Here is a 55,563-nt window from a genome sequence, read left to right as displayed (position 1 = left end):
GCGATGCCATAGGCCTGCTCGAGGATCGCGTCGCGGGTCGCGGCGCCTTTGACGGTGGCGGTCAGCATCGACATGAATCCAAAATAGCACGTCCGTTCGTTTTATTGCGACCGTTCATCGGCGGCCGCCGTTCAGCTTACCGGACGCGGCCGCCCGTGCCACGGGCCTGGGTCGCAGTGCGGCCCGGCAAAGGCGAAGTGTGCCTGCAGGGGGCGTACCTTGGAGGAGGGGAAGCTAAGCCGCCGACGCGGTGCCGGCTTATGGCTGGAGCAGCGCGAGTGGCCGAGAGTCAGCGCAGGCCCGGCACGTCCTGGTCGGGTTCGCCCTGGTCGCCGTCGCCGAGCGCGCGCACCAGTTGCACGGTGTCGAGCCAGCGGCCGTGCTTGCGGCCCAGGCCCGGAAATACGCCGCCGGGCTTGAAGCCGAGGCGTTCGTGCAGGGCCACCGAGGCCCGGTTGCTGCCGTCGCCGATCACCGCGACCATCTGCCGGAAACCCAGCGCGGTGCAGTCCTCGATCAGGCGCAGCATCAGCGCGCGGCCGATGCCGCGGCCGTGGAAGCCTGGGGCGATGTAGACCGAGTTCTCGACCGTCCAGCGATAGCCGATGCGGGTGCGGTAGGCCGTCGCATAGGCATAGCCGGCGAACGCGCCGCCCTGCTCGGCGACCAGATAGGGATAACCGGCCTCGACGATCGCCCGCCAGCGCCGCCGCATTTCGGCGGCATCGGGTTCGTCGTACTCATAGGTCGCCAGGCCCTCGCGCACCTCCCGCGCATACAGCGCGGTGATCGCCTCGAGGTCGGTTTCGATCGCCGGGCGCAGCAGCGGCGAGGGAGGCGCGCCCGGGTTCAATCGCGGTACCGCTTGAGCAGGTCGGCGTAGGCGTCGATGCGGCGGTCGCGCAGGAACGGCCAGATCCGCCGCACGTGTTCGCTGCGGCCGAGGTCGACTTCGGCCATCACGATCTCGGGGTCCTGGGTCTTGGCCTCGGCCAGGAACTCGCCCTGCGGTCCGAGCACGTGGCTGGACCCCCAGAACTGGATGCCGGAGGCACCGATCGGGGAGGGTTCGTGGCCGACGCGGTTGACGCTGAGCACCGGCAGGCCGTTGGCGACCGCGTGGCCGCGATGGCTGAGGATCCAGGCGTTGCGCTGGCGGTCCTTCTCGTCCTGCTGGTCGTCCGGATCCCAGCCGATGGCGGTCGGGTACAGCAGCAGCTCGGCGCCGGCCAGCGCCATCAGGCGCGCACCTTCGGGGTACCACTGGTCCCAGCACACCAGCACGCCGAGGCGGCCGACCGAGGTCTGGATCGGCTCGAAACCGATATCGCCCGGAGTGAAGTAGAACTTCTCGTAGAAGCCCGGATCGTCCGGGATGTGCATCTTGCGGTACTTGCCGGCGGTCGAGCCATCGGCGTCGAAGACCACCGCGGTGTTGTGGTACAGCCCGGCCGCGCGGCGCTCGAACAGCGAGCTGACCAGGACCACGCCGTGGCGCTTGGCCAGGGCCGCCAGGCGCTCGGTGCTCGGGCCGGGAATCGGCTCGGCCAGGTCGAATTCGGCCACCGATTCGTGCTGGCAGAAGTAGGGGCCGTTGTGCAGTTCCTGCAGCAGCACCAACTTGGCGCCGCGCTTGGCGGCCTCGCGGACCCGGTCCTCGATATTGGCCAGGTTAGCCTCGCGCGAGCCGTGGTCGCGGTCCTGGATCAGGGCGACGGGCAGGGTGGTCTTCTTCATGCGTTCGAAAATCCGATCGTGGGGCGGCGCGCCATTGTAGAACGCGAGCTTCTCAGTCCTGGGGCTGAGCCGGAAGTCTGCGCCAACCCGGCGCTACCAGCCGTAACGGCGACCCGTCAGGCAAGCCAGTCTTCATGCTGGGGGATCATGGCGTCCTGCCGCCAGGTTTCCAGGCTTGGATAAAAGCCCGATCCCGGCCAGGGCGGCGTCGGCGCGACGGCAGACCGAGTCAAGTGGACGACGGCGACCCGTCTCGAGCCACCCAGCACTTCGAAGAGGGCGTCGTCGCCGTTGCCGCGTGCGATCAACCCCAGCGGCAAGCCGTGCAAGGGATGGCCGGGCGAAAGCTCGCGCTGCAGTTGCTCGAGCCAGGCGCGATGGAATGACTCGTCGAACAGATCTTGCGTTTCTGTTCAAGGTTCGAGCCACTCCATCGACGTTCGCTCAGGTCACCAGTCCCTGCGGCAACTGCATGGTCACGCAATGCAGGCTGCCGTTCTGCCAGATCAGGGCGCGGCAGGGCACCGGCACGATCTCGCGGTCGGGGAAAGCCTGCGCCAGCACGACCTGGGCCTGGGCATCGGCGGCGTCGCCGTAGGCCGGCATCAGCACGGCGCCGTTGATGATGAGGAAGTTCGCGTAACTCGCGGCCAGCCTTCGGTTTTCGTCGATCACCGGCTGCGCCCACGGCAGCGCGAACAGGCGATAGGGCTGGCCGTCGCGGGTGCGCAACGCCGCCAGTTCGGCGGCCATCGCCTGCAGTTCGGTGTAGTGCGAATCGGTCGGGTCGTCGCAGCCCTGGTAGACGATGGCGTCGGGCGCGGCGAAGCGGGCCAGGGTGTCGATATGGGCGTCGGTGTCGTCGCCCTCGAGATAGCCGTGGTCCAGCCACAGCACCCGGTCCTGCTGCAGCCAGCCGGCCAGCTTGGCGGTGATTTCCTCGCGACTGGCCTGCGGGTGACGTTCGTGCAGGCATTGCCAGGTGCTCAGCAAGGTGCCGGCCCCGTCGGTCTCGATAGCGCCGCCTTCCAAAGCAAAATCAATGCTTTGGCGGACACTGTTCGAGAAGGTTCCCATGTCGGTGAGGCGTTCGACCAGCAGATCGTCCTGGCTGGCGTCGAACTTGCCGCCCCAGCCGGTGAAGCGGAAGTCGAGCAGGCGGAAGCCATCGCCGTCTCGCAGGCTGATCGGGCCCGAGTCGCGCAGCCAGGTGTCGTCGTAGGGCGCTTCGATGAAGCGCACCCGGGACATGTCGATGCGCGCCGAGGACAGGCGCGCGCGGGCATAGGCCTGGACGTCGTCGTCGGCCACGCAGATCAGCACGGGTTGGTAGCGGACGATGGCCGCGACCAGGGCGATGTAGGTTTCTTCGACCTCGCCCAGGCGCTCGGCCCAGTCGGTGTCGGCATTCGGCCAAGCGACAAGAACCGCGGACTGGGGTTCCCACTCCGCGGGGAAGCGCAATACGTTTTTATTCATAGCCTCAAAGGATAGGCGGTTTCGGCCCGATTTCCTCAGCGTCGGCCTTGTTGGCGACCACGTCGATCACCCGGCTTTTCTCGAAATAGACGGTGAAGGCCGGATAGACCCAGCGGTTGATCTGCGGCCATTGCCGCTTCTGGCCGCCGCGCGGGTCCATGCGCTGGGTCGGCTCGCCATAGCGCGCCTTGACCTGGTCCATGCTCTGGCCACGGGACGGCAGCAAAGCCTTGCCTTCCTCCTGCACGCGCTGGATCAGCAGGGTCTCGGCGGAGACGGCGCCGGAGAAGGCGAGCAGGGCGAGCAGCGGGGCAACGGCGATACGCAATTTCATGGAAGAGCCACCTCGTCAAAGGACGCGGGGATTCTAGTCACAAGCTGACGCTTAACGGCAGCGTGCGGCCGTCACGGTTTGGCGAAGCCGAGGGCGGATCGGGCCGGAGAACGAAGAAAGCCGCCTGGCGGCGGCTTTCGGCTTCGAACCTTGGACGGCCAGGGGCCGTCCCGCGGGTCTCAGCGCTGACGCGCCTCGGCCACGCTGATCTGTTTCAGCGCTGACGCGCCTTGAAACGCGGGTTCGACTTGCAAATCACGAAGACCTTGCCGCGGCGGCGGACGACTTTGCAGTCGCGGTGACGGGCCTTCGCCGACTTCAGGGAGGACAGGACCTTCATGAGAACCTCGGCAAAAATGGGATGAAAGAAGCGGGGTGGAAAAGTTAGCCCGCGATTGTAACGGACAAATCTTCGTCCGATCAAGTGCTTGCGTGAAAAAAATCCAGCCGGCGCCGGCGAGGGGCTAAATCGCCGCGTCCGGGGCGGTGTGCCGCCGGCCTCCCGTCGCGAGGCTCGGTCTCGGGATCGTCCGCCGGGTTCGCCGGATCGGGTCGGTCAGGAGCGACCCGGCAGGCCAGCCTGCAGAGCGGGGCGCTGCACCGAGTCCGGGCCTCGATCTGCATCGATCGGCTGCGATCGCGGGGCGAAAGCACGGGCGGCCGTCGCATAATGATACGCATGAACAGCGCATCCTCAGACAACAACACTATCCCCGTCCTCACCATCGACGGGCCCTCGGGCTCGGGCAAGGGCACCATCAGCCGCCTAGTCGCGCAGCGCCTGGGCTGGCATTACCTCGATTCGGGCGCGCTTTACCGCGCGGTCGGCGTCGCCGCGGGCTGGGCCGACCTCGACCTGGCCGACCCGGCCGCCCTGGTCCGCTGCGCCTTCGACACCCACATCGGCTTTCGCGACGACGAGCGCGGCGAGCTGCGGGTCCTGATCAACGAGGTCGATGCGACCGACGAGCTGCGCACCGAAACCGCCGGCGCCGCAGCCTCTGCGATTGCCGCGATTCCCGAGGTCCGGGCCGCGCTCAAAGACCGCCAACGCGCGTTCAGGCAGGCGCCGGGGCTGGTCGCGGACGGTCGCGACATGGGCACGGTGATCTTCCCGGACGCCCCGTTCAAGGTGTTCCTGACCGCCAGCGCCGACGAAAGGGCCGAAAGGCGCTATAAGCAGTTGAAAGACAAAGGGGTTTCGGTTACTTTAGACGGTCTGCTACGGGAGATTCTTGCCCGCGACGCCCGCGACGCCCAGCGTTCGGTGGCGCCGTTGCGCCCGGCCGAAGACGCCGTGCGCATCGATACCACCGGTCTGGGCATCGACACGGTAGTCGAACAGGTGCTGGCTTTGTTGCCCGCGCGCTGAACGGCACGAGCGCACGCGATGCGTCCGTGGCAGATGCAGTCGCAACACCATGCAGTCGCAACAAACGTCGTTTCACAGCCCCGTCGCAATCCTGCGGCGGATCAACCAATAACACATGGTGCAGTTCCATCGCGCCACATAACGGGTGGGTCGACCACGTACTGCTTGCGTTGCCAGTCCGGCAACGATGTCAGACGGTGCGGCCCGTGTGTTCAACCGAGATATCCAATCCAATGACCGAATCATTTGCCGAACTGTTCGAAGCCAGCCAGCAATACCTGGCCAAGCTGAAGCCGGGCGCCATCGTCACCGGTACCGTCGTGGAAGTGCGCGGCGACGTAGTGGTGATCAACGCCGGCCTGAAGTCCGAAGGCATTGTGCCGATCGAACAGTTCCGTAACGACGCCGGCGAGATCGACGTTGCCGTTGGCGACGAGGTCAAGGTCGCACTCGACTCGATCGAGAACGGCTTTGGCGAAACCGTGCTGTCGCGCGAGAAGGCCAAGCGCGCAATGGTGTGGGACGAGCTCGAAGAGGCGCTCGAAAAGAACGAGACCATCACCGGCCGCATCAGCGGCAAGGTCAAGGGTGGTTTCACCGTCGACATCAAGGATGTCCGCGGCTTCCTGCCGGGTTCGCTGGTGGACGTGCGCCCGGTGCGCGACTCCGCCTACCTGGAAGGCAAGGAACTCGAGTTCAAGCTGATCAAGCTGGACCGCAAGCGCAACAACATCGTCGTCTCCCGCCGTGCGGTGGTCGAGAGCGAGTACAGCGTCGAGCGCGAACAGCTGATGGAGAAGCTGCAGGAAGGCGCGATCCTCAAGGGCGTCGTCAAGAACCTCACCGACTACGGTGCGTTCGTCGACCTCGGCGGCATCGACGGCCTGCTGCACATCACCGACATGGCGTGGAAGCGCGTGCGTCACCCCTCGGAAGTGGTGGAAGTCGGTCAGGAACTCGACGTCCGCGTGCTCAAGTACGACCGCGAGCGCAACCGCGTCAGCCTCGGCCTCAAGCAGCTGGGCGAGGATCCGTGGGACAACATCGCCCGCCGCTACCCGGCCAACACCCGCGTGTTCGGCAAGGTCAGCAACGTCACCGATTACGGCGCGTTCGTCGAGATCGAGCCGGGCGTCGAGGGCCTGGTCCACGTCTCCGAAATGGATTGGACCAACAAGAACGTCAACCCGTCCAAGATCGTGCAGGTCGGCGACGAAGTTCAGGTCATGGTCCTCGACGTCGATGAAGAGCGTCGCCGTATCTCGCTGGGCATGAAGCAGGTCACCTCGAACCCGTGGGAGACCTTCGCGGCCATCCACAAGAAGGGCGACAAGGTCGAAGGCCAGATCAAGTCGATCACCGACTTCGGCATCTTCATCGGCCTGGACGGCGGTATCGACGGCCTGGTCCACCTGTCCGACATCAGCTGGAACACCACCGGCGAAGACGTGGTCCGCAACTACAAGAAGGGCGACACGCTGGAAGCCGTGGTCCTGGCCGTGGATCCGGAGCGCGAGCGCATCAGCCTCGGCGTGAAGCAGCTCGAGCAGGACCCGATGGGTCAGTACGTGGCTTCCAACGCCAAGGGCTCGATCGTCAAGGGCACGGTCAAGGAAGTCGACGCCAAGGGCGCGACGATCGAACTGGCCGACGGCATCGAAGGCTACGTCGCCGCGCGCGACATCGCCAAGGAGCGCGTCGAAGACGCTTCGCAGTACCTCAAGGTCGGCCAGGAAGTCGAAGCCAAGATCATCGGCACCGACCGCAAGGGCCGCAGCATGCAGCTGTCGATCAAGGCCAAGGACGAGCACGAGCAGCAGGAAGCGATGGCCGATTACAACCGCCAGACCTCCGAAGCCGCCAGCGGCACCACCAGCCTCGGCGCGTTGCTGCGCGAGCGTCTGGGCGGCAAGTCCGAGTAATCGCTGCACGCGTCACGCTACAGGCAATACGGCCCGGTCTATCCGGGCCGGGTTTTACCGATGCATCCGCCGAGGCGGCCCGGCATGGCCGGGTCGCCTTCGGTCTGCGGTAGGGGATCGCAGCCGATCGCGACGTCCGCACGACTTTCTTCACGACCTTCCCAAGGCAAGGCCACGCTTCGTCCATGACCAAGTCCGAACTCATCGAGATCCTTTCGCAGCGTCAGGCCCATCTCAAGGGCGACGATGTGGATCTGGCGGTGAAGGCTTTGCTGGAAATGATGGGCGGCGCCCTGTCGGCCGGCGAGCGGATCGAGATCCGCGGCTTCGGCAGCTTTTCGCTGCACTATCGTCCGCCGCGCCTGGGCCGCAACCCGAAGACCGGCGAGTCGGTCGCGCTGCCCGGCAAGCACGTCCCGCACTTCAAGCCCGGCAAGGAATTGCGCGAACGCGTCAGCGGCGTCACCCCGCTGGACGAAGAAGGCTGAAGTCCTGGGAATGTTTGGCGGCTGCGCCGCCGCGAGCAGCGAGGAACGAGCGGCATCGCCGCCGGCCCGCTCTCGATACCTTATCTATACGCATTGGCCGCACCGGCCGTGGGTAGGGCGATCACGCCCTGACTCGCTCCTTACTCATCCAAACTCGTTTTCCCCCGGCTAATACGCCGCGCGCATGCGCGTCCGTTAAGCTAGGCGCGACACGCACGAGATCGTGCACGACCTCCCGGAACTCCCCATGCGCGTGATCCGTCTTCTCATCGCCCTGGCCTGCCTCGCGGCAGGGGCGATCCTCGGCGCCCTGAACCGCCAGATCGTCAGCATCGACCTCGGCATCGGTTTCGTCCCGGCGACCTCGCTCGGCATCGCCCTGATCGTCGCCCTGTTGCTGGGCGCCCTCATCGGCGGCCTGGCGATCAGCGCCAGCGTGGTCCTGCCGCTGCGCCGCCGCCTCAGCCGCGCCGAGCGTGCGGTGAGCGCCGCGCCCGCGCCCCCGCTCGCCGGTCCCGAGGTCTGAGCATGGAATTCATCAGCCAGTGGTTCTGGTTCTTCCTGTTGCTGCCGGTGGCGGCGGTGAGCGGTTGGGTGATCGGGCGGCGAGGGGGCGAGCGGCATAGCGACAATCAGGTCAGCCGCCTGTCGACCACCTATTTCCGCGGCCTCAACTACCTGCTCAACGAACAGCCCGACAAGGCGATCGAGCTGTTCCTGCACATCGCCGAACTCGACAAGGACACCTTCGAGACCCAGGTCGCGCTCGGCCACCTGTTTCGCCGCCGCGGCGAAGTCGACCGCGCGATCCGTCTGCACCAGGCCCTGGTGCAGCGGCCCGGGCTGAGCGACCAGCAGAAGGTCCAGGCCTTGCTCGCGCTCGGCGAGGACTACATGCGTTCGGGGCTGCTCGATCGCGCCGAGACGGTATTCAGCGATCTGGTCGCGCTGGACATGCGCGCGCCGCTGGCCCTGCGTCACCTGATCGGCATCTATCAGTCCGAACGCGACTGGGACAAGGCGATCGAGAACGCCCAGCGTTACGAAGCCGCGACCGGCGAGCCGATGGGCAAACTGATCGCCCAGTTCGAATGCGAACTGGCCGACCGCTACCGCGCCGCCGGCGATACCGATGCCGCCCGCGCGGCGGTCAAGCGCGCCTACGAGGCCGATGCCAATTCGGTCCGCGCCGGCATGCTGGAAGGGCGCATCGAGGTGGAGACCGGCAACGACGCCGCGGCGATCCGCGCCTTCGAGCGCGTCGCCCGCGCCGACCCCGATTACCTGCCGGAAGTGTTGCCGGCCTTGCTGAGCTGCTACGAACGCGGCGGCGACGCCACCGGCGCCCGCGCCTTCCTGGCCGAGATGTGCGAGCACTACCGCGGCATCGCCCCGGTGCTGGCGCTGACCCGGATGGTCGAAGCCGAGGATGGCGTACCGGCCGCGCGCGCCTATCTGGCCCGCCAGCTCAAGGACCGCCCGTCGGTGCGCGGCGAAGCGGCGCTGATCGACCTGACCATCGCCGAGAACGCCGACCCGCTGGCGACCCTGCACGACCTCAAGCACATCACCGACCAGTTGCTGGTGCGCAATCCGAGTTACCGCTGCAATCGTTGCGGCTTCGGCGCCCGCAGTCACCACTGGCAATGCCCGAGCTGCAAGGAATGGGGTTCGGTCAAGCCGCTGCTGAACTACGCGGTGGTCTGAGCGATGTGGCAATGGATCGCCATCTATGCGGCGCTCGGCGCCGCAGGCACTTGGCTGGCGCGCGCCTATGCGCTGCACAGCCGGCTCATCGACGAGCCGGGCGAACGCCGCAGCCATAGCGTGGCCACGCCGCGCGGCGGCGGTATCGCCATCGTCGCCGCGGTGTTGGTCGCCGCGGCTGCGCTCGGCATCCGCTTTCCCTCGCACGCGCCGCTCGCCTTGGCCTTCGGCATCGGCCTGCTGCTGATCGCCGGGATCGGCTGGGTCGACGACCACCGGCCCCTGTCGCCGTGGCTGCGCCTGGGCGTGCACGGCTTGGCGGCGGCGCTGCTGGCGTTCGCGGTCTGGTATGTGCTGGGCAATCCCTGGCTGGCGTTGGCGGCGTTCGCGTTGGCAGTGGGACTGCCCAACGTCTGGAACTTCATGGACGGCATCAACGGCCTGGCCGCGTCGCAGGCGGCGCTGGTCGCGCTGGGCCTGGTCTGGCTCGGCGGGCCGGTCTGGAGCTGGCTGGCGCTGGCCTTGCTGGCCGCGTGCATGGGCTTTCTGCCGTTCAATTTCCCCCGTGCGCGGATCTTCATGGGCGACGTGGGCAGCGGCGCGATCGGCTACGCGATCGCCGCCTTGTGCGTGCTCGCCGCGAGCGGCCTGGGCCAGCGTTCAGGCCTGTTGTTGTTGCCGCTGGCCGCATTCATGGTCGACTCCGGCCTGACCCTGCTGCGGCGGGTCCGGCGCGGCGAACGCTGGTGGACCCCGCATACTCAGCATGCTTACCAAGTCTGGGCCCGGCGCATCGGCCACACCCGGGTCACGCTCGCCTATGCGGTTTTCACGCTGCTGTCGCTAGCCTGCGTGCGCTATGTGACCGAAGTCCGAACCGGTTTCATCTTGTGTATGGGAGCCGCGTGGTATATGTCCGGCGCTTTTTTTTGGTGGCTGATCCAGAAGACCGGACGCGAATCCGGCGACCCGATCGGCTAGGACGAACCGAGCGGCCCGATCTGCGATCCGGCCGGACCGATTGATTTTCTTCAGTAGGGGCAGGGAATGAGTTCATTGCGCGATCGTCTGAAAGGCGGCCTGCCGCGGTTGGCGGTGGTCGTGCACGATCTCGCGATGGTCTGGCTGGTCTGGCAGGCGCTGCACAAGCTGCGCTTCGGCATCACCGCCACCCCGCCGACCCTGCCGCTGTGGTCGACCGAGATCGCCCTGGTCCTGGCCGCGCAAGGCCTGGTGTTCTGGCAGGTCGGCCTGTACCGCGGCCTGTGGCGCTTCGCCGGCGTGCCCGACCTATGGAACATCTTCAAGGCCTGCATGCTGGGCCTGTTCGCGATCGTCCTGGGCCTGTTCCTGTATAACCGCGTCGACGCCGTGCCGCGCACCGTGCTGGTGCTGTACCCGCTGGTGCTGATGGGCATGCTCGGCGCGCCGCGCCTGCTGTACCGGGCCTGGAAGGACAGCCGCATCGACAGCGCCAACGCGGTCTCGGTGCGGATCCTGATCCTCGGCGCCGGCCGCGCCGGCGAGGCCCTGGTCCGCGACCTGCGCCGCTTCGGCACCTATCATCCGGTCGGCTTCCTCGACGACGCCGCGCGCCTGCGCGGCAGCAAGGTCCAGGGCGTGCCTGTGCTCGGCAACGTCGACGACGTCGCCGAGATCGCCCGCGAGACCGCGGCCAAGCTGCTGGTCATCGCCATGCCCTCGGCCGACGCCAATGCGATGCAGCGCGTGGTCATGGCCTGCGAACGTACCGGCGTGCCGTTCCGGATGGTGCCGCGCCTGCAGGACGTGCTCGAAGGGCGCTCGCTGCCCGGCGAACTCAAGGAAGTCGCGATCGAGGACTTGCTCGGCCGCAAGCCGGTGCTGCCGGACTGGAAGGCGATCCGCGCCTGGCTCGGCGCGCGCTCGGTGCTGGTCACCGGCGCCGGCGGCTCGATCGGTTCCGAGCTGTGCCGCCAGTGCGCGCGCCATGGCGCCGGCCGCATCGCCCTGATCGAGATCGACGAGCTGGCCCTGGTCACCACCGAGACCGCGCTGCGCCGCGATTTCCCCGACGTCGAATTCATTCCGATCCTCGGCGACTGCGGCGACAAGGCGGTCATCGAATACGCACTCAAGCTGGCCTCGCCCGACGCCGCCTTCCACGCCGCCGCCTACAAGCAGGTGCCGTTGCTGGAGGCGCAATTGCGCGAGGCGGTGCGCAACAACGTGCTGGCCACCGAGACGGTGGCGCGCGCCTGCCGCGCCGCCGGGGTCGGCACCTTCGTGCTGATTTCCACCGACAAGGCGGTCGACCCGGTCAACGTGCTCGGCGCGACCAAGCGCCTGGCCGAGATGACCTGCCAGTCGCTGGCCGACCAGCGCGCCACCCGCTTCGTCACCGTGCGCTTCGGCAACGTGCTCGACTCGGCCGGCAGCGTGGTGCCCTTGTTCCGCGAACAGATCCGCAGCGGCGGCCCGGTCACGGTTACCGATCCGGAGGTGACTCGGTTCTTCATGACCATTCCGGAGGCCTGCCAGTTGATCCTGCAGGCTTCGGCGATCGGCACCCACGAGGCCATCTACACCCTCGACATGGGCGAGCCGGTGCCGATCCGCCTGCTGGCCGAGCAGATGATCCGCCTGGCCGGCAAGACCCCGGGCCGCGACGTCGCCATCGTCTACACCGGCCTGCGCCCGGGCGAAAAACTGCACGAGACCTTGTTCCATGCCGACGAGCGTTATCGCCCGACGGTGCATCCGAAGATTCTCCAGGCCGAGCCGCGCGACGTGTCGAGCCTGGCCCTGGAGAACTCGCTGCAGCAGTTGCGCGATGCGTCGATCCGCTACGACCGCGAGGCGCTCGGTACCTTGCTGCGCATCGCGGTGCCGGAGTTCCGTCCGGTCGGTGAACATCCCGATTACAAGGAATCGGCTACGGTGGTGGCGTTCCCCGCCCGTAACGCCAGGAAGATTTGATGGAAACACGTATTCGCAAGGCTGTTTTTCCGGTCGCCGGCCTCGGCACCCGTTTTCTCCCCGCGACCAAGACCGTGCCGAAGGAAATGCTGCCGATCATCGATCGGCCGCTGATCCAGTACGCCGTCGACGAGGCGATCGAAGCCGGTTGCGACACCCTGGTGTTCATCACCAACCGCTACAAGCACGCGGTCGCCGACTACTTCGACAAGGCCTACGAGCTCGAACACAAGCTCGAACGCTCCGGCAAGACCGAACAACTCGAACTGATCCGCAACGTGCTGCCGCAAGGCGTGCGCGCGGTGTTCGTGACCCAGGCCGAAGCCCTGGGCCTGGGCCATGCGGTGTTGTGCGCCAAGGAAGTGATCGGCAACGAGCCCTTCGCGGTGCTGCTGCCCGACGACGTGATCTGGAACCGCGGCCCGGGCGCGCTCAAGCAGATGGCCGACGCCGCGCAGAGCGGCGGCGCCAGCGTCATCGCGGTCCAGGACGTGCCGCGCGAGCAGACTGCGAGCTACGGCATCGTCGCCACCGAGGCTTTCCAGGGCCGCCAGGGCCGGATCCGCGCCATCGTCGAGAAGCCGTCGCCGGAGGTCGCGCCGAGCACGCTCGCCGTGGTCGGCCGTTACGTGCTCAATCCCGGTATTTTCGAATTGCTCGAAACCACCACGCCCGGCGCCGGCGGCGAGATCCAGCTCACCGACGCCATCGCGACGCTGCTCGAACGCGAAACCGTCAACGCCTACCGCTTCCAGGGCACGCGCTTCGATTGCGGCACCCACCTGGGCCTGATCGAGGCTACGATCCGCTATGCCCTCGATCACGAGAAGCTCAGCGACTCGGCGCGCCAGATGATGCAGAACGCGCTCAACGAACTCGGCGTCGAAGACCTCGAGTAAGCAGCGGGCAGGGCATAGTCGTGCAACTCATGGGCCGCGGATGCGGCCCATGATCGTTTGATCGTTTGGTCGGCCAGCGCCGGCTGCGATCAGCCGGGCCAGGCCCAGGTCGCCGCGGCCGCTGCCGCGAACATCCCGGCGGCGACCTGCGCGATCCGGCCCAGGCGCTCGCTGCGCCGCGACCATCGCAAGGCCGCCTGTTCGCGCAGCACCCGCACGTCGCGGTAGGTCTTCCAGGCGCGCGGCGGGAAACGGCCTTCCTCGCGCGCGGCCCGTCCGAGCCGGCGCAGACTGCGGCCCCACAGCGCACTCGGCAAGGCCGCCGCGATCGACATCGCGGCGATCGCGCCGCGCAGCCAACGCCGCGCCTCCTGAGGCGCACTCGCCAGCGCGTGCGCCTGCACCGCCTGCAGCCAGCCGTGCAGCAGCCACAGTCCGATCGCACAGACAGCCAGCAGCGCGGCCAACAGCCACAGGCTGCGTCTGCGGTAGGCTAGGTCGGCGCGGTGGATCTCCATCGTCTGCGTCTCGGCGTTCGGTGTGGCGGCGCGGTCATGCACCGGCCGCCGCGGCGCCGGCCGGCATCATCAAACCCGTTGCGACCCGCTCATGTCCATACCCGCCGAAAGTTATTACCGCGCCAGCATCGAACGCCAGCCTTCATGGCCGGCGTTCGAAGGCAAACGCCAGACCCGGGTGTGCGTGATCGGCGGCGGCTTCGCCGGGCTCAATACCGCCCTGGGACTGGCCGAGCGCGGCCTGAGCGAGGTGACCCTGATCGAGGCGCAGGCCATCGGCCACGGCGCTTCCGGCCGCAACGGCGGCTTCGTGTTCGGCGGTTATTCGCGCGGCGAAGACGCCTTGTTGCGCGAGCTCGGGCCGCAGCGCGCCCGCGCGCTGTACGCCGGCACCACCGGCGCGGTCGAGCTGATCCGCTCGCGCATCCATCGTCACGGCATCGCCTGCGACGCCACCGAGGCCGGGGTGATCTGGGCCAACTGGTTTCGCGACCGCGAAGTACTGCGTTCGCGCCAGGCCCTGCTGTCCGAACACTACGGCGTCGACTGGCAATGGTGGTCGCGCGAACGCTTGCGCGAACAGGTGCGCAGCGAGCGCTATCACGAGGCCCTGTTCGAACCGCAGGCCCTGCATTTTCATCCGCTCAAGTACGCGCATGGGCTGGCGGCGCTGGCCGAAAGCCGCGGCGTCGCCGTGCACGAACGCAGCCCGGCGCTCGCGCTGGAGCGCCAGGGTTCGGCCTGGCGGATCCGGACCGAGCGCGGCGAGATCGAAGCCGAACAGGTCGTGCTCGCCTGCGGCGGTTACCTGGCCGGGCTGCGCCGCGAGGTCGATGCCGGGGTGATGCCGATCGCGACTTACGTCATGGTGACCGAGCCGCTCGGCGAGCGGCTCGACGAGGCCCTGCGCACGCGCGCCGCGGTCTACGACACACGTTTCGCCTTCGACTATTATCGGCCGCTGCCGGACACGCGCCTGCTCTGGGGCGGACGCATCTCGGTGCTGGACCGCTCGCCGCAGGCGGTCAAGCGCTTGCTCTATCGCGACCTGCTCAAGGTGTTTCCGCAACTGGCCGGCGTCCGGGTCGATTACGCCTGGTCGGGCCTGATGAGTTATGCGCGCCATCAGATGCCGCAGATCGGCCGGATCGGCGAGGGCCTGTGGCTGGCCCAGGCCTTCGGCGGGCACGGCGTCGCGCCGACCACCTTCGCCGGCGAAACCGTCGCGGCGGCGATCGCCCGAGGCGACGAGGGCTGGCGCGAGCTGTCCGACTACGGCCTGGTTTCGGCGATGAAACCCGCCGGCCTGCTGGCGGCGCAGCTGAGCTACACCTGGGCGCAACTCAAGGACGCCTGCAAAGAACGCACAGAGGGAAGGGCAGGATGAGCGATACCGATAACAGTCAGGCCGGATTGATCGCATGGAGCGACTTCGAGAAAGTCGTGATCTGCGCCGGCACCGTGACCCGGGTCGAGGAGTTTCCGCAGGCGCGCAAGCCGGCCTGGAAGCTGTGGGTCGATTTCGGCCCGCACGGCCTGCGCAAGACCAGCGCACAGATTCGCGATCTGTATTCGGCCGAGGACCTGGTCGGGCGGCAGATCGTCGGGGTGATCAATTTCCCACCGAAGCAGATCGGGCCGTTCGTGTCCGAGTTCCTGTTGACCGGTTTCCCGACCGAGCAGGGCGTGGTGATCACCGCCCTCGAGCGGCCGGTGCCGAACGGAACGCGTCTGGCCTGAGGTCGGCGTAACGGATCTGCGTTCGAGGGCAGAGCGGCGCAGGCCGCGGCAGCGAACCGTGGCCCGCGCCGTCGCTGCGATGGCGCTGTCGCAGTTCCGCCGTTGGTCTTGAACGACGAAGGCGACCGGAAGCCGGTCGCCTTCGATGCATCGCGAACCTCCCGGCCAGCCGGGGGGCGTGGCTTACAGCGACTCGAACACGCCGGCCGCGCCCATGCCGGTGCCGATGCACATCGTCACCAGGCCGTACTTCTGCTTGCGGCGCTGCAAGCCGTGGACGATCGTCGCGGTACGCACCGCGCCGGTCGCGCCGAGCGGGTGGCCGAGCGCGATCGCGCCGCCGAGCGGGTTGACCTTGGACGGGTCGAGATCGCTGTCGCGGATCACCGCCAGGGCCTGCGCGGCGAAGGCTTCGTTGAGTTCGATCCAGTCGATCTGGTCCTTGGTCAGGCCGGCCTGCTTGAGCGCCTTAGGAATCGCGGCGATCGGGCCGATGCCCATCACTTCCGGACGCACGCCGGCGACCGAGAAGCTGACGAAGCGGGCGAGCGGAGTCAGGCCGTAGTCCTTGACCGCCTGCCCGGAGGCCAGCAACACCGCGGCGGCGCCGTCGCTCATCTGCGAGCTGGTGCCGGCGGTGACGCTGCCGCCGAACTGGCCGTTGCGGAACACCGGCTTGAGCTTGGCCAGCGCTTCCAGCGAAGCGTCCGGACGCGGGCCCTCGTCGAGTTCGACCAGGCTCTTGCGCAACTTGATCGTGTTGCCCGACAGGTCCGGTACGCGCGAGACGACTTCGAGCGGGCTGATCTCGCTCTTGAACTCGCCGGCCTGGATTGCGGCGATGGCTTTCTGGTGCGAGGCCAGCGCGAACGCGTCCTGGTCTTCGCGCGAGATCTTCCACTCCTCGGCGACCTTTTCGGCGGTGATGCCCATGCCGTAGGCGATGGCGACGTGGTCGTCGTTGAACACCGACGGCGACAGCGCGACCTTGTTGCCCATCATCGGCACCATCGACATCGACTCGGTGCCGCCGGCCAGCATCAGGTCGGCGTTGCCGAGGCGGATTTCGTTGGCCGCCAGCGCGACCGCCTGCAGGCCGGAAGAGCAGAAGCGGTTGATGGTCTGCGCGGCGATGGTGTTGGGCAGGCCGGCCAGCAGCACGCCGATGCGCGCCACGTTCATGCCTTGCTCGCCCTCGGGCATGGCGCAGCCGATGATCGCGTCGTCGATGCGGTTGACGTCGATGCCCGGCGCCTGCGCGATCACCGACTTGAGCACGTGCGCGAGCATGTCGTCGGGACGGGTGTTGCGGAACACACCGCGCGGGGCCTTGCCGACCGGGGTACGGGTGGCGGCGACGATGTAGGCTTCTTGAACTTGTTTCATGTGCTTTCTCCGAAAGCGGGATTCGGGATTAGGGATTCGGGATTAGGGGAGAGGATTCGGGACCCGCTTGCGCGAATCCCGAATCTCGAATCGCCAATCTCAGTTCCTCAACGGCTTGCCGGTCTTGAGCATGTGGGCGATGCGCTCCTGGGTCTTGGGCATCTGCGCCAGGGCGACGAAATGCTCGCGTTCGAGCTTGAGCAGCCATTCCTCGTCGACCAGCGCGCCGCGGTCGACTTCGCCGCCGCAGATCACCGTGGCGATGCGGCTGGCGATCTCGTAGTCGTGCGGCGAGATGAAGCGGCCTTCGAGCATGTTGACCAGCAGCATCTTGAAGGTGGCGATGCCGACGTCGCCGGCGACCTGGATGCGGCGGCCGGGCAGGGGCGGGCGGTAACCGCTTTCGGCCAGCGCGCGCGCCTGCGCCTTGGCCACGTGCAGCAGCTCGAAGGCGTTGAACACGACGCGGTCGCCGTCGCGGGCGAGCTTGAGCTCGCGCGCCTCGAACGCCGAGGTCGAGACCTTGGCCATCGCCACGCTCTCGAACGCGGTCTTGAGTTCGGCGAACACGTCGCCGCCCGGACCGGCCGCGTCGGAGGCGCGCACCGCGAACTCCTTCAGGCCGCCGCCGGCCGGTAGCAGGCCGACGCCGGCCTCGACCAGGCCGATATAGCTTTCCAGCGCGAACACCGTGCGCGCCGAATGCATCTGGAACTCGCAGCCGCCGCCGAGCGCGAGCCCGCGCACCGCCGCGACCACCGGCACCAGCGAATACTTGATGCGCTGGCTGGTGGCCTGGAAGTTGGCGACCATCGCCTCGAAGCCCTTGAGGTCGCCGGCCTGCAGCAGGCCCAGCGCGCCGGACAGGTCGGCGCCGGCCGAGAAGGGCTCCTTCGGCTGCCAGATCACCACGCCCTTGAACTTCTGCTCGGCGATGGCGATGGCTTCCTGGATGCCGTTGAGCACGTGGTCGTTGACCGTGTGCATCTTGGTCTTGAAGCTGATCACCGCGATGTCGTCGCCGTCGTCGGCCCACAGGCGGATGCCGTCGTTCTCGAACACGGTCTGGCCCTGCGAGAAGCGCTCGCCGAGCAGCGCGTCGGGGAAGCGCTGGCGCGCATACACCGGATTCGACGAGCGCGGCACCTGGGCGTTGCGGCCCGGGCTGTAGCTGCCGTCCTTGCCGTGCACGCCTTCGCGGCCGTCGAACACCCAGTTCGGCAGCGGCGCGCTGGCCATGGCCTTGCCGGCGACGATGTCCTCGGCGATCCAGTCGGCGACCTGCTTCCAGCCGGCGGCCTGCCAGGTCTCGAACGGGCCGAGCGACCAGCCGTAGCCCCAGCGCATGGCGAAATCGACGTCGCGCGCGGTGTCGGCGATGGTTTCCAGGTGGAATGCGCTGTAATGGAAGCTGTCGCGGAACACCGCCCACAGGAACTGCGCCTGCGGATGCTCGCTGGCGCGCAGCGCGGCGAACTTCTTGGCCGGGTCCTTTTCCTTGAGCAGCGCGGCGATGTCGGCATCGAGCTCGCCGGCCGAGGCGCGGTAATCCTGCGCCTTCAGATCGAGCACGAGGATGTCCTTGCCGCGCTTGGTGTACACGCCGGCGCCGGTCTTCTGGCCGAGCGCGCCCTTGCCGATCAGGGCCGACAGCCACTTCGGCGCCTGGAAGTAGGAATGCCACGGGTCGTCGGGCAGGGTGTCGGCCATGGTCTTGATGACGTGGGCCATGGTGTCCAGGCCGACCACGTCGGCGGTGCGGAAGGTCGCCGACTTCGGCCGGCCGATCGCCGGGCCGGTCAGCGCGTCGACGGTGTCGAAGCCCAGGCCGAACTGCTCGGTGTGGTGCATGGCGGCCAGCATCGAAAACACGCCGATGCGGTTGCCGATGAAGTTCGGGGTGTCCTTGGCGATCACCACGCCCTTGCCGAGGGTGGTGGTCAGGAAGGTTTCCAGGCCTTCCAGCACCGCCGCGTCGGTGGTCTTGGCCGGGATCAGCTCGGCCAGGTGCATGTAGCGCGGCGGATTGAAGAAATGCACGCCGAGGAAGCGGTGGCGCAGTTGCTCGGGCAGCACTTCGGCGAGCTTGTTGATGCCCAGGCCCGAGGTGTTGGAGGCCAGTACGGCGTGGTCGGGCACGTAGTCGGCGATCTTCTTGTACAGGTCCTGCTTCCAGTCCATGCGCTCGGCGATGGCCTCGATGACCAGGTCGCAACCGCGCAGCTGTTCCAGGCCGGTGTCGTAATTGGCGGCGGTCAGGCGCTCGGCCAGGGTCTTGCTGGCCAGCGGCGCCGGGCTCAGCTTGGCCAAGTTGGCGATGGCCTTGTTGACGATACCGTTGGGGTCGCCTTCCTTCGCGGCCAGGTCGAACAACACCGTGTCGACACCGGCGTTGGTCAGGTGCGCGGCGATCTGGGCGCCCATGACGCCGGCCCCGAGGACCGCGGCACGGCGGACAAGCAATTGCTTAGACATCGTCTACAACTCCTTGAAGAAAACAGAAATCTTGGATGTGGGCGAGGGGAGAGGGCGGGAGTCCAGAGGGAATCCAGAGCAGAACCGGCGGCGCTGGGCCGTCCGGCGATGCCGGTCCCCGCCGGGGCCGGCATCTGGCGCCGCTCAGCTCTTGAAGCCGGCGGCGGCGAAACGGATCAGTTCGCGGGCCGCGCGTTCACGGTGCGCCGCTTCGGTGACACCGGCCGGTCGCTTGATCAGGCCGAAATCGGCCATGGCATAGGTCAGCGAACCGGCCAGGAAGTCCAGGCGCCAGTACAGCTCCTCCTTGCTGAGGCTCGGCACGGCGCCGGCGATGGCCTTGGCGAATTCGCGCAGGACATGGCCGTAGTGGTCGGACAGGAACTTGCGCAGGCTGTCGTTCTTCTCGGCGTAGGCGCGGGCGATCACCCGCACGAAGGCGCCGCCGCCGTTGCGGTCCTGGGCCAGCGCCAGCGCGGGCTCGACGAAGGCGGCCAGGATCGGTTCGAGCTCGCCGGGGTGGCGTTCGACCGCGGTCTTGAGCGCGCCCATGCGCTGCTCGGTCATCTCGTCCATGCGCCGGCGGAACACCTCGTTGACGAGGTTTTCCTTGCTGCCGAAGTGGTAATTGACCGCGGCGATGTTGACGTCGGCGCGGCTGGTGACCTGACGCAGCGAGGTGCCGGTGAAGCCGAACTGGGCGAACAACTCCTCGGCGGCGCCGAGAATGCGGTCCTTGGTCGAAAAATGGGCGGTCGTGGTCATGGGGCGCGGGCTACTCCTGGACGACCGTCGCGACGGCCTGAATCAAACGCTTGTTTGATGCTAGTCCGGGACCCGGGAATCGTCAATCTCGGTTCCGCCGCCGCGCGCCGGCCGGCCGGCGGAACGCTCGGCGTGGATGTAAACCAAGTGATTATTCCGTTAGAATTACCGCAGCCATATCGGCTAAACCCGCGTCCCGTCGCGGGTTTTCTGTTATTCTCGGGCCGACCGTAAAGCGGCCCGCCTACCCGGAGACTTTCCATGGCGCTGGAGCGCACCCTGTCCATCATCAAGCCCGACGCCGTTGCCAAGAACGTGGTCGGCGAGATCTACACCCGTTTCGAGAAGGCCGGCCTGAAGGTCGTCGCCGCCAAGATGAAGCACCTCTCGAAGCAGGAAGCCGAAGGTTTCTACGCCGTGCACCGCGAGCGTCCGTTCTTCGCCGCCCTGGTCGAGTTCATGATCAGCGGCCCGGTGATGATCCAGGCGCTGCAGGGCGAAAACGCCGTGCTCAAGCACCGCGACCTGATGGGCGCCACCAATCCGAAGGACGCAGCGCCGGGCACGATCCGCGCCGACTTCGCCGACAGCATCGACGCCAACGCCGTGCACGGTTCGGACAGCCTGGAGAACGCCGCGATCGAAATCGCGTATTTCTTCCCGGCCACCGACGTCTACGCGCGCTAAGCGAAAAACTTAGAGCACTGCAGTGAACGACATCCGCGACAACGCAAACGATCTTCCCGCAGCCGCCAGCGAGCAGGCGAGGGAATCCGCTGCCGCGCGCACGGATGTCGCCGGCGCGCCGGTATCGAACGCGATACCGGCCGTGCTGGTCGGCAATGCGGCGGCGCCGGCTTCGGCCGGCGCCGTCGTGCCCGACAACGGCAAGACCAACCTGTTCGACTTCGACCGCGTGCAGCTCGAGGACTTCTTCGAGCAGACGCTGGGCGAAAAGCGCTACCGCGCGCACCAGGTGATGAAGTGGATCCATCACCGCTACGTCACCGATTTCCACGACATGACCGACCTGGGCAAGGTGCTGCGCGCCAAGCTCGAGGCGCATGCGCAAGTGCGGGCGCCGATGGTCGTGTACGACAAGCCCTCCACCGACGGCACCCACAAGTGGCTGCTCGGCATGGACGCGAAGAACGCGATCGAGGCGGTCTACATTCCCGACAAGGGCCGCGGCACGCTGTGCGTGTCCTCGCAGGTCGGCTGCGCGCTGAACTGCCAGTTCTGCTCGACCGCGACCCAGGGCTTCAACCGCAACCTGTCGACCGCCGAGATCATCGGTCAGGTCTGGGTGGCGGCGCGCCATCTCGGCAACGTCCCGCACCAGCAGCGCAAACTCACCAACGTGGTGATGATGGGCATGGGCGAGCCGCTGATGAATTTCGACAACGTCGTGCGCGCGATGAGCATCATGCGCGACGACCTCGGCTACGGCCTGGCCAACAAGCGGGTGACCCTGTCGACCGCCGGCATGGTGCCGATGATCGACAAGCTCGGCGAGGTCAGCGACGTTTCGCTGGCGGTGTCGCTGCATGCGCCGAACGACGAACTGCGCAGCGAGCTGGTGCCGCTCAACAAGAAGTACCCGATCGAGCAACTGATGGAATCCTGCGTGCGCTACGCGCTGCGCAAGCGCGGCACTTCGGTGACCTTCGAGTACACCCTGATGAAGGGCATCAACGATCAGCCGACCCACGCGCGCCAGCTGGTCCGCCTGCTGCGCCAGTTCGACAACGCGGTACAGATGAAGGACGCCGCCAAGGTCAACCTGATTCCGTTCAACCCGTTCCCGGGCACCCGCTTCGAGCGCCCGGACGAGGCCGCGATCCGCGCGTTCCAGAAACTGCTCAACGACGCCGGCATGATCGCGCCGGTGCGCCGCACCCGCGGCGACGACATCGACGCGGCCTGCGGCCAGCTCAAGGGCCAGGTCATGGACCGGACCCGGCGCCAGGCCGAGTTCCGCAAGCAACTGCAAGCCCAGGGCCTCGACCAGGATGTCGGCGATGCGGCTGCCTGAGTTCCTGCGCGCCACCGCGTCGAACCCTTGTCCCACCGCACCGCGCCTTCGCGCCTTGCGCGGCATCGCCCTGCTGACTGTGGTGGTGCTGGCGGCCAGCGCCTGCAACCGGCTCAGCTTCATCCGTCCGAACATGGAGCGCAAAGGCTTCAAGCAGACGGCGGTGGAATACGATGTCGGCGACAAGCGCGGCCGCTCGGGCGGCGAGGCCAGCGCGCTGGGCCGGATCCAGTCCGCGCAGAGCCACCTGATCGCGGGCGACCGCGACAAGGCCCGCTCCGAGATCAAGCAGGCCCTGCAGTTCGATCCGAAATCGGCCGAGGCCTACAGCCTGCTGGCGGTGATGGCCGAGCAGGAGGGCAACGACGCCCAGGCCGGCGCCCACTACCGCAAGGCCGCCGAACTGGCGCCCGACCGCGGCGCCGCACTCAACAACTACGGCGTCTGGCTGTGCGCGAACAACCGCGCCAGCGAGGCGATGAGCTGGTTCGACAAGGCCCTGACCGACCCGCGCTACGGCACCCCGGCGGTGGCCCTGGCCAACAGCGGCGCCTGCGCCGACAAGCTCGGGCAGGGCGAACGCGCCGATCGCGACCTGCGCCTGGCACTGAAGCTCGATCCGATCAACGCCATGGCGCTGAGCGCGATGGCCAAGCGGCAGCTGCGCCTGGGCAATGCCTTCGAGGCGAGGGCCTTTTCTGAACGCCGGCTGGCCGTTGAGCCAATCACAGCTGAAGCGCTGATGACTGCGTCACAGATCGAACAAAAACTCGGCGACACGGCTGCCGCCGCAAGATACGTTCAGCGAATGAGGGCGGAGTTCCCTGACGCGCAGGGCTCCGGAACGGGGGATGGCGGTAGGTGAAGATGCAGTCGAACGAATTCGCGCCTGAAGGCGGCGGAAGCTGTGGCGCGCGTCTGAAACAGGCCCGCGAGGCGGCGGGGCTGTCCATCGAAGACGTCGCGGCACGGCTGAAAATGCCGTCGCGGGTGGTCCAATCGCTGGAAAACGACGACACCGCGAGCACCGGCGCGCCGGTCTTCGTGCGCGGCCAGTTGCGCAGCTATGCGCGCCTGGTCGGCATCGACCTGGAAGCCCAGCTCAGCGGTACGCCGCTGGCCTCGACCGCGCCGTCCGAACTGATCAGCCACACCCACACGCCGCGCTATCGCCGCGTGTTCGAACAGACCACCCGCCGCGCCATCTACATCGTGATGACCGCGGCGATCGCGGTGCCGGTAGTCCTGGCGACGCGGCCGCACCTGAGCAACAGCGTCAACGTGCAATCGCTGGAAATGCCGGCAAACTTGCCCGCCGCCGAGCACGGCGCGGCCCAGGCGGCACGCTCGGCCACCGCGACGGCCACGCCGCCGCAGCGCACGCCTCTGGTCGCCTCGATGGCGCCGGCGCTGTCGCAGATCCAGACCAGCAAGACCCTGACCCTGAATTTCACCGGCGAAAGCTGGATGCAAGTGCGCGGGACCGACGGCCAGGTGCTCGACGAGGGCACCGTCCAGCCCGGCCAGACCCGCAGCTACAACCTCGGCGAAGTCGGCTACGTCAAGCTCGGCAATGCCTCCGGCGTGGAAGTCCGCAAGACCGGCGAGTCGGTCGATCTGGCGCCGTTCAGCCGCGGAAGCGTGGCCCGCTTTACGCTATCCTCTGACGGTTCCCTCGCGCCAGCGTCTTATTGATCCGCGCTGCGGGTTCGCGACCATCACCGGCCCGCGTTGCGGGCCGGTCCTCATTGACTTCGGCTTCGCCCTCGCGGGCGAGGACCTAGCACGGCGGCCTACGGCGTACTCATGGCGATAGACGATCTGCTCGACGAACACGAACAAAGCGAACGGGTGCTGGCCTGGTTGCGCAGCAACGGTGCCGGCCTGATCGGCGGCATCGCCCTCGGTCTGGCCGCGATCGGCGGCTGGAAGTGGTGGGGCAACCACCAGCTCGAAACCCACGGCAAGGCCGCCGCCGAGTTCCAGGCCGCGGTGGATGCGGTGCAGGCGAAGGACAAGGCCGCCGCGGCCAAGGTCAAGGCGCTGCCCCCGGGCATGTACCAGACCCTGGCCCAGCTCGACCTGGCCAAGTCGCAGGTCGATGCCGACCAGCGCGACGCCGCGATCGCCACCCTGCGCGGGATCAAGACCGAGGACGCGGCCATCGCCGAGATCGTCAAGCAGCGCCTGGCGCGCTTGCTGATCGACGCCAAGCAGCCGGCCGAAGCGATCAAGTTGCTCGACAAGTCGACCACGCCGATGGCGATCGAGGTGCGCGGCGACGCCCACTTCGCGCTCGGCAAGTCCGATCTCGCCCGGGCCGATTACGGCACCGCGCTCGGCAAGCTCGACGAGGCCTCGCCGCGTCGCCGTCTGCTCGAACTCAAGCTCACCGAAGCCGGCGGCACGCCGGCCAAGCCCGAGGCCAAGTCTTGATGAAGTCCGCTGAAAACAGGTTCTCCGGCCGCCCCGCCGTCCGCAACACCGCCGCGATCGTGCTGTGCGCGTTCGCGCTCAGCGGTTGCACGACCATCAAGGGTTGGTTCGGCGGCGGCAAGAAGGACGACGGCAAGCCCAACGAGCCGACCGAGCTCACCGATATCACCCCGAGCGTCAAGGTCGACAAGATCTGGTCGGTCAACGCCGGCAAGGGCGAGGAGCGCATCGGCATTCGCCAGGGTCCGGCGGTGGCCGACGGCCGCGTCTACGCCGCGGCGGTCAAGGGCGGCGTGTATGCCTACGATCTGCAGACCGGCAAGCAGGTCTGGCACTTCCAGCCCATGCGCACCGACAAGGACAAGAAGGACAAAGAGATCCGTCTGTCCGGCGGTCCGGGCGCGGGCGACGGTCTGGTCGTGATCGGCGGGCTCGACGGCGAAGTGATCGCGCTCGACGCGGCCACCGGCGCACAGAAGTGGACCGCGAAGGTGTCCAACGAAGTCATCGCCGCGCCGTCCATCGGCCTGGGCATGGTGTTCGTGCGTTCCAACGACGGCCGCGTCACCGCGTTCGACGCCGCCAGCGGCGAGCGCCGCTGGTTCTGGGTGCACGAGGTGCCGATGCTGACCGTGCGCGGCAACGGCTCGCCGACCCTCGGCCCGGGCTTCCTGTTCGTCGGCAACGACGACGGCACGGTCAACGCACTGTCGGCGAGCGACGGCCGTCCGACCTGGGACCTGCCGGTCGCACAGCCGGAAGGCCGCAGCGAACTCGACCGCATGGCCGATGTCGACGGCACTCCGGTGCTGGAAGGCACCACCCTGTACGCCAGCAGCTTCAAGAAGCAGACCATCGCGATCGACGCCCCGAGCGGCCGGCCGATGTGGGTCAGCGAGCACGGCGGCGTCGGCCGCCTCGGCGTCGCCAGCGACCGTCTGGTCGTCAGCGATCCGACCGGGCTGGTGTTCGGCCTCGACAAGGCCAGCGGCAGCGCCCTGTGGCAGCAGCCCGGCCTGGCGCGCCGCAGCCTGACCGGCGCGGCGGTGCACGGCGATTACGCCGTGGTCGGCGATTTCGACGGCTACGTGCACTGGCTCAAGCTCGACAACGGCGAATTCGCCGCGCGTGCGCGGGTCGGCGGCAAGCTGCTGCGCGCCGCCCCGGTGGTCGCCGATGGCGTGCTGATCGTGCAGAACGTCGAAGGCGAACTGACCGCGTTCAAGCTGCAATAAGACCGGGATTCGGGAGTCCGGGCCCAGCCCGGCCCCGTTTTCGGCACTAATCGCGGCCCGGGCGGCGCAAGCCGTGCCGGGCCGCTCGTTTGATCGATGCCGAATCCGAGCGTCCGGTGCCTGTGCCCGGCGCCTCGACCGGCCCGGCCGGCGGCCGTGCGAAAGCGTCTTCGCGTCCGCTCTGGCACTATGGCGCCTGTTTCGGCAGCCCCGCGCCGATGGATTCCCGGGCCCGACGCCGCTGCCTGCAGCCGCGCGCCTTCGATTCCCACTCCCCATTCCTCATTCCCGGCTTCACATCATGCTTCCCTTAGTCGCCCTCGTTGGCCGCCCCAACGTCGGAAAATCCACTCTATTCAATGCGCTCACGCGCAGCCGCGACGCGCTCGTCCACGACGAGCCCGGCGTCACCCGCGATCGTCACTACGGCGTGTGCCGGCCCGAAGGCCAGCGCCCGTTCGCGGTCGTGGACACCGGCGGCATCGCCGGAGAGGACGAGGGGCTGGCCGGCGCGACCGCGCGCCAGGCCCGCGCCGCCGCCGAGGAAGCCGACCTGGTGCTGTTCCTGGTCGACGGTCGCGAAGGCGCTTCGGCGCTCGACGACGAGATCCTGGCCTGGCTGCGCAAGACCGCGCGACCGACCTTGCTGGTGGTCAACAAGACCGACGGCCTCGACGCGCGCGCCGCGGTCAACGACTTCGCCCGCTACGGCATCCGCGATGCGGTCGCGGTGTCGTCCGCGCACCGCCAGGGCATCGACGAACTGCTCGCCGAAGTGTTCGCGCGCCTGCCCGAAGAGGGCACCACCAGCGAACTCGACAACGACCCCGCGCGGGTGCGCGTGGCCTTCATCGGCCGCCCGAACGTCGGCAAGTCGACCCTGGTCAATCGCCTGCTCGGCGAAGAACGCATGATCGCCTCGGAAGTGCCGGGCACCACGCGCGACTCGGTCGCGGTCGACATGGAACGAGACGGCCGCCTGTATCGCCTGGTCGATACCGCCGGCGTGCGCCGCAAGTCCAAGGTCGAGGAAGCGGTCGAGAAGTTCTCGATCATCAAGACCCTGCAGGCGATCGAGAACTGCCAGGTCGCGGTGGTCATGCTCGACGCCGGCGAAGGCGTGACCGACCAGGACGCCAGCGTGCTGGGCTATGCGCTCGACTCCGGCCGCGCCCTCGTGGTCGCGGTCAACAAGTGGGACGGGCAGACCGAATACCAGCGCCAGCAGACCGAAAACCTGCTGATGCGCAAGCTGGCGTTCGTCGAATGGGCCGAAAAGGTGCGGATCAGCGCCAAGCACGGCTCCGGCCTGCGCGAGCTGTTCAGCGCGATCCACCGCGCTCACGCCTCGGCGACCACCGAGATCGGCACCAGCGAAGTCACCAAGGCCATGGAAGTGGCCTACGAGACCAACCCGCCGCCGGTGGTGCGCGGGCACGTGGCCAAGCTGCGCTTCGCTCATCCGGCCGGGCTCAATCCGCCGACCTTCGTCGTCCACGGCACCCGTCTGCGCACGCTCGGCGATACCTACAAGCGCTATCTGGAAAATTTCTTCCGCAAGCGCTTCAAGCTGGTCGGCACTCCGATCCGCTTCGTCTTCAAGGACAGCAGCAACCCTTACGAAGGCAAGAAGAACGTGCTGACTGAACGCCAGGTGGCGAAGAAGAAGCGCCTGATCCGCCGCGTCAAGCGCGGCAAGTAACTCGAGCCGCGGCGGCGGCCCGCGAGAGGAAGCACCCAAGACAAGCGAGGACAGGCCATGCAGTGCACACGCGCCGAGCTCAGCCTGGGCCTGCTCGCCGGCGGCCGCGCCTCACGCCTGGGCGGCCTCGACAAGGCCTGGCTGCACCGCGACGGTCAAGCGCAGGTGCTGCGCCTGCTGCACGCCTACCGCGATCGGGTCGCGCAGGTGCTGGTCAGCGCCAATCGCGGCCTGGAACGGTACCGCCCGCTCGGCGCACACGCGGTTGCCGATACCCATCCCGATCTCGGCCCGCTCGGCGGCCTCGACGCCCTGGCCGCGGCCTGCACGACGCCGTGGTTGTTCACCTTGCCGGTCGATGCGGTGACGCTCGACGAGCGCCTGTTGCCGGCGCTGATCGCCGCGCAGGACGGGCAGGGCGCCTATGCCGTCGACGACGACGGCGCGCAGCCTTTGTTCGCGCTGTGGCCGGTGGCCGCCTTGCGCACGGCCCTGGCCCAGGCCCTGACGCACCGGCGCCTGGCGGTGCGCGAACTGCAGGCCGGACTCGGCATGGCCGCGGCGCGGCTCGATGGCCTACGCTTCGGCAACCTCAACCGCCCCGAGGATCTGCTGGCCCACGGCTTCGTCGCCGACGACGCGCCGGGCCGCTGATCCGCCCCCTCTGCGAGCGATGCCCCCCATGAGCGATGCCCCCATGAGCGATGCTCCTGTAAGCGACTTTCCGACCGGCCTGTTGTTCGACGAAGCGATGGCGATCGTCGCCCAAGTGGCCGCCGCGCACCGGCTCGAAGCCGAAACCATGGCCTTGTCGCGCTGCCACGGCCGCGTGCTCGCCGACGACGTCGATGCGCCGCTGTCGTTGCCGCCGTTCGACAACAGCGCGATGGACGGCTTCGCCTTCCGCCATGCCGACCAGGCTGGCGACCAGGCCGGCGAGCCGACCGTACTGAGGCTGATCGGCGAGCAGTTCGCCGGCCTCGACGGCGGCTGGTCGCTCGGCGCCGGCGAGTGCGTGCGCATCACCACCGGTGCGCCGCTGCCGGCCGGCGCCGACACGGTCGCGATCAAGGAGAACGTCGCCGTCGACGGCGAGCGCGTCAGCGCGCCGCGCACCGCGCTCGGCCAGAACGTGCGCTATGCCGGCGAAGACGTGCGCGAGGGCGAGCGGGTCCTGCAGGCCGGGCAGTTGCTGACTCCGGCGCGGGTGTCGCTGGCGGCCTCGCTTGGCCTGTCTTCGTTGCGTGTTCGGCGCAAACCGACCGTGGCGGTGTTCACCAGCGGCGACGAACTGGTCGAGCCCGGCATGAGCCTGCAGCCGGGGCAGATCTACGACAGCAATCGCGACCTGTTGATGGGGCTGCTGCGCGCCGACGGTCTGGAACCGACCGCGTGGCCGCGCCTGCCCGACGACCCGAAGCAGGTCGAGATCGCCCTGCGCGACGCCGCCTGCGCCTTCGACCTGGTGTTCACCTGCGGCGCGGTCTCGGCCGGCGAAAAGGACCACATCCCGGCGGTGCTGCGCGAGTTCGGCCGGATCCACCTGTGGAAGGTGAAGATGCGCCCGGGCATGCCGTTGCTGTTCGGCAGCATGGACCAGGCGCGGATGCTGGGGCTGCCGGGCAATCCGGTCTCGGTGATGGCGACCTACATGACCTTCGGTCGCGCCCTGATCGACGGCCTGCAGGGCCGCAGCGAGGCGCGCCCGCGGTTCCGCGCGCGCCTGGTCGGCTCGATCGACAAGACCCATCCGCGGCGCGAATTCATCCGCGCGCGTTTGTTCAGCGACGACGAGGGGGTGCTGCGGGTCGACCCGAATCCGGCCACCGGTTCGCACCGGCTGCGCGCCGCAGCCGATTCGGACGCCCTGATGGTGGTGGCCGAAGGGGCGCAGAGCCTGACCGAGGGCGCGGTAATGGACGTCCTGCCGTACTGACGGCGGCGCAACACAGCGTCGCCGCGGACGCGTCCGATCGGCCTGCGCGGGAGCACCCGAAAGCGGATAATCCGCGCATGAGCATCGAACAGATTTCCCCGGCGCAGGCGCGCAGGCGGCAGCAGGCCGGCGCGGTCCTGATCGACGTGCGCGAGGCCCACGAGCGCGCCGGCGGCCAGGCCGAACACGCGCGCGGCATCGCCAAGGACGCGCTGGAATCCGAGCCGTCGATCTACTTGCCGGACCGCGACGCCGAGATTTTGCTGATCTGCCAATCCGGCGCGCGTTCGCTGCGCGCCGCGCAGCGCCTGCTCGACGCGGGCTATGCGCGGGTGGCCTCGGTCGAGGGCGGCACTTCGCGCTGGATCGCCGAAGGGCTGCCGCTGGCGCTGCTGGAGCAGTCCGAGGACGAACGCGATTTCTACGACCGCTATTCGCGCCATCTGCGCCTGCCCGAAGTCGGCGAGGCCGGGCAGCGCAAGCTGCAGGCCGCGCGGGTGGCGATGGTCGGCGCCGGCGGCCTGGGCTCGCCGGCGGCGTTTTATCTCGCCGCGGCCGGCGTCGGCACCTTGGTGCTCGCCGACGACGACGTGGTCGATCGCAGTAACTTGCAGCGGCAGATCCTGCACACCGAGGCGCGCATCGGCGTGTCGAAGGTCGAGTCGGCGCGGATCGCCTTGGCGGCGTTGAATCCGCGCGTGCGCGTGGAAACCTTCGCCGAACGGATCACGCCCGACAACGTCGAGCGGCTGATCGAGGGCGCCGACGTGGTCTTCGACGGCGCCGACAATTTCCCGGTGCGTTATCTGCTCAACGACGCCTGCGTGAAGCTGGCCAAACCCTTGGTCTACGGCGCGATCCATCGCTTCGAAGGACAGGTCAGCGTGTTCGACGCCGGCCGCCAGCGCGGCGCGCGCCCCTGTTATCGCTGCCTGTTCCCCGAACCGCCGCCGCCGGAAGCGGCGCCGAACTGCGCCGAGGCCGGCGTGCTCGGGGTGTTGCCCGGCGTGGTCGGGCTGGTCCAGGCCACCGAAGTCATCAAGTCGATCCTCGGGCTCGGCGAATCCCTGGCCGGTCGCCTGCTGCATTTCGACGCCCTGGGCATGCGCTTCCGCGAAACTCGGCTGGCGCCCGATCCGGATTGCCCGGTGTGCGCGGCCGGTCGCGAGTTCCCCGGCTATATCGACTATCAGGCGTTTTGCAGTGCGCACTGAGGTTGCGGCGACCGCCCTGGCGCCTCGCGCCGCACCGTGCTGATACGCGCCATCGGCGAACTGTGCCAGGTGCGGTGAGGCTCGCGCGACGGCGTCAGTCGGCGGCGATCGCCTCGATCTCGACCAGCCAGCCTTCCTCATACAAGCCGGTGATGATTACGGTCAGCGCCGGCGAGTGTTCGCCGAGCAGCTCGTGGCGGATCTCGTAATTGCGTTGCCGATGGCGGCGATCGGTCAGAAAGGTCGTGACCTTGACCAGATGGCTGTAGTCCATGCCAGCGGCGGCCAACTGGCGAGCCACGTTGGCCCAGGCCTGTCGGCACTGGCCGTCGAAATCGCCGGCGAGCGCGCCGTCGTCGCTTTGCGGAATCTGGCCGCTGACGAACAGCATCCGCTTGAAGCCGGCGATCTCGTGCGCCTGCGCGTACGAGACCGCGGTCGGGTGAATGGCGCGTCGCTGCATGGCCGCGGCCTCAGTCCATGAACTCGCGCAGCGAGTCGCGATAAGCCGGGTAGCTGGCGATGTTGTGGTGGTCGGCGCCTTCCAGCTGCACCACGTCGACGCCTTGCGGCCGGGTCTGCAGCGAGTGGATCAGGCGCTGGGTGTTCGGCGCCGGAATCACGTCGTCGGCGGTCGCGCGCACCACCAGGATCGGGCCGAAATAGCTGCGCAGGTAAGTGACCGAATCGTAGCGGTCCTTGACCAGCCAGCGCGTCGGCAACCAGCGGTAATGCGCCTGCGCGGTCTCGCGCAGGCTGTCGAACGGGGTCACCAGGGCCAGGCGTTCGACCGGGCGATGGCCGGCCACGTAGCTGGCCACGCCGCTGCCGAGGCTGCGGCCGACCACCGCGATCGGCTGCCCCGGGTGCTCGCGCGCGACCTGGTCGAACACCGCCAGCGCATCGGCGAACAGCGCCGATTCCTCGGGGCGCCCGTCGCTGGCGCCGAAGCCGCGGTACGAGACCAGGTAGATGCTGCGGTCCGGGAACCACTGCGCCAGCGACTCGCGCATGTTCTCGATGCGTTCGGCATTGCCGCCGAAATAGATCAGCGCCTTGTCCTGGCCGGCATTGAGCCGCCAGCCGCGCAGGACGATGTTGCCGTGCCTGACCGTGTAGTCGGTCATCGACGCGCCCAGGCGCGTGCTCTGCGGAAAGTACATCAGCTCGCGCTGCTTGAAATAGAGCCAGCCGCAGACGCTGAGATAACCGGCCGCGGCGACGCCGGCGAGGGTGGTGACGGATTGGAGCAGACGCGGGTTACGTGCCATCGATGCAGGCCTTCCGAGGCGGGCAAGGGAGCGCGGGCGATGGATTGCGGGCGCGCGGTGCGATCGGGCGACGATAACCCGCGGCGTCGGTTTCTCGCCAGCGCCTCGGCTATCACACGACTTGCACAGACGATCCATAGGCTGGGCAAGGGCGGGTGATTGACCGATCATGCCGCCACCCCACGCGGCGTCGTCGTACGACGGACCGTTATCGTCGTTTCGCCGTGCCGCCCGGCACCGCTCTGGAGAAAGTGCCGATGTTCCGTTCGCTCGTGTTCGCCTGTCTGTGGCTGTCGGCGGGCGCTGCCGTCGCCGCCGACGCCTGCCCGGCGTTGCGCGCACAGACCGCGGCGCCGCAGGCGGCGACGCGCATCGCCGCGGCCGCCTGCACCGAGAACCTGCAGTGGTTCCGTCCCTTCATCGACGTGCAGGGCCGCCTGGCCAGCGCGACCCTCAGCGAAGCCGAGACCAGCCGGCTCGAGGACGGCGCGACCGAGACCTGGCGCCGCACCGTCAGTTACTGGCGCGACACCGGCCTGCTGCAGCGCATGGCCGGCTTCGCCGGCGCCAACGAATGCAACGACCCCTACGGCGGCAGCTACCCGGCGGTCGCCTGCCGCGCCTTCCTGGTCGACAACCCCTGGTCGGCCGCGTTCGTGTCCTACGTGATGATGAAAGCCGCAGTGCCCGGTTTCCGGCCCTCGGCGAGCCATTACGACTATGTCCGCGACGCCTACCGCACGCCCGACCAGAGCCCGTTCCAGTTCCTGGACCCGAGCACGGCGCGGCCGGCGGTCGGCGACCTGTTGTGCGCGGTGCGCTCGGGCAACCGCGTGTATGGCTACGAAGGCCTGTCCGCCGCGCTCGATGGCGCCAACGGCTCGCTCAACATGCATTGCGACATCGTCGTCGCGGTCAATCCGAACAACGACGGCAAGGCCTATCTGATCGGCGGCAACGTCCAGCAGGGCGCGACGATGCGGCTCATGGCGGTCAACCGCAGCGGCGAATTCTGGCCCTTGCCCCGCCGCAGCGAGACTCAGGTCGAGTGTTCGCCCGACACCGCCGCGGCCTGCGACATGAACAAGCTCGATTGGGCGGCGCTGCTCAAGCTCAAGCCCGAGGCCTCACTGGCCCAACTCGCCCCGGCGATTCCCCTGTACGCCCCGCAGACCGCGCCCCCGGCCGCGACCCCGCAGGGCTGCTGCGTGCAATGCGTGGTGGGCTCCGGCGTGCCGCGCTGCCCCAACCCGAGTGCCCCGGGAGTGCGGCCGCAGCAGCAGTAAGCGCCGTCCTGTAGGAGCGGCGCAAGCCGCGACCGCGCGCCCTCAAGTTCGCGCCGCCGTTCGATGCCGTCCTGGCCTTTGCCGTTGTGGTTGCCGTGCGTAGCCTCGCACTAGCGAAGGCAACAGAAGACCCGGAGGGCGGCCCGCAGGGATGCGGGCCGTTTTTCATCGGGACAGGGATGTCCCGTATGAAAAATCACCGCGTCGGCATCGCTCATGCGGGCCCTTGATTCCAAAAGAAGCATTTTTCTTTGGTTACCTTTCTTTTGTTGCTTTAGACAAAAGAAAGTAACCCGCCGCTTTAGTGGCGGAAGCTTTGGGTTTGATCTTGATCCTGATCTTTCTTGAACCGCGCGCCGCAAGACCATAACAGCGATGTCGCGGCTTGCGCCGCTCCTACCCTGGCGAGCGGGCGCCGCTTCGACGAATGTCGACGGCCTCGTCATCTCTGTGCAGTCCGCGGTCGCGACTCACGTCGCTCCTACAAAGGCGAAGCCTGCACCGCAAAGCTGCGAATCGATCCCCTGTAGGAGCGGCGTAAGCCGCGACCCAGGGACGCGCAGAGGCCGCATCGCCGAGGGCAATGGTCGAAGCCGTTAACTCTTGCGGGGTAGGAGTGGCGCAAGTCGCGACCGCGCCGTTTCCAGTTGCGGCGTTTCTTGCCGCAGGCTTTGAAGCCACGACAAGAGCAAAGCTTCCGTCCGCTGACGCGGCCGGGTTACTTTCTTTTGCTAAGCCCAAAAGAAAGGTAACCAAAGAAAAGGGCTCTCCCTGCAAGGGCACTAGCCCGCACGATCGATGCCGACGCAGGGATGCTCCAGACAGGCCATCCCTGGCCTGCTTGCGCACGGCCCGCATCCCTGCGGGCCGCCCTACGGGTCATCATTTGGCCGGTAAAGCGGTAAAGCGGTAAAGCGGTAAAGCGGCAGAGCGGTAAAGCGGATCAAAATCTCGGCAACGGCAACGGCAACGGCAACGGCAACGGCAACGGCAACGGCAACGGCGGCTGCAAAGCGGCGCGGTTGAGACTCGGGCGCTTATCGCGACCGGCGTCGAACGCTTAGGTACGCAGTCGCGGCTTGTGCCGTTCCTACCCTGAAAGCAAGCGCGCCGAACAGACCACGAGCAAGGGCTATGCCGGCGCAACCGCCGAAGCGGACTCAGCCGTGGCGCTTCTGCGCCGCCTCGAACGCGGCCAACTGCTCCGCAGTGGCGTCCTGCTGGTGCTGCGCCTTCCACTGCGCGAACGGCATGCCGTAGACCGCCTCGCGGGCTTCGTCCTTGGTCATCGCGATGCCGCGGCCTTCGGCGGCTTCTCGGTACCAGTCGGCCAGGCAGTTGCGGCAGAAGCCGGCCAGGATCATCAGGTCGATGTTCTGCACGTCGCTGCGCTCGTGCATCAGGTGGGCGAGCAGGCGCCGGAACGCGGCGGCCTCGATCGCCAGGGTTTCATGGTCCTGCGGGGGCGGGGCGGGGGGCGGGGTATGGCTCATGGCGGCGCTCGCGGTGACCCGGCAAAAAACGCGGGTGGGAATAGGGGATAATGCGCGGCCTCGACTCTACCGCAGCGCATCCGACCTCGCATGACGTCCACACCCCATTCGGCGCATCCGGCCCGCATCCTCGACGGCAAGCGCATCGCCGAGGACCTGCTCGACAATCTCAAGGCCCAGGTCGATGCGCGCATTCTTGCGGGGCAGTCGCGGCCGGGTCTGGCGGTGGTGCTGGTCGGCAACGACCCGGCGTCCAGCGTTTACGTGCGCAACAAGCGCCGCGCCGCGCGGAAGGTCGGGATCCGCGCGATCGACTACGATCTGCCGGCCGATACCGGCGACGAGCAGTTGCTGGCCCTGATCGACCGGCTCAACGCCGATCCCGAGGTCCACGGCATCCTGGTCCAACTGCCGCTGCCGGACCGCCGCGACGCCACCGCATTGATCCACCGCATCGACCCGCGCAAGGACGTCGACGGCTTCCACCCGGAAAACGTCGGCCATCTGGTCCTGCGCCAGTTCGGCCTGCGCCCGTGCACGCCGCGCGGCATCACCACCTTGCTGGGCTATACCGACCGCCCGGTGCGCGGGCAGAGCGCGACCATCGTCGGGGTCAGCAACCACGTCGGCCGGCCGATGGCGCTGGAGCTGATGATCGCCGGCTGCACCGTCACCAGTTGCCACAAGTTCACCCCGCCCGAGGTCCTGGAGGCCTCGGTGCGCGGCGCCGACATCCTGGTGGTCGCGGTCGGGCGTCCGCAGCTGATCCCGGGCGAATGGGTCAAGCCGGGCGCGGTGGTCATCGACGTCGGCATCAACCGCCTCGACGACGGCCGCCTGGTCGGCGACGTCGGCTTCGAGGCCGCGGCCCAGCGCGCCAGCTGGATCACCCCGGTGCCGGGCGGGGTCGGGCCGATGACGGTCGCCACCCTGATGCAGAACACCCTGGAAGCGGCCGAGGCCGCCGATAAGGCCGGTTGAGGGCACTGCTTCGCAGGCACCGGACGGGCCGGAGCTGCATTCCAAGGCGTCATTCCCGCGCAGGCGGGAATCCAGAGACTTCAGTTGGCGGTTTCCGGGGGCCTGCGGTGGAGGCGGCCGGACCTTGGTGGTTCTTGCTCGAGAGCCGTGAATTCCCGCCTGCGCGGGAATGACGCTTGCAGACCGCCTCGCCCGGTCTCAGTCGAGGCTTAACGTCCGCCGTCCTCCCACCCGCAGAACGCCTCTTTCCGCTGGCGCAGCGGGCGGGCAGGAGGCGTTTCGGGTTAGAATGGCGCGCTTCATCCTCCCGGGCCCGCCCATGCTGCGCATCCAGGCTGAAGCGCTTACTTACGACGATGTGTCCCTCGTCCCCGCGCATTCGATCGTCCTGCCTAAGGACGTAAACCTCTCGACCCGCCTGACCCGCGACCTGTCGATCCGCCTGCCGATCCTGTCGGCGGCGATGGACACCGTCAGCGAGGCCCGCCTCGCGATCGCGTTGGCCCAGCTCGGCGGCATCAGCATCATCCACAAGAACATGAGCCTGGAAGCCCAGGCCGCGCAGGTCGCCCAGGTCAAGAAGTTCGAGGCCGGGGTGATCCGCGAGCCGTTCACCGTCGGTCCGGAAACGACCATCGGCGAAGTGTTGAAGCTGACCCGTGCGCGCAACATCTCCGGCGTGCCGGTGGTCGACGGCGGCCAACTGGTCGGCATCGTCACCAGCCGCGACATGCGCTTCGAGACCAAGCTCGACGACCCGGTCCGCCACATCATGACCAAGCGCGACCGCCTGATCACGGTGCAGGAAGGCGCCAGCGACGACGAAGTGCTGCAACTGCTGCACCGTCACCGCATCGAGAAGATTTTGGTGGTCAACGACGGCTTCGAGCTGCGCGGCCTGATCACGGTCAAGGACATCCAGAAGAAGACCGACAACCCCAACGCCGCCAAGGACAGCGCCGAACGGCTGCTGGTCGGCGCGGCGGTCGGCGTCGGCGGCGACACCGAAGCGCGCGTCGAGGCCCTGGCCGCGGCGGGCGTCGACGTGGTCGTGGTCGATACCGCGCACGGCCATTCGCAGGGCGTGCTCGACCGGGTGAAGTGGGTCAAGACCCGCTTCCCGCAGTTGCAAGTGATCGGCGGCAACATCGTCACCGGCGATGCGGCACTGGCGCTGATGGATCACGGCGCGGACGCGGTCAAGGTCGGCGTAGGCCCCGGTTCGATCTGCACCACGCGCGTGGTCGCCGGCGTCGGCGTGCCGCAGGTCACCGCGGTGGCGATGGTCGCCGAGGCCCTGCAGGACCGCATCCCGCTGATCGCCGACGGCGGCATCCGCTATTCGGGCGACATCGGCAAGGCGCTGGTCGCCGGCGCCTCCACGGTCATGGTCGGCGGCCTGTTCGCCGGCACCGAGGAAGCCCCGGGCGAGATCGAACTGTTCCAGGGCCGCAGCTACAAGAGCTATCGCGGCATGGGCAGCCTCGGCGCGATGGAGCAGGGCTCCAAGGACCGCTATTTCCAGGACGCCTCGGACGCCGACAAGCTCGTGCCCGAAGGCATCGAAGGCCGCGTGCCGTACCGCGGCCCGCTGCACGGCGTGGTCCATCAGCTGGCCGGCGGCCTGCGCGCGACCATGGGGTATGTCGGCTGCGCGACCATCGAGGACATGCGCAAGAAGCCCAGCTTCGTGCGCATCACCAACGCCGGCGCGCGCGAAAGCCACGTCCACGATGTGCAGATCACCAAGGAACCGCCGAACTATCGGGCGGGATGATGTTTGCCGGGACTCGGGACTCGGGACTCGGGACTCGGCAAAGCGGTAAGTGCAGCGAAGTGGCCGCGGGCGATACCTGCGGCCACCGTCGTAACTGAAGGGCGACGGATCCCGAGTCCCGAGTCCCGAGTCCCGAGTCCCGATGAGCCAAGACATCCATAGCGACAAAATCCTGATCCTCGACTTCGGCGCGCAGTACACCCAGCTGATCGCGCGCCGTATCCGCGAACTGGGCGTGTACTGCGAAATCTGGGCCTGGGATCACGATCCGGCCGAGATCGCTGCGTTCGGCGCCAAGGGCATCATCCTGTCCGGCGGCCCCGAGTCGACCACCGAGCACGGCTCGCCGCGCGCGCCGCAGGAGGTGTTCGACGCCGGCCTGCCGATCCTCGGAATCTGCTACGGCATGCAGACCATGGCCAAGCAGCTCGGCGGCGAGACCGAGGCCGCCGACCAACGCGAGTTCGGCCACGCCGAGGTGTCGCTGGTCGCGCATTGCCGTCTGTTCGACGGCTTGAAGGACCACCCGGGCTCGCCGCCGCGCCTGGACGTGTGGATGAGCCACGGCGACCACGTCGCCAAGGCACCGGAAGGTTTCGTCGTCACCGCCAAGACCGACCGCATCCCGGTCGCCGCCTTCGCCGACGACGCGCGCCGCTGGTACGGCGTGCAGTTCCACCCCGAGGTCACCCACACCAAGCAGGGCCAGACCCTGCTGCGCCGCTTCGTGGTCGACATCTGCGGCTGCCAGACCCTGTGGACCGCCGCCCACATCATCGAAGACCAGATCGAGCGCGTGCGCGCCCTGGTCGGCAGCGACGAGGTCGTCCTCGGCCTGTCCGGCGGCGTCGACTCCTCGGTCGTGGCCGCGCTGTTGCACAAGGCGATCGGCGACCAGCTGACCTGCGTGTTCGTCGACACCGGCCTGCTGCGCTACAACGAAGGCGACCAGGTGATGGCGATGTTCGCCGAGCACATGGGCGTCAAGGTGCTGCGCGTCAACGCCGCCGACCGATACTTCGACAAGCTCGCCGGCGTCGGCGACCCGGAAGCCAAGCGCAAGATCATCGGCAACCTGTTCGTCGACATCTTCGACGAAGAGTCGAACAAGCTCGCCAACGCCAAGTGGCTGGCGCAGGGCACGATCTACCCCGACGTGATCGAGTCGGCCGGCAGCAAGACCGGCAAGGCCCACGTGATCAAGAGCCACCACAACGTCGGCGGCCTGCCCGAGCACATGAAACTCGGCTTGGTCGAGCCGCTGCGCGAACTGTTCAAGGACGAAGTCCGCCGCCTCGGCGTCGAACTCGGCCTGCCGCGCGAGATGGTCTATCGCCACCCGTTCCCGGGCCCAGGCCTGGGCGTGCGCATCCTCGGCGAAGTGAAGCGCGAATACGCCGAGTTGCTGGCCAAGGCCGACCACATCTTCATCGACGAACTGCGCAAGGCCGGCCTGTACGACAAGACCAGCCAGGCCTTCGCGGTGTTCCTGCCGGTGAAATCGGTCGGCGTGGTCGGCGACGCACGCGCCTACGAATGGGTGATCGCACTGCGCGCGGTCGAGACCATCGACTTCATGACCGCGCATTGGGCGCACCTGCCGTACGACTTCCTCGGCACGGTCTCCAACCGCATCATCAACGAACTGCGCGGCGTCTCGCGCGTGGTCTACGACATCAGCGGCAAGCCGCCGGCGACGATCGAGTGGGAATGAGTCGCCGCTGAGGGGCTCGGGGCGCTCGCCCTGACCACCGGGCCTTGCCGCCAGCGCGGCAAGGCCCCGATGCGGCCCGGCCGCATCGATCAAGCCATGAGCGGGCCACAGCGGGCCACGAGCGGGCCATCCGCCTTGGCCGTTCCGACTCGGCAGCGTCGAGTCGAGTCCGGCGGGCGATCGTGCCGGCCGTGTTTTCCCGCGTCGCCCCGTGCGCACCCGCGACGCCCCGAAGCGCGCCGTGCCGACGCCTGCCGTCCGGTTCCACAACGGCTGCCGGGCGCGAGCCGACGGGTCGATGACGAATCGAGCCTGGTTTCACGGCCATGGTAGGTCCCGGGACGGGCAGCCACCGCCCGTTCCCGGTGCGGTTGTGTGATTCGCAACGCGTTTCCGCTGGCCTTACGCCGCTAGGGTTCGAACGGCATCCCGGCATCGGCCTGGAGCCGCCAGGGGACACAAGGATGTCCGCACCCGCTTGGACAGGCAGCCTCATCGCCGTCGCGTTTCGCGGCCGGCGCGCACTGCGGGCGGTCGCCGCGTCGCCGCGAATCGTCTTGTTCCTTTTTCTGGCGCCGGTGCAGAACGTGCCCGCGGCCGATCTGCCCGCGATTGAATCTTCGTCGTCATCGGCCTGCACGACGATGCGCATGGGCCTCATCCGCGTGCTCAGGCTCGAAGACTGCCGCGACGAAGCGCCTGCCGCCGTTGGTGCGCGCTCACTCTGCCGAGGAGCGGGGCGAGGCAAGCACTGCGAAATACGAACTCGCGACGGCGAAACGCCGCATCGCGGGACCGATTGGCTGCGGAAGGAGTCGCGGCGAACCGCGCTGGACGGCACCCGCCGTCGGCGCCCCGGACGGCAGGGGAAGGAGAGCCCCGGTCGTTCCATCAGCACAGGAGAAAGCGATGAATAGGAAGTCCCGCACCAAGGTGTTGCTGGCCTGCTTCGCGTTCGGATTGGGCCTCAGTGTCAGCCTCAGCGCATTCGCGCGGCCGTGCTGCAGCAGTTGCGATCCGGACGACCCGGATTCGCGTTGCTGGGCCATCTGTACGCCGGGCTGCTGATCCGGCACGGGAGGGGCGGGACTCCGCCCCTTCCTTCGATCCACAAAAGATCCGTGCGGCCCGGCCGCCGTTCGCCGCCGACGTCGCGCTCGGCGAGCAAGTCCCTTTCGGTCGCGGCGCTTCCAGTGCCGGCGTCCGGTGCATCGGCCGACGCCGCCGACAGATCCGCGACGACAGATCCGCGACGACAGAAGCTGCGACGACAGGCCTGCGACATCGGGTCGCATCCGATCGCCAACTGCGTCCCGGATCATGACATCGCCACAGTGACGCCTTCGATTTAGGACAAAGCCAGTCCGGAATGGGGCGTAGCTTCGCCGCATGACGATCTGTCCCGGGGCCCCGATCGAGGCGGCTCACGGGCGTTCGTCTGCGCACAGAAGCCGGATAGGTCGAGCCGACTCCGCGTTGCGCCTGTGTTGTCGATTTTGGAGCGCTCGATTCGTCGTTTCTTCAGTACCGGCCGATCCAGGCGAACGCCGCGGCCGGGACGCACGACGAACGACCTTGCCAAGGAGAAGTTCGATGTCGAGATACCTGCCGGTGGTGGCGGCCTTGCTGGCCTTGCCGCATCTGATCGCGGCCGCGTCAGCGCGGACCGAACCGGATGCGGCGCGTAGCGAGCACGCGATCGAGCTGGAACGGGCCCGCTGCGATGCGCTCTACCGCAAACACCCCGTAGCGCCGCCGCGCAAGACCGCCAGGCCAGTGCTTGCGCCGCAGTCGCTCGGTATCCATTGAGCGAGCCAGCGCTGATCCCAGAGTGACGCCTTCTCTCAGACCGAAGGCCAGGCGCGCATCGCGATGCGCACGACCTGCGCCAGTTGCGCCACCGTCGCGCCATCGCGCGCCTGGATAGACAGGCCCTGGGTCAGGGCAGTGAGGAATTTGGCCAAGGCCGCCGCATCGGTTTCGGCAGGCAGGTCCCCCGCGCGCAGACCGCGCTCGAGGCGCAGCAGGAACTCGTTTTCGAGCGCGCCGCGATAACGCGCGAGTTCTTCGCGCAGTTCGGCCGGCAGGCCGCCGGCCTCGGCGGCGATCAGCATGCAGCCCGAACGCCGTTCGGCCTCGACGAAACTGTGAGCGATCGATTCGAAGAAGGCCTCGAAGGCCTGGCGCGTGCCCAGCGTCGGGTCGGCGAGCGCGCGCCCGCCGTTGCAGCGGTAGTCGTCGATGTAGCGGGCGATGGCGGTGCGGAACAATTGCTCCTTGCTGCCGAACGCGGCGTACAGGCTGGGTGCGGCGATGCCCATCGCGGCGGTCAGGTCGCTCAGCGAGGTCGCCTCGTAGCCCTGGCACCAGAACAAACGCATCGCCGTCTCCAAGGCCTGCTCGCGGTCGAACACCCGTGGCCGGCCGCGCGGGCGGGGCGCCGGCTTGCAGTTGTCCGGGGCCTCGGCGGGGGGGCCGGGGTTCGTAACGGGTATTTCCATAGCGATCGATAATAAAATCGTTGACCCGGCCCGGGCAAGCGGCCAGAATCCCACCTGCATTGCTTAGCAATCGCTACATTAAGGGCCGGGCTCGAAGCATTCGCCCGGCCGGCTGGCCCCGCGTCGTCGGATCCGGCCGGCCCACCGGCGGCAGACCGGACCGGCACCGTGCGCTTTCGTTGCATCGACACCCAGCAGTCCGACACGCGCCAGCCGACGGCGGCGCTCGCCACCACGCCACGCCAAGAGAATCTCCATGACCTTATCCCTGTACGACATCTCGGTACCGAGCCTGTTGCGCGGTCTCGACACGCTTTCGCATCTGCTCGACAAAGGCGCCGCGCACGCGCAGGAGCAGGGCATCGAAATCGAGCAACTCCTCGGTGGCCGGCTCGCGCCCGACATGTACACCCTGACCCGCCAGGTGCAGGCGGCCAGCGACGCGGCCAAGTTCGGCGCCGCGCGCCTGGGCGGCATCGCGCCGCCGAGCTTCCCCGATACCGAGACCACCCTCGAGGAGCTGCGTGCGCGCATCGCCCGCACCCAGGAATTCCTGCGCAGCGTGCCGCGCGAAAGCATCGAGGGCCAGGAGCAGCGCGAGATCGTGATCCGCCCGCCGAACGCGCCGGAGCTGAAGTTCGTCGCCGCCGACTACATCCGCTTCTTCGTCCTGCCCAACTTCTACTTCCACCTGACCACCGCCTACGGGATCCTGCGTCACCAGGGCGTGGCCCTGCGCAAGCCGGACTACCTCGCCGCCGGCTCGCTTTGAGCCGAACGGCTGGCCGGCAGGCGGGCGCACCGGCCCGGCCGGTGCGCCGCGTCCGCGCGTCGGCGATAATCGCCGCTTTCCCCCCGCGGACCGCCGAGTGAGCGAACTGGCCGACATCGACGAACGCTGGATGCGGCATGCGCTGGCGCTGGCCGAGCGGGCCGAGCGCGAGGACGACGAGATCCCGGTCGGGGCGGTGCTGGTCTCGGCCGACGGCGAAGTGCTCGGCGAAGGCTGGAACCGCAACATCGGCAGCCACGACCCGAGCGCGCACGCCGAGATCGTCGCCTTGCGCGAAGGCGGCCGCCGGCTCGCCAATCACCGCCTGATCGGCACGACCCTGTACGTGACCCTGGAGCCTTGCGCGATGTGCGCGATGGCGATGGTGCACGCGCGCGTCGCGCGGGTGGTGTTCGGCGCCGGCGACCCCAAGACCGGCGCCGCGGGCAGCGTGTTCGACCTGTTGACCGACCCGCGCCATAACCATCGCATCGAGTCGCGCGGCGGGGTGCTCGGCGAAGAGGCCGGCGCGCGCCTGACCGCGTATTTCCGCCGCAAGCGCGGCAAGCCGGTTTAAGACTGGGCCCTCGGGCTCAGCGCCGTTTCTGGCGGCCGTTGTCGCGGTCGAATTCGCGTTTCACCTCGGCATCGAGCATGGTCACGCTCATGCGCGCTTCGCGGCCGAGGTTGATCGAGGCGGCCAGCACCAGCAGCACGCCGCACATCGCCAGGCCGGTGGGCACGCCGCGCAGGCGGTAGTCGGTGAACTGATCGATGCCGATCGCCAGGCTGGTGGCGACGAAGGCGGTCATCGCGCCGTACAGCAACTGCAGGCAGATCAGGATCAGGCGCACCCGCCGGCGGTGCAGGATGATGCGCGCTTCCAGATAATCGCGCGCCTGCTCGTCCACGGTGTCCTCGAGCTGTCCCAGTTGTTGGCGCATGCGGTCGACCACGCGCGCCAGGCGGTTGTTGGAGGACACCAGCAGCGAGGCGGTGGCGGTCAGGAAGAACGCCGGCGTGATCATCGCCGAGACCACGGTGTAATGGCTGCTCAGTTGTACGAGAGGATCGGCCACGACGGGCTCCAGGATCTATGCACGCGAACGATGCGCGCCAGGCGTGATGATGCCGCAAGCAGGGCCGGCGCGGTTCATGCCTGCGGCTTGGACCAGCGTTTCATCGCGCTGATGTGGCCGTGGTCCATCTCCTCGTTGACCGCCTCGACCGCCAGCGAGGATTCGCGCGCGAGCAGCAGGCTGGCGGCGAACATCGCCAGCACCCCGAGCGCGGCGAGGATGGTCGGCACCGCGCCGAGCCGGTAGCCGAGGAAGGCGTCGCCGGCCACGCTCAGGCTGGTGCCGACGAAGAAGCTGATCGCGGTGTAGAGCAACTGGCTGCCGCGCAGGATGATCTTGCTGCGCTTCTTCTGGCGCAGGATGTGGCGTTCGAGCTGGTCGCGCTCCTCGGCGTCCTCGGTCTCGGCGAGCTCCTTCAGCAGGACCCGGGCGCGGTCGATCACCCGCGCCAGGCGGTTGTTGGCCGACAGCAGCAGCGAGGCGGTCGCGGTCAGGAAGAACGCGGGGGCCAGCATCGCGGTGAGGATCGCGTAGTGGGCGAAAGAGGCGGCGTTCTGGCTCATTGCGGTGCGGCGGTGGGGAAGGGGGCTGAGCTATCATGCCGCGACACGGGCACGACGGCGAGGCTATGAGCGACAAGACAGGGCAGGAGCACCGGCTGATCTGGATCGATCTGGAGATGACCGGGCTGGACACCGACCGCGATTCGATCCTGGAAATCGCCACCGTCGTCACCGATGCGCAGCTGCAGGTCCTGGCCGAGGGACCGGAGCTGGCGATCGCCCATCCGCTCGAACGCCTGCAGGCGATGGACGAGTGGAACCGCCACCAGCACGGCAAGTCCGGCCTGTGGAAGCGGGTGCTCGAACAGGGCGTGCCGATGGAAGAGGCGGAAACCCGGACCCTGGAATTCCTTGCCCGGTGGGTGCCGCCGAACACCTCGCCGATCTGCGGCAATTCGATCTGCCAGGACCGCCGGTTCCTGCATCGCTGCATGCCGCGGCTGGAGAAGTATTTCCACTACCGCAACCTCGACGTCAGCACGCTCAAGGAACTGGCGCGGCGCTGGGCGCCGGACGTGCTGGCCGGGTTGAGCAAGGACAGCAAGCACACCGCGCTGAGCGACGTGATGGACTCGATCGCCGAGCTCAGACATTACCGCGCGGCGATGGGCAAGCTGGGCGGCCTGGGCTGAGGCTGCTCCGACCTCTCGCGGCTTGTAGGAGCGGCGTAAGCGCGACCGACCGAAGCGGTGCAATGCCACGTCATCCTCCAAAACCCGGCCTGCCGCCAGCCTGAGCCCCAATGTCCGGGCTTCGGTTCCTGGCGCTTGCGTACACCATCTCGATTGGTCGCGGCTCACGCTGCTCCTACACACAAGCCGTTCGCCGCTTCGGCTGGCCGAAGCGGCCGCGCCTCATGCCTTCGGCTTGACCGCCGGCTGGGGCAGGTCGCCATCGTCGGCGACGGCTTTGGTCAGCACTTCGGTCAGCGGGCGGCCGTCGGCATCGTGGTGGTACACGTGCAGGTCGCGCTGCGGGTAGGGGATGTTGAGGCCCTTGCTGATCAGCTCGTTGCGGATGCCTTCGACCAGATCGCTCTTGGTCCGCAGCAGGTTCGCGGACTTGACCCAGGAGCGCAGTTCCAGATTGACGCTGCTCTCGGCCAGGGCGGTCACCAGGACTTCCGGCGCCGGGTCCTGCAGCACGTTCGGGTGCGCGGTGGCCAGGGCCAGCAGGGTGGCCTTGGCGACCTTGAGGTCGTCGTTGTAGCCCACGCCGACGGTCAGGTCGATGCGGCGCTTCGGATTGGCGGTGAAGTTGATGATCGCCGCGGTCGTGATCAGGCTGTTGGGCAGCACGATCACCCGGTTGTCGATGGTGCGCAGGCGGGTCTGGAACACCCGGATCTGCTCGACCGTGCCTTCGATGCCGGCGGCCTGGACATAGTCGCCGGCGCGGAACGGGCGCAGCACGATCAGCATCACGCCAGAGGCGATGTTCGACAGCGAATCCTTCAACGCCAGGCCGATCGCCAGGCCGGCGGCGCCGAGCACGGCGAGCACCGAAGTCATCGGCACGCCGAGCTGCTGCAGGGCGGCGACCGCGACGATCACGATCATCGCCGCATAGGCGATGTTGCGCAGGAAGCCACGCAGGGTGACTTCCATGTTGGCGCGGGTCATGACCCGTTCCAGCGCGCGCGACAGCCACTTGGCCAGCCACAGGCCGATCAGCAGGATCGCCAGGGCGCCGATCAGGACCAGGCCCTTGGTCTGCGCCCAGGCGAGCAGCTTGTCGATGTCGAAGCCGGCCTCAAGTCCCAGCAGGGACTTGGGGACCAGCGCCTGCACCGCGTCCTTTTCGGTCATCGTGCGCTCAGGCCTGGGCCTTGGCTTTGGCCTTGGCCAGGCGCAGCCAAGTGTCGACCACGGTGTCCGGGTTCAGCGACACCGATTCGATGCCCTGGTCCATCAGCCATTCGGCCAGGTCCGGGTGATCGCTCGGGCCCTGGCCGCAGATGCCGACGTACTTGCCCTTGGCGCGCGCGGCCGAGATCGCCATCGCCAGCAGCTTCTTGACCGCCGGGTCGCGTTCGTCGAACAGGTGGGCGACGATCGCCGAGTCGCGGTCCAGGCCGAGGCTGAGCTGGGTCAGGTCGTTGGAGCCGATCGAGAAGCCATCGAAGATCTCGAGGAACTCGTCGGCCAGCAGGGCGTTCGAGGGCACCTCGCACATCATGATGATCTTTAACCCATTCTCGCCCTTGCGCAGGCCGTTCTTCTCGAGAACTTCCAGCACGCGGCGGCCCTCGTCGAGGGTGCGCACGAACGGGATCATGATCCAGCAATTGGTCAGGCCCATTTCCTCGCGCACCTTCAACACCGCCTGGCATTCCAGGGCGAAGGCGTCGGAGAAGCTCGGGTCGACGTAACGGCTGGCGCCGCGGAAGCCGATCATCGGGTTCTCTTCGTGCGGCTCGTAGCGGGCGCCGCCGATCAGGTTGGCGTATTCGTTGGACTTGAAGTCCGACAGGCGCACGATCACCGGGTGCGGCGCGAAGGAGGCGGTGATGGTGGCGATGCCTTCGGCCAGGCGGTCGACGTAGAACTGCACCGGGTCGTTGCCGTAGCCGGCGATCTTGGCGTCGATCTTCTTCTTGGTGTCGGCGTCCTGCGAGGCGTATTCGAGCAGCGCCTTCGGATGGATGCCGATGTGGCTGGCGATGATCATCTCCAGGCGCGCCAGGCCGACGCCGGCGTTCGGCAGCATCGCGAAGTCGAACGCGCGCTCCGGGTTGGCGACGTTCATCATCACCTTGAGCGGCGCCGGCGGCATCTTGTCGAGGTCGGCGACATGGCGCTCGAACGGCAGGGTGCCCTTGTAGATGTAGCCGGTATCGCCTTCGGCGCAGCTGACCGTGACGACCTGGCCGTCCTGGATCGTCTCCAGGCCGTTGCTGGTGCCGACCACGGCCGGCACGCCGAGCTCGCGGGCGATGATCGCCGCGTGGCAGGTGCGGCCGCCGCGGTTGGTCACGATCGCCGCCGCGCGCTTCATCACCGGTTCCCAATCGGGGTCGGTCATGTCGGCGACGAGCACGTCGCCCGGCTGCACATGGTTCATGTCCTCGAGGCTGCGCACCACGCGCGCCACGCCGCTGCCGATCTTCTGGCCGATCGCGCGGCCTTCGGTGATGATCTCGCCGCGCTTTTCGAGCTGGTAGCGCTCGATCTGGGTGGCCTTGCCGCGCGACTTCACCGTCTCTGGGCGCGCCTGGACGATGAACAGCTTGCCGCTGACGCCGTCCTTCGCCCACTCGATGTCCATCGGACGCCCGTAGTGCTTTTCGATGACCAGCGCCTGCTTGGCGAGTTCGTGCACGTCGGCATCGTTGATCGAAAAGGTCGCGCGCAGTTCGGCCGGGGTGTTCTCGGTGCGCACGCGCTCGCCGGGCCGGTCGGAATAGACCATGCGCAGCTGCTTGGCGCCGACCGAGCGGCGCAGGATCGCCGGCTTGCCCTGCTGCAAGGTGGGCTTGTAGACGTAGAACTCGTCGGGATTGACCGCGCCTTGCACGACCATCTCGCCCAGGCCGTAGCTGGAGGTGATGAAGACCACGTCGCGGAAGCCCGACTCGGTGTCGAGGGTGAACAACACGCCGGAGGCGCCGACGTCGGAGCGCACCATCAGCTGCACGCCGGCGGACAGGAACACGTCCTCGTGCTTGAAGCCGTGATGCACGCGGTAGGCGATGGCGCGGTCGTTGTAGAGGCTGGCGAACACTTCCTTGACCTTGCGGACCACGTCGTCTTCGCCGGTGACGTTCAGGAAGGTTTCCTGCTGGCCGGCGAAGGACGCGTCGGGAAGGTCTTCGGCGGTGGCCGAGGAGCGCACCGCGACCGCGACGTCGCCGCCGCCGTTCTCGCTGCACAGCTTGCGGTAGGCGCTGCGGATGTCCTGGTCGAGATCGTCCTGCAGCGGCGACTCGATGACCCAGCCGCGGATTTCGGCGCCGGCCGCGTTCAGCGCCGGCACGTCTTCCACGTCCAGGGTCGCCAGCTTGTCGAAGATGCGCTGGTGCAGATTGTTATGGGCGATGAAGGCCTTGAAGGCTTCCGAGGTGGTGGCGTAGCCGCCTGGCACCGATACGCCGAGGTTGGCGAGGTTGCCGATCATTTCGCCGAGCGAGGAGTTCTTGCCGCCTACGCGGGCGAGATCGTTGAGGCGTAACGCGTGCAGCCAGAGGATGTTCTCGTTCAAGACACACAATCTCCGAGGGGGGAGGACACGTCAGGGGCGCGGCCAAGCGGCTATGATCGCCCGGGCGTCGGGTGCATACAAGCTTGATCCGACGGGCTTTTTCGTATTGGCGCAGCGGAACGATGGGGTGGGCGATGGCAGGCACAAGACCGGTTTTCTACGTTTCCGACGGCACCGGCATCACCGCCGAGACCATCGGTCACAGTTTGCTGACCCAGTTCACCGAGACCCGGTTCGTCACCGATCGCATCGCTTTCGTGGACAGCGTCGAGCGCGCCCAGGACGCCGCGGCTCGGATCCGCGAGGCGGCCGTGGTCCACGGGGTGCGGCCGGTGGTGATCAACTCCTGCATGGACGGGGAGGTGGGCGCGGCCCTGGCCGAGAGCGGGGCCCTGATGCTGGACGTATTCGCGCCGTTCATCGAACCGCTGGAGCGCGAGCTGCACGAGACCCGCCAGCGCCGGATCGGCCAGGCCCACGGCATCGCCGATTTCGAGACCTACCACCGCCGCATCAACGCGATGAATTTCGCCCTGACCCACGACGACGGGGCCAGCGTCGACTACGCCGAGGCCGACCTGATCCTGGTGGCGGTGTCGCGGGCCGGCAAGACCCCGACCTGCGTTTATCTGGCGCTGCATTACGGGGTGCGCGCGGCCAACTACCCGCTGACCGAGGAGGACCTCGAGCACGACCGCCTGCCGCCGCGCCTGCGGCCGTACCGCAACAAGCTGTTCGGCCTGACCATCGACCCGATCCGGCTGCAGCAGATCCGCCAGGAACGCCGGCCGAATTCGCGTTACGCCCAGTTCGAGACCTGCAAGCGCGAGGTCGCCGCGGCCGAGATGATGTTCCGGGCCGAGCGCATTCCGACCCTGAGCACCACCCATACCTCGATCGAGGAAATCTCGAGCAAGGTGCTGACCACTCTGGGCATCCACCGCGAGATGTTCTGAACCGGCCTGCCGCGCCGCCGTGCGCGGCGCGTCGCATGCGCGCGGTCACGCGACGGGGACAGGAAGGTCCCGGATGCGTTGCGGAGCGGGAAAGGGAGCGACGGCTCGCGGATGAGCGTATGAACCGGGGCGTAGCAGCGGGTGTCGCGACCGGGGCCGGGGCTTGAATTCCGCGTCACGCTCCCCAGCGTTCCGCCGACCCCGTTCGCCTTGGCGAAGAGCCTACAAATTAAGGCTTTTTCGCTATTTCGTCAATGCTGCCGCGGGCTGCGCAAGGCGTGTAGGATCGCGAACATGAGCACCGCCGCTTCCCGCTTCGCGCGCCTTCCCAAACTCAGCCGTTTCGGCTGGTTGATGGGCTTGTACGCGGAGAACCACGACCGCCTGTCGCGCCTGTTTTCGCCGGCCGAACTCGCGCGCGGCGTGTACCTGTCCGAGGTCGGCGACGGCCTCGACCTGCGTCTGGACGTGATCGAGCAACACCGTTACACCACCGAAATGCGCTTGACGTATGCGCTGCAGGACCCCTTGACCGGCGAGCCCGATCCTTCGGCGTACCTGCGGCTTTATCACGACGCCCATCAGGTCGAAGCCACCCATTGCTATGTCGGCCGGCGCTGGCAGGACGTCATCGGCATGTACCCGCCGCCGGCGGAGCTGATCGGCCACCGCATGCGCATGAATACTTTTTTAGGAAAGTGGCTCGAGTATCTAGCGGAACGGGGTCATGGCATGGCAACATTGCGCCCGGTCGAACACGACCCCGCGCAGCCCGATCCGATCGGCCCAGGCGACGCGGGACCGGGAAAAAATTTAGCGATGAATGCTTGACGACATCGCTGAACGCCCGCTAAGATGTTCGTCTTTCCAGCACGTGGGGCCATAGCTCAGCTGGGAGAGCGCTACAATGGCATTGTAGAGGTCGCCGGTTCGATCCCGGCTGGCTCCACCACTCTTCGGAACTGAAAGGGTTTCCGGACGAGTTAGCTGCAAGAACAACAAGTTTTGTCCCCATCGTCTAGAGGCCTAGGACATTACCCTTTCACGGTAGCGACCGGGGTTCGAATCCCCGTGGGGACGCCAAACTAACCCCCGTAACAAGGGGTGCTTTACACTAAAGCCCTGACTTGTCAGGGCTTTTTTGTTGCCCGTTTTTTACGCTTATGAACCGTCTCGGCAATTTCGAATCGTTTATCGATTCGAAATTGCTGTCGTTGCGCGTGGACGGGATCTCGTTCCGTGCCTCTAGCGAAATTCTCTCCAGTTCCTTCAAGGGAAGCTGCAAGAGCGCTCTTAGGGCAAGTTCGATCGATGGCTTGTTGACGGAGTGAAGTCGGAGCTTGGATGGCCTAGCCACGTGAGCATCTCCGTGATGGTTCTCGTTTAGTCGCTGGAGCCCAAGCAGACTGCAGCGTCTGATCAGCTAGGCAGCGCTTGTACGAGGTACGCCTGAAACGTATCGACTGATCACTCAAAGCTCATCGAGCCCACGACTCTTGTGCAGTACTCCATCAACAGGTCGTGGTCGCTCAGAAGTTCAAGTTGCACCAAGTCCGGCGCTGACGCGAGGAATTCAATCAGGATGGCTCTTGGGGTGTTTTTGTAGTTCTCCATCAAGAGTTCGAACATTTCAAAAGGCGTGTCGGCACGCTGAACCACTGCGTTCCTATCATGTTCTCCAAAAAAAGATTCAGGATGGCGAAGGAAGGCGCTGACTTCATAGGCAGTGAGGTCCACGAAATGAACGAATCTCTTGTCATTTTGATCGATAAGGGCTAGTGCCGCTTTCGATTCTTGGGCGAGAACTGCGCCAGATGTGAGTAGATGCGGCCCATTCTCCAGTTCGTCGAACTGGTAACTTTGACCCACGAGCCATTTGCGTTCGGCAAAGCCGAATGCGAATTCGGGAACTTCACCGTCAAAAGTGGAGGGGACGGTGTACTTGCGAAAGTGATCTATAAGCTTGGATACAGACAAATGCCGCTGCTTGGCGGCGTAGGCAGTTTTCAGATCGGCGTACTCAACTCCCGCACCGAAGTCAGGAATCTTGAAGCCGACGGGAACTAGCATCCTTCGGCCGGGTGCGCCCTCTAAATCTAGATGGACGGGGTAGTTGGTCACCAAAACGTATGCAGCTGGGGCTGGCTCATCGTTAATCTTGAGGTGAGGCTCACGAGACCGTATTGCGTGTGACAGCGTGCTAACGATTGACTCGTTTAACACGTTGTCCATCACATTCAAGTCTATGAAGATGATCCGTGCTTCGTCCGCTCGCTTCTTGAGTGCTTTGTAGAGTTGTGTGCCAACATCGAAGTGATCCTTCAGCGGTCCTCTGGCTTTGGCTTCGATCCAGTATTTCTCGGTGGAATTCGGTGCGGTAGCCCAGAACTCGCAGTGCGTCGAATCCGGGTCGTCTTCATCTTCGAGAGTGATCGTAAAGCCGGCGAGAATGAAATATGCGGAAACAAAAGTTTCGTAGTACGCCCCGTGGAATTGGGACTTGAGGCGCAGTCGGTTTAGAAGTCGGCGCTGCAGCTCGGCATTGTGGTCGAGGAGGTACAAGTTATACGCAAGTGCGTAATACGCGGCAGCAGCGCCGATCACTGGTCGCGCATGAATTTCCCCCGCTGTTCGAACATTGGCGGCTTGCTGTTTTGCGATCACGTCAAGCCACTGCAAGAGTGGATGGCGGTTTTCCCCCTGTACCACATCCTCAGAGGCCGCCCATTTCTCGGTGAAAGACTGTTTTAGGTTCCAGTCGAGGAAATCGCCAAACGTCCTCCATGGGCCGAAAGCCGTCCGATCACCCACAGCGACGAATTGAGTGTCACCTAATGCAGCACTAATGATAGGGCGGCCCAGGCCCTGTTGTGCTTTACGTCGCGCCTCTTGCGCTTCGTGACGTGACAGTCCGAGTTGAAAATTGCTTTCCATATCCTCGGTCCAAGGGCTTGGCAGTGCGCCGTGGCAATGCTTGTAGCGCTTGCCGCTACCGCAGGGGCAGGGGCCTTTTCGCGAAGCCGGCGCGATAATTGTCATCGTGAGAGTTTAACGAGAAGTCCGCAATTTCCAGGCCGAGCCGCCAGTGCTCACCTGCAGATGTCGTTCCAGTGCGGTGGTAATCCGGGTGATTTGGGTTGCAGTGATGTCATTAATTCTAATTAAATCAATTTCTTAAGCCGTTATCCGGTGCCGCCTCGTTCGAGCGAGCACCACTCGGAACGGGCGGCGATGATGCAGCGTAACTCGGGGGTTAAGAAGGTGTCGCCGTGGGGACGCCAAACAACACAGAAGGCCGCCGAAAGGCGGCCTTCTGTGTTTTCGTGCGCGACGAACGAAAGTCGCCGGCATGCCCGTGCTCGCGTCTGCGCTTTCATGCTCCTCTTTGCAAAGCGCGATAAGCGCAGTGGATAAAGCCTGCGATGTGCAGCGATGCGTCGCGCATCTGGCGCGCGAGTCGAGGCGCGATCGACGAGGCAACGATCGCAAGCGCGCCGACGAGATCGCGCGACGGATGCGCGCGCACTGCGATCATTGCGCCCGCCGCGGGCACTCGCCCGAACAGTCTTGATCGGTCTCGATTGGCCTTAATCGGCCGCGACTTCGGCGTACATGCCGTTGTGCACGGTCTCGATGATTTCGTTATAGCCGCCGGTGGACCACGGCTGTCCCTTGCCCGGCGCGTACAACGTCATCGTGGCCGGAATCACCCGGCTGCCGGCTTGATCGGGCAGGCGATCGAACTCGGCCAGCCCTTCCAGCAATTTCCTGGTCTTGAGTTTGGCCGGATTGCCCTTCTTCGCCAGTACGTCCTGCATGCGCGCGCTCAGCGCCGGCACGGTGCATTCGAGCTCGACCTCGCTGATCCGCCCGTTCTTGACGTACTCGTTCGCCTGTTCGGTGTTCGACAGGCCGCGGCATTGCGCGCCGGCCGCGAGCTGGTTGACCCGTTTGATCGCCGCGGCGAGGGCGGGCTTGGCCTTGGCTTTGTCGACCTTCGGCATGTCCGCCAGGATGCCGTCGGCGAAGCCTTCGTACTGCTGCTCCATTCCGGCCGTGTCGGCCAGGTCCTCGAGATCGAAGGCGTTTTCGTTGTTGGCGTACAGCGGTTTGGAATAGGCGTTGAGTTGCTTCGCCGCTTCGAGGTCCTGCCTCAGCGCGACGCGCGCGTAGAGCTCGGCGACCTGCTCGGGCTTCATGGCGATCTTGGGCGCGCGAGTCTTGGCTTTGGCGGCCTTGGACGGCTTGGCGGCGAAGGCCGGGTCGATGGCCGGCGCGAGCACGGCCGGAATCAACAGCGCGGCCAACAGCGCATTGCGGAGTGTGTTGCAGAACATGGAGCGATCCTTTGCGTGGTAACAGGGTGGTCTGCCGGTTCGAAGCGACCGGTTCGAAGCGACCGGCTGGCGGAGTCCAGGCGGGCATGCGGGCCCGCCGAAGTCATAGGACGAACGACGGCACCCGTTCCAGTACGCCGCCTGCGTAATCGCGCTGGAACGGCAGGTCGGGGCGGTGGGCGTAGCCGATGTAGCAGTCGCACCGGGCGTTAGGGCAACGGCGGGCGCGCAGTTGCGCGGCGTAGCTGCCGTCGTACAGGTTGCCGAGCGGTTCGGCGACGAAGTGGCAGCGCTTGACGTTGCCGTCGCCGTCGACCGAGACCACGCTCTCGCCGGTCAGGCAGGGCGCGCCGAGGCTCGGCGCGGGGTCGAGGTTGTAGCGGAAGTGCGGGTCGATGCGCTGCAGGCGCTCGATCTGCGCCTCGTCGTAATAACCCGGCGGACGCTCGTCGTAGGCGTTGAGCCATAACGGCGTATGCGCCGGCAGTTCCGCGCGCAGCGCGTCGATCTCGTCCAAGTGCTCGTGCAGCGCGACCATGCCGACGCTGTGGCGTACGCCGCGACGGTCGAGTTCGCGGCAACGGGCGAGGAAGGCCGCGCGGCTGACCTGGGTCGGGTGGTAGGTGCACCACAGGGCCAGCGTGCGGGTATCGACCTCGTCGAGCCAGCGCATGCCGACGCACAGGTTGGTCTGGATCGCGACCCGGCGCACTTGCGGCAGATGGCTCAGGCGGGTCATCGCCTCGCGGTAGTGGCGACGCACCAGCCCTTCGCCCCAGGGCGTGAACAGGATCGACAACTCCATGCGCTGCTGGGCCGCCCAGTCGACGAAGCGCGCCAGGTCCTCGGCGTCGCGGCGCAGGGCGGCGCGGCTGTCGTAGGTCTTCGCGAACGGGCAATAGGCGCACTCGTAGTTGCAACTGCTGAGCCGGCCGCGATAGAGCAGGGACAGGTGCATGCGCTCAGCCGAGGCGGTAGTCGTGCATGCGCTCGGCGATGCGCGCCGAGGTCAGCCAGGGGCCGATGGTGTCGGCGCGGGCGAGGCCGGCGTCGGTCAGGGCGAGCAGGGCCGCGTCGCCGCGGGCGAGGCCGAGATCGAGCAGGTCGCGCAACTGCGGCAGGTCGTCCAGGCAGTCGGCGCCGAACCGGCGGCGGTAGTCGTCGCGGTCCAGGCCCGGACGGATCAGCAGGGACTGGATGACGTGGCGGCGCCGGCGTTCGTCGTCGTCGAGCTCGATGCCGTAGTCGGCATGGGCGAACGAGGCCGGGTCGCGGGCGAGGTAGTGGTCGAGGATCTCGGCGACGCTGCGCCGGGCCACGCCGTACTCGCTGGAGTAGTGCAGGGTGCCGGTGTACGAGCGCGCACCGCAGCCGACCCCGACCATGCCGTCGCTCTGGCAGCAGTAGAGCGGCGCGGCGATGTCCGGCGAATGCGGGGCGCGGAACATGCGCATCGAAACCTGGGTGTAGCCGGCGGCTAGCAGATGGTCGCGGCCGGCCTCGTACAGCGCCAGGCGCGTGTCCAGGGGTTCGGGTTGCAGGGCGAAACCGGGCCGGGCGCCGGCCTTGGCCTCGATCCGGCCCAGGCCGGTCAGCGGCCGCACGTACAGCGGATACAGATAGATTTCTTCGGGCCGGTGCCTCAGCGCGCTGTCGATCGAGGCGAGGAAACTCGCCACCGTCTGCCCGGCGATGCCGTAGATCAGATCGAGGTTGAGGATCGGGAAGCCCTGCCCGCGGATCGTCGCGATCGCGCGTTCGACCACCTCGCGCTGCTGCGGCCGCACCAGCGAGCGCACCTCGGCATCGCTGAAGCTCTGGATGCCCATGCTGACCCGGTCGATGCCGGCTTCGCGGCAGACCTCCAGTTTGTCGGCATCGGCGGTTTCCGGCGACACCTCGATGCCGGCCGGCGTGGTCTTCAGGTCGATCGAGGCGTGGCGCCCAACCATCGCGAATACCCTGCGCAACTGGTCGACGTCGAGATAGGTCGGGGTGCCGCCGCCGAGCGCGAAACGCACGAAACGGTGATCGCCGAGCGCCTGCGCGGTGACCTGCAACTGCCGCTCCATCTGGACGAGATAGGCGTCGACCTTGGCCGGTTCCGGCCGCGCCAGCGCGAACAGATTGCAGAAGCCGCAGCGGTAGGAGCAAAACGGGATGTGCAGGTACAGGAACAAGGCATCGCGGCGTTCGCCGGCCCACAACTGCGACAAGGGCTGCGCCGGTTGGATCGGGCGATAGGCGGTCTTGTGCGGGTAGGAATACGAGTACGCCTGGTAGGGCGGCAAGTTG

The 55,563-nt window shown here is 67.3% G+C and carries 55 protein-coding genes, 2 tRNA genes and 1 pseudogene (2 of these 58 cut by a window edge); 34 read left to right on the top strand and 24 right to left on the bottom strand.

The window, feature by feature from the left end:
* The 6 genes from AC6CH2_RS04150 to ykgO form a co-directional block, all read right to left on the bottom strand.
* Window positions 1-68 carry the start of a TetR/AcrR family transcriptional regulator gene (locus AC6CH2_RS04150; protein WP_498268042.1) on the bottom strand. It extends 541 nt beyond the left edge of the window, so only the first 68 of its 609 coding nucleotides appear in the window; its start codon is at window positions 66-68; its stop codon lies off the left edge, out of view.
* Window positions 69-289: 221 nt separating this feature from the next.
* Window positions 290-853, bottom strand: a complete 564-nt coding sequence (locus tag AC6CH2_RS04145) for a GNAT family N-acetyltransferase (RefSeq protein WP_498268041.1) — start codon at window positions 851-853, stop codon at window positions 290-292.
* Window positions 850-1,737 carry a carbon-nitrogen hydrolase gene (locus tag AC6CH2_RS04140; RefSeq protein ID WP_498268040.1) on the bottom strand — a complete coding sequence of 296 codons (888 nt, stop codon included), beginning with the start codon at window positions 1,735-1,737 and terminating at the stop codon, window positions 850-852. The genes AC6CH2_RS04145 and AC6CH2_RS04140 overlap by 4 nt, the downstream gene beginning before the upstream one ends.
* A 444-nt stretch (window positions 1,738-2,181) precedes the next feature.
* On the bottom strand, window positions 2,182-3,216 hold the full coding sequence (locus tag AC6CH2_RS04135; protein ID WP_498268039.1) for an agmatine deiminase family protein: 1,035 nt from the start codon (window positions 3,214-3,216) through the stop codon (window positions 2,182-2,184).
* 4 nt (window positions 3,217-3,220) lie between these two features.
* A complete protein-coding gene (locus AC6CH2_RS04130; RefSeq protein ID WP_435394244.1) occupies window positions 3,221-3,550 on the bottom strand; it encodes a hypothetical protein in 330 nt (109 codons plus the stop codon).
* Between the two features lie 214 nt (window positions 3,551-3,764).
* Entirely contained in the window at window positions 3,765-3,890 is a 126-nt protein-coding gene (gene ykgO, locus AC6CH2_RS04125) for a type B 50S ribosomal protein L36 (protein ID WP_010342887.1), read from the bottom strand.
* 339 nt (window positions 3,891-4,229) lie between these two features.
* Here ykgO and cmk point away from each other — a divergent pair, with 339 nt between their 5' ends.
* From cmk to galU, 8 genes are all read left to right on the top strand, one after another.
* Entirely contained in the window at window positions 4,230-4,922 is a 693-nt protein-coding gene (gene cmk, locus AC6CH2_RS04120; protein ID WP_498268038.1) for a (d)CMP kinase, read from the top strand.
* A 233-nt stretch (window positions 4,923-5,155) separates the two neighbouring features.
* Complete coding sequence (rpsA, locus tag AC6CH2_RS04115; RefSeq protein WP_435394246.1) at window positions 5,156-6,844, top strand: 30S ribosomal protein S1; 1,689 nt, start codon at window positions 5,156-5,158, stop codon at window positions 6,842-6,844.
* A 116-nt stretch (window positions 6,845-6,960) separates the two neighbouring features.
* Window positions 6,961-7,332, top strand: coding sequence for an integration host factor subunit beta (locus tag AC6CH2_RS04110; protein WP_498268211.1), 372 nt, complete (start codon window positions 6,961-6,963; stop codon window positions 7,330-7,332).
* Between the two features lie 247 nt (window positions 7,333-7,579).
* The gene (locus AC6CH2_RS04105; protein ID WP_498268037.1) at window positions 7,580-7,858 is read left to right on the top strand and encodes a lipopolysaccharide assembly protein LapA domain-containing protein; all 279 of its coding nucleotides are present in this window, start codon (window positions 7,580-7,582) and stop codon (window positions 7,856-7,858) included.
* A 2-nt stretch (window positions 7,859-7,860) separates the two neighbouring features.
* Entirely contained in the window at window positions 7,861-9,039 is a 1,179-nt protein-coding gene (gene lapB / locus AC6CH2_RS04100) for a lipopolysaccharide assembly protein LapB (RefSeq protein ID WP_435394247.1), read from the top strand.
* A gap of 3 nt (window positions 9,040-9,042) precedes the next feature.
* Window positions 9,043-10,020, top strand: coding sequence for an MraY family glycosyltransferase (locus tag AC6CH2_RS04095; RefSeq protein ID WP_498268036.1), 978 nt, complete (start codon window positions 9,043-9,045; stop codon window positions 10,018-10,020).
* Window positions 10,021-10,086: 66 nt separating this feature from the next.
* Window positions 10,087-11,997: a polysaccharide biosynthesis protein gene (locus AC6CH2_RS04090; RefSeq protein WP_435394249.1), complete on the top strand. Its 1,911-nt coding sequence runs from the start codon at window positions 10,087-10,089 to the stop codon at window positions 11,995-11,997.
* A complete protein-coding gene (gene galU, locus AC6CH2_RS04085; RefSeq protein ID WP_498268035.1) occupies window positions 11,997-12,896 on the top strand; it encodes a UTP--glucose-1-phosphate uridylyltransferase GalU in 900 nt (299 codons plus the stop codon). Before AC6CH2_RS04090 ends, galU begins: the two co-directional genes overlap by 1 nt.
* 89 nt (window positions 12,897-12,985) lie before the next feature.
* On the opposite strand, the gene AC6CH2_RS04080 is transcribed toward galU, so the two are convergent.
* The gene (locus AC6CH2_RS04080) at window positions 12,986-13,414 is read right to left on the bottom strand and encodes a hypothetical protein (RefSeq protein ID WP_498268034.1); all 429 of its coding nucleotides are present in this window, start codon (window positions 13,412-13,414) and stop codon (window positions 12,986-12,988) included.
* A 91-nt stretch (window positions 13,415-13,505) separates the two neighbouring features.
* On the opposite strand from AC6CH2_RS04080, the gene AC6CH2_RS04075 reads away from it, so the two are divergent.
* Both AC6CH2_RS04075 and AC6CH2_RS04070 read left to right on the top strand, forming a co-directional pair.
* Window positions 13,506-14,801: an NAD(P)/FAD-dependent oxidoreductase gene (locus AC6CH2_RS04075; protein WP_498268033.1), complete on the top strand. Its 1,296-nt coding sequence runs from the start codon at window positions 13,506-13,508 to the stop codon at window positions 14,799-14,801.
* On the top strand, window positions 14,798-15,154 hold the full coding sequence (locus AC6CH2_RS04070) for a tRNA-binding protein (RefSeq protein ID WP_498268032.1): 357 nt from the start codon (window positions 14,798-14,800) through the stop codon (window positions 15,152-15,154). Before AC6CH2_RS04075 ends, AC6CH2_RS04070 begins: the two co-directional genes overlap by 4 nt.
* 183 nt (window positions 15,155-15,337) lie before the next feature.
* On the opposite strand, the gene AC6CH2_RS04065 is transcribed toward AC6CH2_RS04070, so the two are convergent.
* From AC6CH2_RS04065 to AC6CH2_RS04055, 3 genes are all read right to left on the bottom strand, one after another.
* Entirely contained in the window at window positions 15,338-16,540 is a 1,203-nt protein-coding gene (locus AC6CH2_RS04065) for an acetyl-CoA C-acyltransferase (protein ID WP_498268031.1), read from the bottom strand.
* 99 nt (window positions 16,541-16,639) lie between these two features.
* On the bottom strand, window positions 16,640-19,015 hold the full coding sequence (locus AC6CH2_RS04060) for a 3-hydroxyacyl-CoA dehydrogenase/enoyl-CoA hydratase family protein (protein WP_435394255.1): 2,376 nt from the start codon (window positions 19,013-19,015) through the stop codon (window positions 16,640-16,642).
* 144 nt (window positions 19,016-19,159) lie between these two features.
* Entirely contained in the window at window positions 19,160-19,780 is a 621-nt protein-coding gene (locus AC6CH2_RS04055; RefSeq protein ID WP_498268030.1) for a TetR/AcrR family transcriptional regulator, read from the bottom strand.
* Between the two features lie 261 nt (window positions 19,781-20,041).
* Between AC6CH2_RS04055 and ndk the strand changes: the two genes are divergently transcribed.
* The 10 genes from ndk (at window position 20,042) to moeB (ending at window position 30,338) form a co-directional block, all read left to right on the top strand.
* Window positions 20,042-20,467, top strand: coding sequence for a nucleoside-diphosphate kinase (ndk, locus tag AC6CH2_RS04050; protein ID WP_332937101.1), 426 nt, complete (start codon window positions 20,042-20,044; stop codon window positions 20,465-20,467).
* A gap of 142 nt (window positions 20,468-20,609) precedes the next feature.
* Window positions 20,610-21,815, top strand: coding sequence for a dual-specificity RNA methyltransferase RlmN (gene rlmN, locus AC6CH2_RS04045; protein ID WP_498268210.1), 1,206 nt, complete (start codon window positions 20,610-20,612; stop codon window positions 21,813-21,815).
* 55 nt (window positions 21,816-21,870) lie between these two features.
* Window positions 21,871-22,680 (top strand): type IV pilus biogenesis/stability protein PilW, encoded by an 810-nt coding sequence (gene pilW, locus AC6CH2_RS04040; RefSeq protein ID WP_498268029.1) that lies wholly within the window; start codon window positions 21,871-21,873, stop codon window positions 22,678-22,680.
* A 2-nt stretch (window positions 22,681-22,682) separates the two neighbouring features.
* Entirely contained in the window at window positions 22,683-23,510 is an 828-nt protein-coding gene (locus AC6CH2_RS04035; protein ID WP_498268209.1) for a helix-turn-helix domain-containing protein, read from the top strand.
* Between the two features lie 111 nt (window positions 23,511-23,621).
* Complete coding sequence (locus AC6CH2_RS04030) at window positions 23,622-24,251, top strand: YfgM family protein (RefSeq protein ID WP_498268028.1); 630 nt, start codon at window positions 23,622-23,624, stop codon at window positions 24,249-24,251.
* Entirely contained in the window at window positions 24,251-25,486 is a 1,236-nt protein-coding gene (gene bamB / locus AC6CH2_RS04025; RefSeq protein WP_498268027.1) for an outer membrane protein assembly factor BamB, read from the top strand. The genes AC6CH2_RS04030 and bamB overlap by 1 nt, the downstream gene beginning before the upstream one ends.
* A gap of 301 nt (window positions 25,487-25,787) precedes the next feature.
* Window positions 25,788-27,188, top strand: a complete 1,401-nt coding sequence (der, locus tag AC6CH2_RS04020; protein WP_498268026.1) for a ribosome biogenesis GTPase Der — start codon at window positions 25,788-25,790, stop codon at window positions 27,186-27,188.
* A gap of 57 nt (window positions 27,189-27,245) precedes the next feature.
* Window positions 27,246-27,842, top strand: coding sequence for a molybdenum cofactor guanylyltransferase (gene mobA / locus AC6CH2_RS04015; RefSeq protein WP_498268025.1), 597 nt, complete (start codon window positions 27,246-27,248; stop codon window positions 27,840-27,842).
* A 28-nt stretch (window positions 27,843-27,870) separates the two neighbouring features.
* Window positions 27,871-29,124 carry a molybdopterin molybdotransferase MoeA gene (locus tag AC6CH2_RS04010; protein WP_498268024.1) on the top strand — a complete coding sequence of 418 codons (1,254 nt, stop codon included), beginning with the start codon at window positions 27,871-27,873 and terminating at the stop codon, window positions 29,122-29,124.
* Window positions 29,125-29,201: 77 nt separating this feature from the next.
* On the top strand, window positions 29,202-30,338 hold the full coding sequence (gene moeB, locus AC6CH2_RS04005) for a molybdopterin-synthase adenylyltransferase MoeB (RefSeq protein ID WP_498268023.1): 1,137 nt from the start codon (window positions 29,202-29,204) through the stop codon (window positions 30,336-30,338).
* Window positions 30,339-30,432: 94 nt separating this feature from the next.
* On the opposite strand, the gene AC6CH2_RS04000 is transcribed toward moeB, so the two are convergent.
* Window positions 30,433-30,801 carry a RidA family protein gene (locus AC6CH2_RS04000; RefSeq protein ID WP_498268022.1) on the bottom strand — a complete coding sequence of 123 codons (369 nt, stop codon included), beginning with the start codon at window positions 30,799-30,801 and terminating at the stop codon, window positions 30,433-30,435.
* Between the two features lie 10 nt (window positions 30,802-30,811).
* Entirely contained in the window at window positions 30,812-31,609 is a 798-nt protein-coding gene (locus tag AC6CH2_RS03995) for an alpha/beta hydrolase (protein ID WP_498268021.1), read from the bottom strand.
* 257 nt (window positions 31,610-31,866) lie between these two features.
* Here AC6CH2_RS03995 and AC6CH2_RS03990 point away from each other — a divergent pair, with 257 nt between their 5' ends.
* Window positions 31,867-32,895, top strand: coding sequence for a DUF2272 domain-containing protein (locus AC6CH2_RS03990; protein WP_498268020.1), 1,029 nt, complete (start codon window positions 31,867-31,869; stop codon window positions 32,893-32,895).
* A gap of 1,160 nt (window positions 32,896-34,055) precedes the next feature.
* Here the strand turns inward: AC6CH2_RS03990 and AC6CH2_RS03985 are convergent.
* On the bottom strand, window positions 34,056-34,388 hold the full coding sequence (locus AC6CH2_RS03985; RefSeq protein WP_435394265.1) for a DUF1244 domain-containing protein: 333 nt from the start codon (window positions 34,386-34,388) through the stop codon (window positions 34,056-34,058).
* A gap of 90 nt (window positions 34,389-34,478) precedes the next feature.
* Here AC6CH2_RS03985 and folD point away from each other — a divergent pair, with 90 nt between their 5' ends.
* The 6 genes from folD (at window position 34,479) to AC6CH2_RS03955 (ending at window position 40,669) form a co-directional block, all read left to right on the top strand.
* Complete coding sequence (folD, locus tag AC6CH2_RS03980) at window positions 34,479-35,369, top strand: bifunctional methylenetetrahydrofolate dehydrogenase/methenyltetrahydrofolate cyclohydrolase FolD (RefSeq protein ID WP_498268019.1); 891 nt, start codon at window positions 34,479-34,481, stop codon at window positions 35,367-35,369.
* A gap of 319 nt (window positions 35,370-35,688) precedes the next feature.
* Window positions 35,689-37,146: an IMP dehydrogenase gene (guaB, locus tag AC6CH2_RS03975; protein ID WP_435394267.1), complete on the top strand. Its 1,458-nt coding sequence runs from the start codon at window positions 35,689-35,691 to the stop codon at window positions 37,144-37,146.
* 142 nt (window positions 37,147-37,288) lie between these two features.
* Window positions 37,289-38,860: a glutamine-hydrolyzing GMP synthase gene (guaA, locus tag AC6CH2_RS03970; protein WP_498268018.1), complete on the top strand. Its 1,572-nt coding sequence runs from the start codon at window positions 37,289-37,291 to the stop codon at window positions 38,858-38,860.
* Between the two features lie 464 nt (window positions 38,861-39,324).
* Window positions 39,325-39,777, top strand: a complete 453-nt coding sequence (locus AC6CH2_RS03965) for a hypothetical protein (RefSeq protein WP_498268017.1) — start codon at window positions 39,325-39,327, stop codon at window positions 39,775-39,777.
* A complete protein-coding gene (locus AC6CH2_RS03960; protein ID WP_408953519.1) occupies window positions 39,770-39,928 on the top strand; it encodes a hypothetical protein in 159 nt (52 codons plus the stop codon). The genes AC6CH2_RS03965 and AC6CH2_RS03960 overlap by 8 nt, the downstream gene beginning before the upstream one ends.
* Before the next feature lie 525 nt (window positions 39,929-40,453).
* Entirely contained in the window at window positions 40,454-40,669 is a 216-nt protein-coding gene (locus AC6CH2_RS03955; protein WP_498268016.1) for a hypothetical protein, read from the top strand.
* Window positions 40,670-40,704: 35 nt separating this feature from the next.
* Here AC6CH2_RS03955 and AC6CH2_RS03950 read toward each other — a convergent pair whose 3' ends face one another.
* Window positions 40,705-41,241, bottom strand: coding sequence for a TetR/AcrR family transcriptional regulator (locus tag AC6CH2_RS03950; protein WP_498268015.1), 537 nt, complete (start codon window positions 41,239-41,241; stop codon window positions 40,705-40,707).
* A gap of 376 nt (window positions 41,242-41,617) precedes the next feature.
* Here AC6CH2_RS03950 and AC6CH2_RS03945 point away from each other — a divergent pair, with 376 nt between their 5' ends.
* Together AC6CH2_RS03945 and tadA are read left to right on the top strand one after the other, a co-directional pair.
* The gene (locus AC6CH2_RS03945) at window positions 41,618-42,133 is read left to right on the top strand and encodes a DUF1993 domain-containing protein (protein ID WP_498268014.1); all 516 of its coding nucleotides are present in this window, start codon (window positions 41,618-41,620) and stop codon (window positions 42,131-42,133) included.
* 97 nt (window positions 42,134-42,230) lie between these two features.
* Window positions 42,231-42,710, top strand: a complete 480-nt coding sequence (gene tadA / locus AC6CH2_RS03940; protein WP_435394272.1) for a tRNA adenosine(34) deaminase TadA — start codon at window positions 42,231-42,233, stop codon at window positions 42,708-42,710.
* A 16-nt stretch (window positions 42,711-42,726) separates the two neighbouring features.
* On the opposite strand, the gene AC6CH2_RS03935 is transcribed toward tadA, so the two are convergent.
* Together AC6CH2_RS03935 and AC6CH2_RS03930 are read right to left on the bottom strand one after the other, a co-directional pair.
* Window positions 42,727-43,212 (bottom strand): DUF2721 domain-containing protein, encoded by a 486-nt coding sequence (locus AC6CH2_RS03935; protein WP_435394273.1) that lies wholly within the window; start codon window positions 43,210-43,212, stop codon window positions 42,727-42,729.
* 74 nt (window positions 43,213-43,286) lie between these two features.
* Window positions 43,287-43,775: a DUF2721 domain-containing protein gene (locus tag AC6CH2_RS03930; RefSeq protein WP_498268013.1), complete on the bottom strand. Its 489-nt coding sequence runs from the start codon at window positions 43,773-43,775 to the stop codon at window positions 43,287-43,289.
* 65 nt (window positions 43,776-43,840) lie between these two features.
* Here AC6CH2_RS03930 and orn point away from each other — a divergent pair, with 65 nt between their 5' ends.
* Window positions 43,841-44,407: an oligoribonuclease gene (orn, locus tag AC6CH2_RS03925; protein ID WP_498268012.1), complete on the top strand. Its 567-nt coding sequence runs from the start codon at window positions 43,841-43,843 to the stop codon at window positions 44,405-44,407.
* A 222-nt stretch (window positions 44,408-44,629) separates the two neighbouring features.
* Here the strand turns inward: orn and AC6CH2_RS03920 are convergent, their stop codons facing one another.
* Both AC6CH2_RS03920 and ppsA read right to left on the bottom strand, forming a co-directional pair.
* Window positions 44,630-45,583: a mechanosensitive ion channel family protein gene (locus AC6CH2_RS03920; RefSeq protein WP_498268011.1), complete on the bottom strand. Its 954-nt coding sequence runs from the start codon at window positions 45,581-45,583 to the stop codon at window positions 44,630-44,632.
* Window positions 45,584-45,590: 7 nt separating this feature from the next.
* Window positions 45,591-47,975: a phosphoenolpyruvate synthase gene (gene ppsA / locus AC6CH2_RS03915; RefSeq protein ID WP_498268010.1), complete on the bottom strand. Its 2,385-nt coding sequence runs from the start codon at window positions 47,973-47,975 to the stop codon at window positions 45,591-45,593.
* A 134-nt stretch (window positions 47,976-48,109) separates the two neighbouring features.
* Here ppsA and ppsR point away from each other — a divergent pair, with 134 nt between their 5' ends.
* From ppsR to AC6CH2_RS03895, 4 genes are all read left to right on the top strand, one after another.
* Window positions 48,110-48,931, top strand: coding sequence for a posphoenolpyruvate synthetase regulatory kinase/phosphorylase PpsR (ppsR, locus tag AC6CH2_RS03910; protein ID WP_435394278.1), 822 nt, complete (start codon window positions 48,110-48,112; stop codon window positions 48,929-48,931).
* Between the two features lie 294 nt (window positions 48,932-49,225).
* A complete protein-coding gene (locus AC6CH2_RS03905) occupies window positions 49,226-49,762 on the top strand; it encodes a DUF1249 domain-containing protein (protein ID WP_435394279.1) in 537 nt (178 codons plus the stop codon).
* Between the two features lie 45 nt (window positions 49,763-49,807).
* Window positions 49,808-49,883, top strand: a tRNA-Ala gene (locus AC6CH2_RS03900).
* Window positions 49,884-49,938: 55 nt separating this feature from the next.
* A tRNA-Glu gene (locus tag AC6CH2_RS03895) sits at window positions 49,939-50,014 on the top strand.
* 384 nt (window positions 50,015-50,398) lie between these two features.
* On the opposite strand, the gene AC6CH2_RS03890 is transcribed toward AC6CH2_RS03895, so the two are convergent.
* The 6 genes and pseudogenes from AC6CH2_RS03890 to AC6CH2_RS03865 form a co-directional block, all read right to left on the bottom strand.
* On the bottom strand, window positions 50,399-51,865 hold the full coding sequence (locus AC6CH2_RS03890) for a hypothetical protein (RefSeq protein ID WP_498268219.1): 1,467 nt from the start codon (window positions 51,863-51,865) through the stop codon (window positions 50,399-50,401).
* Between the two features lie 27 nt (window positions 51,866-51,892).
* Window positions 51,893-51,970: pseudogene (locus AC6CH2_RS03885) on the bottom strand (SEC-C metal-binding domain-containing protein); the annotation flags it as partial.
* Window positions 51,971-52,304: 334 nt separating this feature from the next.
* On the bottom strand, window positions 52,305-52,466 hold the full coding sequence (locus tag AC6CH2_RS03880; protein ID WP_498268009.1) for a hypothetical protein: 162 nt from the start codon (window positions 52,464-52,466) through the stop codon (window positions 52,305-52,307).
* Window positions 52,467-52,518: 52 nt separating this feature from the next.
* Complete coding sequence (locus AC6CH2_RS03875) at window positions 52,519-53,268, bottom strand: hypothetical protein (protein WP_498268008.1); 750 nt, start codon at window positions 53,266-53,268, stop codon at window positions 52,519-52,521.
* A gap of 103 nt (window positions 53,269-53,371) precedes the next feature.
* Window positions 53,372-54,226: an STM4011 family radical SAM protein gene (locus AC6CH2_RS03870; RefSeq protein WP_498268007.1), complete on the bottom strand. Its 855-nt coding sequence runs from the start codon at window positions 54,224-54,226 to the stop codon at window positions 53,372-53,374.
* A 4-nt stretch (window positions 54,227-54,230) separates the two neighbouring features.
* Window positions 54,231-55,563: the 3' portion of an STM4012 family radical SAM protein gene (locus AC6CH2_RS03865; protein ID WP_498268006.1), read on the bottom strand. 41 nt of this gene lie beyond the right edge of the window; 1,333 of the gene's 1,374 nt are visible here — the last part of the coding sequence; its start codon lies beyond the right edge, outside the window; the stop codon is at window positions 54,231-54,233.

This window comes from Lysobacter sp. GQ73, assembly GCF_059758755.1.
This window is presented reverse-complemented; position numbering and strand designations above follow the sequence as displayed.

Bases quoted from the DNA above. Each gene is read 5' to 3' on its own strand.
- moeB (WP_498268023.1), top strand. From the start codon at position 29,202: ATGAGCATCGAACAGATTTCCCCGGCGCAGGCGCGCAGGCGGCAGCAG.
- AC6CH2_RS03905 (WP_435394279.1), top strand. From the start codon at position 49,226: ATGAGCACCGCCGCTTCCCGCTTCGCGCGCCTTCCCAAACTCAGCCGT.
- AC6CH2_RS04070 (WP_498268032.1), top strand. From the start codon at position 14,798: ATGAGCGATACCGATAACAGTCAGGCCGGATTGATCGCATGGAGCGAC.
- AC6CH2_RS04030 (WP_498268028.1), top strand. From the start codon at position 23,622: ATGGCGATAGACGATCTGCTCGACGAACACGAACAAAGCGAACGGGTG.
- AC6CH2_RS03950 (WP_498268015.1), bottom strand. From the start codon at position 41,241: ATGCGTTTGTTCTGGTGCCAGGGCTACGAGGCGACCTCGCTGAGCGAC.
- guaA (WP_498268018.1), top strand. From the start codon at position 37,289: ATGAGCCAAGACATCCATAGCGACAAAATCCTGATCCTCGACTTCGGC.
- AC6CH2_RS04095 (WP_498268036.1), top strand. From the start codon at position 9,043: ATGTGGCAATGGATCGCCATCTATGCGGCGCTCGGCGCCGCAGGCACT.
- AC6CH2_RS03880 (WP_498268009.1), bottom strand. From the start codon at position 52,466: ATGATCGCAGTGCGCGCGCATCCGTCGCGCGATCTCGTCGGCGCGCTT.
- AC6CH2_RS04035 (WP_498268209.1), top strand. From the start codon at position 22,683: ATGCAGTCGAACGAATTCGCGCCTGAAGGCGGCGGAAGCTGTGGCGCG.
- AC6CH2_RS03945 (WP_498268014.1), top strand. From the start codon at position 41,618: ATGACCTTATCCCTGTACGACATCTCGGTACCGAGCCTGTTGCGCGGT.
- cmk (WP_498268038.1), top strand. From the start codon at position 4,230: ATGAACAGCGCATCCTCAGACAACAACACTATCCCCGTCCTCACCATC.
- AC6CH2_RS03890 (WP_498268219.1), bottom strand. From the start codon at position 51,865: ATGGAAAGCAATTTTCAACTCGGACTGTCACGTCACGAAGCGCAAGAG.
- galU (WP_498268035.1), top strand. From the start codon at position 11,997: ATGGAAACACGTATTCGCAAGGCTGTTTTTCCGGTCGCCGGCCTCGGC.
- AC6CH2_RS04055 (WP_498268030.1), bottom strand. From the start codon at position 19,780: ATGACCACGACCGCCCATTTTTCGACCAAGGACCGCATTCTCGGCGCC.
- ykgO (WP_010342887.1), bottom strand. From the start codon at position 3,890: ATGAAGGTCCTGTCCTCCCTGAAGTCGGCGAAGGCCCGTCACCGCGAC.
- AC6CH2_RS04065 (WP_498268031.1), bottom strand. From the start codon at position 16,540: ATGAAACAAGTTCAAGAAGCCTACATCGTCGCCGCCACCCGTACCCCG.
- AC6CH2_RS03985 (WP_435394265.1), bottom strand. From the start codon at position 34,388: ATGAGCCATACCCCGCCCCCCGCCCCGCCCCCGCAGGACCATGAAACC.
- guaB (WP_435394267.1), top strand. From the start codon at position 35,689: ATGCTGCGCATCCAGGCTGAAGCGCTTACTTACGACGATGTGTCCCTC.
- AC6CH2_RS04080 (WP_498268034.1), bottom strand. From the start codon at position 13,414: ATGGAGATCCACCGCGCCGACCTAGCCTACCGCAGACGCAGCCTGTGG.
- AC6CH2_RS04140 (WP_498268040.1), bottom strand. From the start codon at position 1,737: ATGAAGAAGACCACCCTGCCCGTCGCCCTGATCCAGGACCGCGACCAC.
- orn (WP_498268012.1), top strand. From the start codon at position 43,841: ATGAGCGACAAGACAGGGCAGGAGCACCGGCTGATCTGGATCGATCTG.
- AC6CH2_RS03995 (WP_498268021.1), bottom strand. From the start codon at position 31,609: ATGGCACGTAACCCGCGTCTGCTCCAATCCGTCACCACCCTCGCCGGC.
- ndk (WP_332937101.1), top strand. From the start codon at position 20,042: ATGGCGCTGGAGCGCACCCTGTCCATCATCAAGCCCGACGCCGTTGCC.
- AC6CH2_RS03870 (WP_498268007.1), bottom strand. From the start codon at position 54,226: ATGCACCTGTCCCTGCTCTATCGCGGCCGGCTCAGCAGTTGCAACTAC.
- rpsA (WP_435394246.1), top strand. From the start codon at position 5,156: ATGACCGAATCATTTGCCGAACTGTTCGAAGCCAGCCAGCAATACCTG.
- AC6CH2_RS03875 (WP_498268008.1), bottom strand. From the start codon at position 53,268: ATGTTCTGCAACACACTCCGCAATGCGCTGTTGGCCGCGCTGTTGATT.
- AC6CH2_RS03955 (WP_498268016.1), top strand. From the start codon at position 40,454: ATGTCGAGATACCTGCCGGTGGTGGCGGCCTTGCTGGCCTTGCCGCAT.
- AC6CH2_RS03965 (WP_498268017.1), top strand. From the start codon at position 39,325: ATGTCCGCACCCGCTTGGACAGGCAGCCTCATCGCCGTCGCGTTTCGC.
- AC6CH2_RS03960 (WP_408953519.1), top strand. From the start codon at position 39,770: ATGAATAGGAAGTCCCGCACCAAGGTGTTGCTGGCCTGCTTCGCGTTC.
- ppsR (WP_435394278.1), top strand. From the start codon at position 48,110: ATGGCAGGCACAAGACCGGTTTTCTACGTTTCCGACGGCACCGGCATC.
- AC6CH2_RS03920 (WP_498268011.1), bottom strand. From the start codon at position 45,583: ATGACCGAAAAGGACGCGGTGCAGGCGCTGGTCCCCAAGTCCCTGCTG.
- bamB (WP_498268027.1), top strand. From the start codon at position 24,251: ATGAAGTCCGCTGAAAACAGGTTCTCCGGCCGCCCCGCCGTCCGCAAC.
- lapB (WP_435394247.1), top strand. From the start codon at position 7,861: ATGGAATTCATCAGCCAGTGGTTCTGGTTCTTCCTGTTGCTGCCGGTG.
- AC6CH2_RS04075 (WP_498268033.1), top strand. From the start codon at position 13,506: ATGTCCATACCCGCCGAAAGTTATTACCGCGCCAGCATCGAACGCCAG.
- AC6CH2_RS04130 (WP_435394244.1), bottom strand. From the start codon at position 3,550: ATGAAATTGCGTATCGCCGTTGCCCCGCTGCTCGCCCTGCTCGCCTTC.
- AC6CH2_RS03990 (WP_498268020.1), top strand. From the start codon at position 31,867: ATGTTCCGTTCGCTCGTGTTCGCCTGTCTGTGGCTGTCGGCGGGCGCT.
- mobA (WP_498268025.1), top strand. From the start codon at position 27,246: ATGCAGTGCACACGCGCCGAGCTCAGCCTGGGCCTGCTCGCCGGCGGC.
- AC6CH2_RS04060 (WP_435394255.1), bottom strand. From the start codon at position 19,015: ATGTCTAAGCAATTGCTTGTCCGCCGTGCCGCGGTCCTCGGGGCCGGC.
- AC6CH2_RS03930 (WP_498268013.1), bottom strand. From the start codon at position 43,775: ATGAGCCAGAACGCCGCCTCTTTCGCCCACTACGCGATCCTCACCGCG.
- der (WP_498268026.1), top strand. From the start codon at position 25,788: ATGCTTCCCTTAGTCGCCCTCGTTGGCCGCCCCAACGTCGGAAAATCC.
- AC6CH2_RS04010 (WP_498268024.1), top strand. From the start codon at position 27,871: ATGAGCGATGCCCCCATGAGCGATGCTCCTGTAAGCGACTTTCCGACC.
- AC6CH2_RS04000 (WP_498268022.1), bottom strand. From the start codon at position 30,801: ATGCAGCGACGCGCCATTCACCCGACCGCGGTCTCGTACGCGCAGGCG.
- AC6CH2_RS04090 (WP_435394249.1), top strand. From the start codon at position 10,087: ATGAGTTCATTGCGCGATCGTCTGAAAGGCGGCCTGCCGCGGTTGGCG.
- AC6CH2_RS04105 (WP_498268037.1), top strand. From the start codon at position 7,580: ATGCGCGTGATCCGTCTTCTCATCGCCCTGGCCTGCCTCGCGGCAGGG.
- AC6CH2_RS04135 (WP_498268039.1), bottom strand. From the start codon at position 3,216: ATGAATAAAAACGTATTGCGCTTCCCCGCGGAGTGGGAACCCCAGTCC.
- folD (WP_498268019.1), top strand. From the start codon at position 34,479: ATGACGTCCACACCCCATTCGGCGCATCCGGCCCGCATCCTCGACGGC.